This is a genomic window from Halodesulfovibrio sp. MK-HDV, from assembly GCF_009914765.1.
Taxonomy (GTDB): domain Bacteria; phylum Desulfobacterota; class Desulfovibrionia; order Desulfovibrionales; family Desulfovibrionaceae; genus Halodesulfovibrio.
Genome location: NZ_WYDS01000012.1, coordinates 1 through 57671, shown reverse-complemented (window position 1 = coordinate 57671; position 57671 = coordinate 1). Strand labels below are relative to the sequence as shown.

At 45.1% G+C, this 57671-nt stretch carries 46 protein-coding genes; 13 read left to right on the top strand and 33 right to left on the bottom strand.

Annotation, left to right across the window (positions count from 1 at the left end):
• Window positions 1-245: 245 nt before the first annotated feature.
• Together MKHDV_RS10715 and MKHDV_RS10710 are read right to left on the bottom strand one after the other, a co-directional pair.
• The gene (locus tag MKHDV_RS10715; RefSeq protein WP_160715144.1) at window positions 246-2399 is read right to left on the bottom strand and encodes a bifunctional (p)ppGpp synthetase/guanosine-3',5'-bis(diphosphate) 3'-pyrophosphohydrolase; all 2154 of its coding nucleotides are present in this window, start codon (window positions 2397-2399) and stop codon (window positions 246-248) included.
• A gap of 3 nt (window positions 2400-2402) precedes the next feature.
• Complete coding sequence (locus tag MKHDV_RS10710) at window positions 2403-4097, bottom strand: peptide-binding protein (protein ID WP_160715142.1); 1695 nt, start codon at window positions 4095-4097, stop codon at window positions 2403-2405.
• Between the two features lie 207 nt (window positions 4098-4304).
• On the opposite strand from MKHDV_RS10710, the gene MKHDV_RS10705 reads away from it, so the two are divergent.
• Window positions 4305-7508 carry a DEAD/DEAH box helicase gene (locus MKHDV_RS10705; RefSeq protein WP_160715140.1) on the top strand — a complete coding sequence of 1068 codons (3204 nt, stop codon included), beginning with the start codon at window positions 4305-4307 and terminating at the stop codon, window positions 7506-7508.
• Between the two features lie 75 nt (window positions 7509-7583).
• On the opposite strand, the gene MKHDV_RS10700 is transcribed toward MKHDV_RS10705, so the two are convergent.
• From MKHDV_RS10700 to MKHDV_RS10670, 7 genes are all read right to left on the bottom strand, one after another.
• Window positions 7584-8240, bottom strand: a complete 657-nt coding sequence (locus tag MKHDV_RS10700) for a penicillin-insensitive murein endopeptidase (protein WP_216846904.1) — start codon at window positions 8238-8240, stop codon at window positions 7584-7586.
• Between the two features lie 129 nt (window positions 8241-8369).
• Window positions 8370-10478: a succinate--CoA ligase subunit alpha gene (sucD, locus tag MKHDV_RS10695; protein ID WP_160715136.1), complete on the bottom strand. Its 2109-nt coding sequence runs from the start codon at window positions 10476-10478 to the stop codon at window positions 8370-8372.
• A 510-nt stretch (window positions 10479-10988) separates the two neighbouring features.
• Window positions 10989-11645, bottom strand: coding sequence for a lactate utilization protein (locus tag MKHDV_RS10690; RefSeq protein WP_160715134.1), 657 nt, complete (start codon window positions 11643-11645; stop codon window positions 10989-10991).
• Between the two features lie 4 nt (window positions 11646-11649).
• Window positions 11650-13011 carry a hypothetical protein gene (locus MKHDV_RS10685; protein ID WP_160715117.1) on the bottom strand — a complete coding sequence of 454 codons (1362 nt, stop codon included), beginning with the start codon at window positions 13009-13011 and terminating at the stop codon, window positions 11650-11652.
• Window positions 13001-14341, bottom strand: a complete 1341-nt coding sequence (locus tag MKHDV_RS10680) for a histone deacetylase (protein WP_160715115.1) — start codon at window positions 14339-14341, stop codon at window positions 13001-13003. Before MKHDV_RS10680 ends, MKHDV_RS10685 begins: the two co-directional genes overlap by 11 nt.
• A 56-nt stretch (window positions 14342-14397) precedes the next feature.
• Window positions 14398-15054, bottom strand: coding sequence for a dTMP kinase (tmk, locus tag MKHDV_RS10675; protein WP_160715113.1), 657 nt, complete (start codon window positions 15052-15054; stop codon window positions 14398-14400).
• A 164-nt stretch (window positions 15055-15218) separates the two neighbouring features.
• Window positions 15219-16298 (bottom strand): 3'-5' exoribonuclease YhaM family protein, encoded by a 1080-nt coding sequence (locus MKHDV_RS10670; RefSeq protein ID WP_160715111.1) that lies wholly within the window; start codon window positions 16296-16298, stop codon window positions 15219-15221.
• 351 nt (window positions 16299-16649) lie between these two features.
• Between MKHDV_RS10670 and surE the strand changes: the two genes are divergently transcribed.
• From surE to gap, 3 genes are all read left to right on the top strand, one after another.
• Window positions 16650-17408, top strand: a complete 759-nt coding sequence (gene surE / locus MKHDV_RS10665) for a 5'/3'-nucleotidase SurE (RefSeq protein WP_160715109.1) — start codon at window positions 16650-16652, stop codon at window positions 17406-17408.
• A gap of 518 nt (window positions 17409-17926) precedes the next feature.
• On the top strand, window positions 17927-18850 hold the full coding sequence (gene fba, locus MKHDV_RS10660) for a class II fructose-1,6-bisphosphate aldolase (RefSeq protein ID WP_160715107.1): 924 nt from the start codon (window positions 17927-17929) through the stop codon (window positions 18848-18850).
• A gap of 25 nt (window positions 18851-18875) precedes the next feature.
• Window positions 18876-19877: a type I glyceraldehyde-3-phosphate dehydrogenase gene (gene gap, locus MKHDV_RS10655; RefSeq protein WP_160715105.1), complete on the top strand. Its 1002-nt coding sequence runs from the start codon at window positions 18876-18878 to the stop codon at window positions 19875-19877.
• A 415-nt stretch (window positions 19878-20292) separates the two neighbouring features.
• Here gap and MKHDV_RS10650 read toward each other — a convergent pair whose 3' ends face one another.
• Genes MKHDV_RS10650 through MKHDV_RS10620 form a run of 7 tightly spaced genes read right to left on the bottom strand, consistent with a single transcriptional unit; the run spans window position 20293 to window position 27079 of the window.
• Window positions 20293-21132 carry an FAD/NAD(P)-binding protein gene (locus MKHDV_RS10650; protein WP_160715103.1) on the bottom strand — a complete coding sequence of 280 codons (840 nt, stop codon included), beginning with the start codon at window positions 21130-21132 and terminating at the stop codon, window positions 20293-20295.
• Window positions 21132-22190: a 4Fe-4S dicluster domain-containing protein gene (locus MKHDV_RS10645; protein ID WP_160715101.1), complete on the bottom strand. Its 1059-nt coding sequence runs from the start codon at window positions 22188-22190 to the stop codon at window positions 21132-21134. The genes MKHDV_RS10650 and MKHDV_RS10645 overlap by 1 nt, the downstream gene beginning before the upstream one ends.
• A 2-nt stretch (window positions 22191-22192) precedes the next feature.
• Window positions 22193-23149, bottom strand: coding sequence for a 4Fe-4S dicluster domain-containing protein (locus MKHDV_RS10640; protein WP_160715099.1), 957 nt, complete (start codon window positions 23147-23149; stop codon window positions 22193-22195).
• Window positions 23149-23673, bottom strand: a complete 525-nt coding sequence (locus tag MKHDV_RS10635) for a hydrogenase iron-sulfur subunit (RefSeq protein WP_160715097.1) — start codon at window positions 23671-23673, stop codon at window positions 23149-23151. The genes MKHDV_RS10640 and MKHDV_RS10635 overlap by 1 nt, the downstream gene beginning before the upstream one ends.
• The gene (locus MKHDV_RS10630; RefSeq protein WP_160715095.1) at window positions 23649-25622 is read right to left on the bottom strand and encodes a CoB--CoM heterodisulfide reductase iron-sulfur subunit A family protein; all 1974 of its coding nucleotides are present in this window, start codon (window positions 25620-25622) and stop codon (window positions 23649-23651) included. The genes MKHDV_RS10635 and MKHDV_RS10630 overlap by 25 nt, the downstream gene beginning before the upstream one ends.
• A 12-nt stretch (window positions 25623-25634) precedes the next feature.
• Entirely contained in the window at window positions 25635-26510 is an 876-nt protein-coding gene (locus MKHDV_RS10625; RefSeq protein ID WP_160715093.1) for a CoB--CoM heterodisulfide reductase iron-sulfur subunit B family protein, read from the bottom strand.
• Complete coding sequence (locus tag MKHDV_RS10620; protein WP_160715091.1) at window positions 26510-27079, bottom strand: 4Fe-4S dicluster domain-containing protein; 570 nt, start codon at window positions 27077-27079, stop codon at window positions 26510-26512. Before MKHDV_RS10620 ends, MKHDV_RS10625 begins: the two co-directional genes overlap by 1 nt.
• Window positions 27080-28016: 937 nt before the next feature.
• On the opposite strand from MKHDV_RS10620, the gene MKHDV_RS10615 reads away from it, so the two are divergent.
• Window positions 28017-28466, top strand: coding sequence for a metal-dependent hydrolase (locus tag MKHDV_RS10615; RefSeq protein WP_160715089.1), 450 nt, complete (start codon window positions 28017-28019; stop codon window positions 28464-28466).
• 69 nt (window positions 28467-28535) lie between these two features.
• Here the strand turns inward: MKHDV_RS10615 and MKHDV_RS10610 are convergent, their stop codons facing one another.
• From MKHDV_RS10610 to MKHDV_RS10595, 4 genes are all read right to left on the bottom strand, one after another.
• The gene (locus MKHDV_RS10610; protein WP_160715087.1) at window positions 28536-29054 is read right to left on the bottom strand and encodes a hypothetical protein; all 519 of its coding nucleotides are present in this window, start codon (window positions 29052-29054) and stop codon (window positions 28536-28538) included.
• Window positions 28990-29382 (bottom strand): J domain-containing protein, encoded by a 393-nt coding sequence (locus MKHDV_RS10605; protein WP_160715085.1) that lies wholly within the window; start codon window positions 29380-29382, stop codon window positions 28990-28992. The genes MKHDV_RS10610 and MKHDV_RS10605 overlap by 65 nt, the downstream gene beginning before the upstream one ends.
• Before the next feature lie 370 nt (window positions 29383-29752).
• Window positions 29753-30196 (bottom strand): YkgJ family cysteine cluster protein, encoded by a 444-nt coding sequence (locus MKHDV_RS10600; protein ID WP_160715083.1) that lies wholly within the window; start codon window positions 30194-30196, stop codon window positions 29753-29755.
• Window positions 30197-30616 carry a CoA-binding protein gene (locus tag MKHDV_RS10595; protein WP_160715081.1) on the bottom strand — a complete coding sequence of 140 codons (420 nt, stop codon included), beginning with the start codon at window positions 30614-30616 and terminating at the stop codon, window positions 30197-30199. It abuts the gene before it with no gap.
• Between the two features lie 238 nt (window positions 30617-30854).
• On the opposite strand from MKHDV_RS10595, the gene MKHDV_RS10590 reads away from it, so the two are divergent.
• A complete protein-coding gene (locus MKHDV_RS10590) occupies window positions 30855-32102 on the top strand; it encodes a Xaa-Pro peptidase family protein (RefSeq protein ID WP_160715079.1) in 1248 nt (415 codons plus the stop codon).
• A gap of 86 nt (window positions 32103-32188) precedes the next feature.
• On the opposite strand, the gene MKHDV_RS10585 is transcribed toward MKHDV_RS10590, so the two are convergent.
• Entirely contained in the window at window positions 32189-33064 is an 876-nt protein-coding gene (locus MKHDV_RS10585) for a class I SAM-dependent methyltransferase (protein ID WP_160715077.1), read from the bottom strand.
• A 419-nt stretch (window positions 33065-33483) separates the two neighbouring features.
• On the opposite strand from MKHDV_RS10585, the gene MKHDV_RS10580 reads away from it, so the two are divergent.
• On the top strand, window positions 33484-35448 hold the full coding sequence (locus MKHDV_RS10580; protein WP_160715075.1) for a cytochrome c biogenesis protein CcdA: 1965 nt from the start codon (window positions 33484-33486) through the stop codon (window positions 35446-35448).
• A 229-nt stretch (window positions 35449-35677) separates the two neighbouring features.
• Here the strand turns inward: MKHDV_RS10580 and MKHDV_RS10575 are convergent, their stop codons facing one another.
• The 7 genes from MKHDV_RS10575 to dut form a co-directional block, all read right to left on the bottom strand.
• Window positions 35678-36529 (bottom strand): 50S ribosomal protein L11 methyltransferase, encoded by an 852-nt coding sequence (locus MKHDV_RS10575; RefSeq protein ID WP_160715073.1) that lies wholly within the window; start codon window positions 36527-36529, stop codon window positions 35678-35680.
• Window positions 36530-36536: 7 nt separating this feature from the next.
• Complete coding sequence (locus tag MKHDV_RS10570) at window positions 36537-37229, bottom strand: amino acid ABC transporter permease (RefSeq protein ID WP_160715071.1); 693 nt, start codon at window positions 37227-37229, stop codon at window positions 36537-36539.
• A gap of 11 nt (window positions 37230-37240) precedes the next feature.
• Window positions 37241-37942, bottom strand: a complete 702-nt coding sequence (locus MKHDV_RS10565) for an amino acid ABC transporter permease (RefSeq protein WP_160715069.1) — start codon at window positions 37940-37942, stop codon at window positions 37241-37243.
• Between the two features lie 68 nt (window positions 37943-38010).
• Window positions 38011-38823, bottom strand: coding sequence for an ABC transporter substrate-binding protein (locus tag MKHDV_RS10560; RefSeq protein ID WP_160715067.1), 813 nt, complete (start codon window positions 38821-38823; stop codon window positions 38011-38013).
• Between the two features lie 58 nt (window positions 38824-38881).
• Window positions 38882-39610 carry an amino acid ABC transporter ATP-binding protein gene (locus MKHDV_RS10555; RefSeq protein WP_160715065.1) on the bottom strand — a complete coding sequence of 243 codons (729 nt, stop codon included), beginning with the start codon at window positions 39608-39610 and terminating at the stop codon, window positions 38882-38884.
• A 643-nt stretch (window positions 39611-40253) separates the two neighbouring features.
• The gene (locus tag MKHDV_RS10550) at window positions 40254-41453 is read right to left on the bottom strand and encodes an aspartate aminotransferase family protein (RefSeq protein WP_160715063.1); all 1200 of its coding nucleotides are present in this window, start codon (window positions 41451-41453) and stop codon (window positions 40254-40256) included.
• 46 nt (window positions 41454-41499) lie between these two features.
• Window positions 41500-42000 carry a dUTP diphosphatase gene (gene dut / locus MKHDV_RS10545; RefSeq protein ID WP_162859859.1) on the bottom strand — a complete coding sequence of 167 codons (501 nt, stop codon included), beginning with the start codon at window positions 41998-42000 and terminating at the stop codon, window positions 41500-41502.
• Between the two features lie 298 nt (window positions 42001-42298).
• Between dut and glgP the strand changes: the two genes are divergently transcribed.
• Complete coding sequence (gene glgP / locus MKHDV_RS10540; protein WP_160715059.1) at window positions 42299-44878, top strand: alpha-glucan family phosphorylase; 2580 nt, start codon at window positions 42299-42301, stop codon at window positions 44876-44878.
• 149 nt (window positions 44879-45027) lie between these two features.
• Window positions 45028-46377 carry a methylenetetrahydrofolate--tRNA-(uracil(54)-C(5))-methyltransferase (FADH(2)-oxidizing) TrmFO gene (trmFO, locus tag MKHDV_RS10535; RefSeq protein WP_160715057.1) on the top strand — a complete coding sequence of 450 codons (1350 nt, stop codon included), beginning with the start codon at window positions 45028-45030 and terminating at the stop codon, window positions 46375-46377.
• 48 nt (window positions 46378-46425) lie between these two features.
• On the opposite strand, the gene MKHDV_RS10530 is transcribed toward trmFO, so the two are convergent.
• Both MKHDV_RS10530 and MKHDV_RS10525 read right to left on the bottom strand, forming a co-directional pair.
• Window positions 46426-48603 (bottom strand): hypothetical protein, encoded by a 2178-nt coding sequence (locus tag MKHDV_RS10530; protein WP_160715055.1) that lies wholly within the window; start codon window positions 48601-48603, stop codon window positions 46426-46428.
• Window positions 48604-48882: 279 nt separating this feature from the next.
• The gene (locus MKHDV_RS10525) at window positions 48883-49089 is read right to left on the bottom strand and encodes a hypothetical protein (protein ID WP_160715053.1); all 207 of its coding nucleotides are present in this window, start codon (window positions 49087-49089) and stop codon (window positions 48883-48885) included.
• 109 nt (window positions 49090-49198) lie between these two features.
• Here MKHDV_RS10525 and MKHDV_RS10520 point away from each other — a divergent pair, with 109 nt between their 5' ends.
• Together MKHDV_RS10520 and MKHDV_RS10515 are read left to right on the top strand one after the other, a co-directional pair.
• Entirely contained in the window at window positions 49199-50023 is an 825-nt protein-coding gene (locus tag MKHDV_RS10520) for a nitroreductase family protein (protein WP_160715051.1), read from the top strand.
• Window positions 50024-50098: 75 nt separating this feature from the next.
• Complete coding sequence (locus tag MKHDV_RS10515; protein WP_160715049.1) at window positions 50099-50629, top strand: hypothetical protein; 531 nt, start codon at window positions 50099-50101, stop codon at window positions 50627-50629.
• A gap of 66 nt (window positions 50630-50695) precedes the next feature.
• On the opposite strand, the gene MKHDV_RS10510 is transcribed toward MKHDV_RS10515, so the two are convergent.
• Entirely contained in the window at window positions 50696-51649 is a 954-nt protein-coding gene (locus tag MKHDV_RS10510) for a calcium/sodium antiporter (RefSeq protein ID WP_160715047.1), read from the bottom strand.
• Window positions 51650-51845: 196 nt separating this feature from the next.
• Between MKHDV_RS10510 and MKHDV_RS10505 the strand changes: the two genes are divergently transcribed.
• Window positions 51846-52142 (top strand): MTH1187 family thiamine-binding protein, encoded by a 297-nt coding sequence (locus MKHDV_RS10505; protein WP_160715045.1) that lies wholly within the window; start codon window positions 51846-51848, stop codon window positions 52140-52142.
• A gap of 67 nt (window positions 52143-52209) precedes the next feature.
• Here MKHDV_RS10505 and MKHDV_RS10500 read toward each other — a convergent pair whose 3' ends face one another.
• The gene (locus MKHDV_RS10500; RefSeq protein ID WP_160715043.1) at window positions 52210-53589 is read right to left on the bottom strand and encodes an MATE family efflux transporter; all 1380 of its coding nucleotides are present in this window, start codon (window positions 53587-53589) and stop codon (window positions 52210-52212) included.
• Window positions 53590-54068: 479 nt separating this feature from the next.
• Here MKHDV_RS10500 and MKHDV_RS10495 point away from each other — a divergent pair, with 479 nt between their 5' ends.
• Window positions 54069-56807, top strand: coding sequence for a hypothetical protein (locus MKHDV_RS10495; protein ID WP_160715041.1), 2739 nt, complete (start codon window positions 54069-54071; stop codon window positions 56805-56807).
• 76 nt (window positions 56808-56883) lie between these two features.
• On the opposite strand, the gene MKHDV_RS10490 is transcribed toward MKHDV_RS10495, so the two are convergent.
• A complete protein-coding gene (locus MKHDV_RS10490; RefSeq protein ID WP_160715039.1) occupies window positions 56884-57426 on the bottom strand; it encodes an FxsA family protein in 543 nt (180 codons plus the stop codon).
• Window positions 57427-57671 lie beyond the last annotated feature (245 nt).

The window sequence follows — 57671 nt, the reverse complement described above, 5'->3', positions numbered from 1 at the left end:
ATGCATTCCCTATACAGTATCAACTAACACTTCGCGAGTATGGCTTGCATAATGAAAAGTACTGACTCTCATAAAACATTCCACTGCCTACAACAGCAACAAAAACTAAAGTAAGAACAAAAAAAGCCGCGAAACCATGTTTTGGCATCGCGGCTTTTACATTCTATGTAAAACTACTTGTATTGCAAAGTAACAACTGTAGTCACAAACAGACCGCGGCTACAATTCTTATCGGCAAAAACAAATTAATCTGAAGAGGAAAGTCTAGATACTTCTACCATTCCTTCTAGTGCACGGAGTTTATCAATAGTTCTGTATAGATGTGCAATGTCTCGCACCTCTACAGTAAACTCCATTTCTGACATTCCATCCACCATTGAATGGAACACGCCTGCATCAAGGTTAACTTTTTCCTGCATAAGCAGGTCACTAACCTTTGCCATCATCCCCATAATATTCTTGGCGATCATTTTGATACGAGCAGGATACGGTTTATCCTCTGTTCCATCCCAGAATACGGAGATGAGACGCTCAGCTTCAAGATTCTGAACATTAGGACAGTCTGATGTATGAACAGTTACACCACGCCCACGACTAATGAACCCGATGATAGCTTCGCCCGGTACAGGAGTACAACAACGCGCGAAACGAACCAGGACATCATCAACACCCTTAATGCCCACACTATTTGCAAGAGTTTGCTCAATCCTATCATCAGGAGTTGGAGCAACTTCTGCTTCTTCAACATCCGGCACTTCTTTCGGCTGGAGACGCTGAAGAATCTTGCGAGGAGTTAAACGTGCATACCCAACCTGTGAAAGCAGTTCATCCACTTCCTTCAGGTTGAATTCATCGGCAACCGCTTCAAACGCACCCTCTTTGAGAGCCTTCTGGACGTTAATATCCATACGGCGTCCCAATTTTTCCAACATCTCCTTACCAAGGCTGATGGAACGGGTACGTTCTTCCGTACGAATAAAGTGGTTGATACGGGTACGTGCTTTTGCAGTCTTTACAAAGCGCAGCCAATCACGACTAGGATGTCTGTGCTGATCTGTAATAATTTCTACGGTATCACCATTTTTCAATGGAGTAGAAAGTGGAACAAGCTTGCCGTTTACCTTTGCACCGGAACATTTATCACCAACATGTGTGTGAATCATGTACGCAAAGTCGATAGGGCTCGCCTCTTCCGGTAATTCTTTTACATCACCACCAGGGGTAAACACATAGACTTCGTCTTTAAACAGATCGAACTTCAAAGAGCGCATAAACTCTTTGGAATCCGTTTCCATTTTTTGCCAGTCGAGCAGTTCGCGCAGCCATGTAAACTGCTGCACGTCACGGGCTTTCAGACGTCCTCCGCCACCCTCTTTATACAGCCAGTGTGAAGCTACGCCGAATTCAGCCAACTGATCCATTTCATCAGTACGGATCTGAATTTCGATGCGCTCACCTTCCGGCCCTACAACAGTAGTATGGAGGCTCTGATACATGTTCGCCTTAGGCATGGAGATGTAATCTTTAAATCTACCATGAACCGGCTTCCACATTGCGTGAACAAGACCAAGTACAGCATAACAATCGCGCACATCTTTAACGACTACACGAAACGCAATAATGTCATGAACCTGATCAAGTGTTAGGTTCTGCTGTTCCATCTTGCGATAGATTGAATAGCGGTACTTAATACGCCCTTTAATCTCGGCTTTGATGGTATTATCGCTCATCATTGATGAGAGGAGCTGAATCACGCTCTGGATGTATTCCTGCCCTGAAGTTCTGTTTGCATCCAACCATTCGGTAATGGAGCTAAACACTTCCGGACGCAGGTAACGAAAACTTAAATCTTCAAGTTCCAGTTTAATACGGTGCAAGCCAAGACGGTTAGCAAGAGGGACATAAATGTCCATAGTCTCCTGCGAAATAAGTTTTTGCTTGTGAGTCTTCTGGAAATCAAGAGTGCGCATATTGTGCACTCTGTCCGCGAGCTTAACAATAAGAACGCGGATATCTTCCGCCATCGCAAGGATCATTTTACGGATATTTTCCGCCTGAGCTGCTTCCTTGCTTGCAAATGTCATCAAACTAATTTTTGTTACACCATCGACAACATCCGCGACTTCTTCACCAAACTGAGTATCAATGACTTCAATGGTAGCAGACGTATCTTCTACCGTGTCGTGCAATAATCCCGCAGCAATGGAAACATCATCCATACGCATACAGGCAAGCTCATAAGCGACAGAGAGCGGATGCGACAGATAAGGCTCACCGGAAAGGCGAGTCTGGCCAGCATGCGCAGCAGCAGAAAACACGTACGCTTTCTGAATCAGAGCTACATCCGCATCGGGACGCAGTTCTGTTACTTTATCTAATATTTCCTGAATCCTGATCATGGATTAGTTTGCAACCTCGTAACGCCTCTGGCTTTTAGGAACCCACCATCGGTCTAAATTATGCGTAATGCCTGCCGGTGCAGGCTCAATTCCTTTAAATCGCCTGTGTACGATCGGTAACGCATATGAAACGAATAAAAAGCAATATGGCTGGTCCGTGTGCAAAATTTCCTGCACATGATCATACGCTTCCTTACGCACCTTCATATCGAGAGTATTCCGACCAATATCAAGCCATTTATCAAGCTCCGGATTGATATATTTAATAAAGTTCAAGCCACCGTCTTCAGCCCGTGAAGAGTGCCAAACTGTAGAAATATCCGGATCCTGAAGGATGTTCCACCCCAAAATAAGTGCGTCAAAGCGTCCCTTATTCAAAAATTCTTTGATGAATGCTGCCCATTCAACAGTTCTAATAGTGACCTGAATACCAATATCTTTCAACTGACTTTGAATGATCGTGGCAGTTTTTATTCGTGCTTCGTTCCCCTGGTTGGTAAGAATTGTGAACATAAACGGTATGCCATCCTTTTCAAGCATGCCATCCGCATTTCTAACCCAACCTTCTTTTTCTAATAATTTCGTTGCCTTATCAGGGTCATACCCGTAGTCTTCAATCTCTTTATTGTAGACCCATGTACCCGGCTTGTACGGCCCGATAGTTGGCTTGCCCTGTCCGAATAAAACCCCTTTAACCAGCCCTTCTTTATCGATTGCGTAAGAAATTGCTCTTCGAACAGCTGAATCTTTAAAAAGCGGGTTCCTAAAATTGAAGCCTAAAAAGGAATAGCCAAAGGATAGATATCTGTACTTTGCAAAATTTTCTTCAAAGTATTTACTGTCGGTCTGATATAAATACTGCTGCGGTGTAAGCGACATCATATCCAGATGCCCTGCCTTCAATTCCAGAAACATCGTGGTAGTGTCTGGGATAACGCGGTACACCATTTCATTCAGGTATGGTCTGCCAAGAAAGTATGTGTCGCTTGCTTCAAGAACAATCTTCTGGCCTCTATCCCATTGTTTAAATTTAAACGGGCCTGCACCAATGGGGTTTTCGGAAAGTGGAGAGTTGGTAACATCTTTACCTTCCAACAGATGTTTAGGCATTATGTCCAACATCCAACTTAACAAAATACGGGCAAGAGGTTTTTCGTATGTTGCTTCAAAGGTATACTTATCTATCAAAGTAAACTTTTTTACTAAAAGATAGTCTTGTGCATATGCTGTGGGTGTATTGGGATCGATATACAATTTATATGTAAATTCTACATCTTCCGCAGTAAGGGGTACTCCATCTTCCCATACAACATCTTTACGCATCGTGATGCGTATTTTCTTTCCCTCATCTAAAACTTCAAATGATTCTGCTGCGTATGGAACAATTTTTAAGTCTTTATCGTACTTTAGAGGAGACACATAAATATTTGATGCAACCTCGTGAGACCCAGCATCAGAGCTCAGCATAGGAATCATATTTGCTATATCGCCAATTGAGCCTAAAATAATGCGTCCACCGTATTCCGGTTTCTGAATATTTGTTGTATTGTCTCCAACGGCTCTTGCGGATTGCTTGTTAGCAGAAGCCGCAGAGTTGGATGCAGATTGCTTTTTTTCAGCAGGAGAGCTGCAACCTGTTAAAAATAGAACACATAACAGTGCTCCCAAAAGCACTCTATTTTGCAAACTGCAATGCATAGCATCCTCACTATTGCCAAAATCATCAGATAGAGTATCCTGAGTGGATACAGAAAAAAATATTTAAGACGGTAGAAGTAACGCTAACAAACTTCTACCTTATTGAAAACTGATTGAATTTTGAACAACCTTATGCCCCTTTGCTATAGGGTAACATAGCGGGACGCCTTTTTTGGGCGTTACATACTCCACAAGGAGCTTTTTTAGATGGATGAGGCTTCCGCAAAAAAACTGCTTCATGAATTGGTATCGAGTACCATTCCAGAATATATTATCGAAGGTTCCCAATATCTTCTCGACTCCGGCGGAGTTCAGAAGATTAGTGTTAAAAAAGGGGACGGATACTGGGACATCTCCGGTACAGTTCAAGGTGAAGATTTTCAGATTTATTCTCCGAAAATTTCGCTGGATTTCCACGAGAACTCCACAAACTTCATCTGCAACTGTCCTGAGGCGTTTTCTGGTGCGTGTCGTCACGTAGGTGCCGCTGCTCTCAAGTTCATCCCTTCTCTTGAAGAGGGAGCTACTACCGAGGCTGCTCCTGCGAAGCCACGCTCAGACTGGAGACAAAACTTCAGATCCTACTTCTCTACCGAACTCGAACCAGAAGCCGGCAGACACTACCTTCTTTACCGTTTTCACCCAGAACCGGGCAGATTACAGGTTTCGTTCTTCCGTGCGAGACAGAACAAATCTGGTTTGTCCACAGTGCATAACGAAATTACAATCCAGCAACTCCTCGATCATCCGGACTGGCATGAACAGACTCCGGGGCTTGCAGAGCTGTTGGAACAAGTCGGCAAGTACAACGACTATTTCGGACATCGTGTAGAAATCCCCGATGGTCTTCTCACGTGGTTCCTCTGGACTGTTAAGAATGAGTATTACTTGTTCTGGCAGGACACAGATAAGCCGTGCCGTATTGAAACTACAACCATGCAGCTTAAGCTCAAGCCTGATCTTGAGGAAGCTGGTCTCACCTTTGCGGTAATGATTGAAGGAAGCGGTAAGCAACCTTTATCAATTACTGAAGAGGACGTATCATTCCACGGCCAGATGCCGTTATGGGTTTGCTGGAAAAAAGGGTTCCACCCTGTTCACACTACCTTGGACGCCATACTCGTTCAGGATCTTGTGCAGCATCCTCCGCACGTCAGCCGTGATGATATCCCTGAATTTCTTGACCGAGTCTGGACACAGTTCCCGACGTCCGACTTACATGAGCCTGAGAAGTTTCTGGAGCACATGGAACCTATTTTTGTTCCTGGCACGTACAACCCGAAACTTTTCCTTGATGAAGAAGGTTCACTGCTCACTCTGGAAATTCAGAACTTTTACGAGACAATTCACGGAGAATTCTTGCTTCCGGGGCCTAACCCTGAATTTATGACAGGTAGTTATTCCTACGAAGGCACCACATACCTCATTCGCCGCATGCAGGGTGAAGAGGCATTTCTTGCTGAAAAATTGCTGGAAATGAACTTCCAGCCGCGTAACAACCGTATCTGGTTCCTGGAACCTGAAGAAGCTATTACCTTCCTGTTGGATGCGTACCCTAAACTTGTTGAGCAGTACCGAGTATTCGGCGAAAAAGCGCTCTCCAAGTACAAGGTTCGCCTTGCCACTCCGGTTATCAATGCCACCGTGGAATCCAATGAGGACGAAAAATGGTTCTCTCTTGATATTGAAGTTGATTACGATGGCCAGAAGGTTCCGATCGATCTTATTTGGAAAGCATGGTCTCAGGGCAAACGCTATGTTCAGTTGAAAGACGGTTCATACACCAGCTTGCCAGAGTCTTGGCTTGAAAAAGTTGCGCACAAACTGCGCGCTATGGGTCTTGACCCTGAACAGCCACCACAGCAACGTTTTGAACAATACGAAGCGCCGGTATTGGACAACTTGCTTGATGATCTTCCTGAAGTGGAAACTGATGGATTCTGGGATACGCTTCGCGAAAAGATACATACTTTCAAAGAAGTTACCTCTATTGATCCGCCAGCAGGGCTACAAGCCACACTTCGCGGATACCAGCAGCAGGGTCTCAGCTATCTTAACTTCCTGCGTGAATATGGTTTCGGCGGCATCCTTGCCGACGAAATGGGTCTCGGTAAAACTATCCAGACTCTGTCCTTTATTCAGCACATGGTAGAACGTGGAGACAACGGCCCTAACCTTATTGTTGTTCCAACCTCTGTTCTCCCCAACTGGGACCGTGAGGCCGCTAAGTTCGTACCAGAACTCAAGCGTCTTATTATTTACGGAACCCGTCGTGAAAACATGTTTAAACAGATCAACAATTCTAACTTAGTTGTAACAACATACGCCCTGCTTCGCCGTGACCTTGAAGAGTTACAAAAGTATGAGTTTAACTCTATCATCCTTGACGAAGCACAGAACATTAAGAACCCGAATACCATCACAGCTCGCTCTGTTCGGAAAATCAGCGCCCAACAGAGACTTTGTCTCTCCGGTACCCCGATTGAGAACAACTTGTTTGAACTGTGGTCTCTCTTTGAATTCTTAATGCCGGGCTTCCTTGGCTCACAGCACGCCTTCCAGCGTGGTATTGTGAAACCTATTAAAGATGGTGACGAAGAAACAATCGAGCAACTACGTACTCGCGTGAAACCATTTATTTTACGTCGTACAAAAGCAGAAGTGGCAAAAGACTTGCCGCCTAAAATCGAAAACGTTCAGTACTGTGCACTTGCTGAAGAGCAGGCAGAGCTTTACCATGCCTTGGCTTCCAAGCTTAGAGAACAGGTTATGTCTGACGTGGACGAACGAGGCATGGCACGCAGCCAGATGTCTATTCTGGATGCACTTCTCAAGCTCCGTCAGATTTGTTGTCACCCGCGCCTTCTCAATCTCAACATGCCTGGATTTACGACAAACCTGCCTTCCGGTAAGTTTGAAGCATTCAAGGACATGATTACTGACATTGTTTCTGAAGGGCACAAAGTACTGGTATTCTCACAGTTCGTATCCATGCTGCACATTATTCGCTCATGGTTACAGATTGCAGATATTCCGTACGCGTACCTTGACGGTACATCCAAAGACCGTTTCGATCAGGTAGACAGGTTTAACGATTCACCGGATATTCCTATCTTCCTCATCTCTCTGAAAGCAGGCGGTACTGGTCTTAACCTGACAAGTGCTGACTACGTTATCCACTATGATCCTTGGTGGAACCCTGCTGTTGAAAATCAGGCGACTGACCGTGCTCACCGTATCGGGCAGAAGTCTCAGGTATTCTCATACAAAATGATTTGTTCGGATACTGTTGAAGAAAAGATTCTCAAACTTCAGGAAATGAAAAAAGGTGTAGCAGACTCTATTATTCCTGGTAAGGAAGCATGGAAATCACTCACCCGGGACGATCTTGAAATGCTGTTCGATATTTAGTTCAGCAGACAAGCAATAAAAAAAGAGGGAACCAACTGGTTCCCTCTTTTTTTATCCTTAAAAACTGCCAACCGCCTAACTTTGGTTCGCTCTACATTTCACGATAAAGTCCACGTGATAATGCTCGTCATGGCGAACCCATGAACGTCTTGTAGAAAACTGAACATACTTTTCTAAATACGGCCAGCGGCTTGTTCCTGTTAACTGCTTCTGCAATGCAGGATCAAAAATAACTCTCCATATCTTCACACCGCGCTCTGCTGCTTTCTTATGCAACCAGTAGATATGTTCAGTCATTGCCTCAAAATCAATCTGCAAATCATCCATCCGGCCTCTGCGGTCAAATTCTAATGAATACCCAAGTTTATTGAATACAGAACAAGGCAGCGGGACAGATTTACCCTTTGAATTCCGAACAGGAACCATAAAATCTACAGAAAGACCATTTTGGTGTGTCTTATGCGGCTTAAAAGACCCACCGGACTTCCAACCTGTTTCGCCGTACACAAAAGTTGCATCAGGTATTGTCTTTTGCAGTGCTTTATAGCTAGCCAACACAACTTCTGCGATTTTTGAGTGAACATACGTTCTTCCTGCAATCCACCCAAGATCAGAATATGCAGAAAAATTCAAACCAGTACGCGGAAGCCTGACACCGCCTGACAAGTGACCAGATCGTGTTTCACCAAAGCAAATGCTTTCTTCAGCAGAAAATGCTGGAAGGCTCGACATCAGCAGCATCACCACCAAAGTCAGCCCCCTAAATAACCGTGAAAGAACCATCAAAACCTCTAAAGGGCAGCCACGTACATGTGACTGCCCATATTTATATAAAGAATAGAGATTCCTACAGCACAGCTGCTAAACGGCAGATCTATGGGCAGAACCTTCTAAGACACCTTTCACAAGCTCTGGAAGCTGAGCAAGGTCTGGGCTGATAACAAATCCTGCGTCACGCATAGCTTGTAACTTCAGTTCGATACCGCCTGAATTCTCATCAAGAATCGCACCGGCATGTCCAAGCCGTTTTCCCGGAGGTGCTGTACGTGCGGCAATGAAAGAAACTACCGGCTTTTCAAAGCCAGTCATTCTAACATAGCGGGCAAGCTCTTCTTCTGCTGAACCACCCACTTCACCCAGAATAAGCACTGCGTGAGTATTGTCGTCATTACGGACAAGTTCAAACAGATCTGTGAAGCTTGTTCCGATAAATGAGTCACCACCGATACCAACACAAATCGACTGCCCGATTCCGGCTTGCGAAAGTCTGTCCGCAGCTTCATAAGTCAGAGTACCAGAGCGGGAGAAAATAGCGACATTGCCGGCAGTGAAAACATTTGCCGGCATAATGCCAATTTTGCATTGTCCGGGAACGATGACACCGGGAGTGTTCGGTCCAATAATATGTGTACTGGAACCTGACAGGTCTTGCAGTGCAGACAACATACTGGCCTGCGCAATGCCTTCAGTAATACAAATGACCCAAGGTATATCTTCCGTTGCTGATTCAGCGACCGCATCAGCCGCGAATCCGGCAGGAACAAAAATGATCGATGCATCAATGCGGTGCTGTTTCTTTGCCTCGTGCACAGAGTTGTACACAGGAACACCCATCACTTCCTGACCACCTTTAAATGGCGTTACACCTGCAACAATCTTTGTTCCGTATTCCTGCATTAACGCAACATGACGTTGAGCAACCTTACCGGTAATGCCTTGAACGAGTACTTGTGAGTCTTTGTTTAATCCCAAAACATTGGCCACACCTGTGCGTGTAAACGGAGGCACAGAAGGCGGTAGAGATTCTGTATCCAAAATAAATTCAACGGTCGGAGCATCAACAGGTTTTAATGTATTCAAAGTATCCAATGCGTCATTCATTTCACTGGCAATGAATACATTTTCAACAGAAGCTTCCTGCATCAATGCGCGGCCTTCTTCAGACTCAAAACCTGCCATGCGAATAACAATTGGCTTTGGTGCAGGCTGCCCTTCAAGAACTGCAAGCAATGCGTTACCTACTTCTTTACAGGAAACAATTCCGCCGAAGAGGTTAATAAAAACCGCCTTCACATCATCATTACCAAATAGAAGATCAAGAGCACGTTTAATACGCTCTCTGTCTGCAGCACCGCCTAAGTCCATAAAGTTTGCGGCAGTCAACCCGTTAAAGTTCAACAGATCCATTGTCGCCATGGCAAGCCCAGCACCGTTAACAAGAATACCCACCCAGCCTTTAAGCTGTACGTAGCTAAGCCCAGCTTCACGGGCGATGGTTTCTTCGTGGGAATGATGCTCAGGAGTATAGTACCCGCCCAACCTGTCTGGATTTAAATCCACCACGTTGTCATCAAGTTCAACCTTTCCATCAAGAGCCATCCACTCGCCCTGCTTTGTAATAACAAGCGGATTAATCTCTGCCATGAGCAGGCCAAATTCTGTTACGGAGCCATAGAGTTTTTTCACGAGATCACAAAAACCGGCATAGTGTTCTTTGCCTACGCCAAGTTCAAAAAATGCAGCCCGTAAATGATGGTCTTTCAAACCGGAAAGGAGATGAACTCGTTGAATAAGCGGTTTGGCTGCCTGTGTAGAATTTTCTACTTCAATCCCGCCGGCTGCGCTTACTGTGAAGAGAAGGTCTTTGCGCTCACGGGAGAGCACAAAAGAAAGGTAGCATTCTTTTGCAATATCGGTTGCCTGTTCCACTCGAATGAAAGGAACCGTATTGCCTTTGATTTCCATGTTGAAAATTTTTTCAGCTTTCTGGTAGAATTCTGACGAATTATCCGCCCGCAAAATCCCACCGGCTTTTCCGCGGCCACCTGTAAGAACCTGTGCTTTAAGGTACCACGGTGGCTCCATATGCTCAGGAACAGCTATCGTATCAGGTGTTAAAAGAGTTCCCTCTGGGGTAGTAATTCCAGCCTCGCCAAACAACTTCTTGCTCAAGTGCTCGTTCAGAAACATGATGCTCCGTCCGTAAGATGAGAATTATCAGTCATCAAGTGTTGGAACCATTCGCTGGACAAGAATGTTCGTGTACGGCCTTCCGTACTGGTCGGCGATGAGAAGCTTACATCTTATACCGCACACTGTATCAGTCACAATATAGTGTCTAAGTCTACAGCATGCAGCATATGCCCACACGTTACTCAATAATGTTCATAACAACATTGCGAAGACGTGTTCCGACCAAAGTCTCATAATTGCATAACAGCGTTAACATCCAGCATCCTCAGCCAGCACATACTGCGTCTCTTATTAATAAGCACGCGGTATGTGGGCATATGTCCGCAGGGCTAGTACCATGCGGCACTCATTGCTATGTACAGCTGGTAACTGTACATCCGAAGTCATGCCGGTCATGCCGACATGAAAGGATATAGGAAAATCAGCAATGCGCCGCCGCTATGGGGAAGACGCATTGCTGGAATCGTCTGAAATTTGATAGCTAGCTACCAAACACATTGGCTACTGCTAGTAACCGGCATCTTCATTAATCAAAACAATTTTGATGCGTTTTGGCGGGAAACATTTTTCAGTAATTGTCCAGATATTACAGATGCGCTCAGAACTGGAACAGTCCAGACACTGGCCTGTTTTTTTACAAGGAGTTTTCATATCCAAGCGCATGGTATTAACCGGTGCTACGTAATCTTTAATGCGGAACATTGCATCATCAACAGTTTCCACAAGCTTGTTTCTACTAATAAATAGAACAACATGCTTTGGGCCGAAGTTTAATGCCGCAACACGGTTACCGGTCATATCAAGGTTTATGAGCTTACCGCATTCGGTCACACCGTTTGTGCCGGTAAGGAAAAGATCAGCCAACAGAGACTGACGACGCAGTTCATATTTTTCTTCAGCGGAAAGTGATTTATCGTATGGATCAAAAAATTCTAATGCTTCATTTGAACGCACATCGTCGAGAATTCCAGTATCTGCAAGAGTAACTGAACCACCAATAGCCACGGTTTTTACACCTTTGAGTGAAGACATGATCTCTTCATTAAATACTTTTTTTGCATCTTTGACAGAGTTTGCCATAAATACTTCAAAGTTATTCTTTTCAAGAACCTCTTTCAGTTCTGCCAAGCGTAAAGTCCAAAAGGTATCAATCGGGTTGGTCATAGTATTAATCCATACTGGTTTTAAAGGGTCTATCATCAGTATACAAAGCGAGTCGCTTTTCATACCTCGCCAGCTGATAAGGCGCCAAACGATATTCAATACCGCGAGTCAGTGCTTCTTGTTGCGTAGCTACAGCCTTATCAAATTCATTAGACGATGCATACGCAGCTGCCAATGAATCTAATACACGCGGATGTCTTTTGCTTCGCTCAAGAATTGGCAACAAAAGGCCAACAGCACGTTGTCCATCACGAACTAGGTCTGAAGGGCATGTTGCTAAAAACCACCCTGCTTCATTTACCGCTGAAATAGAATCTGAAAGAACTAGAATCTGTTCCATGTCCACTTTTGCCAATGCATATTTTCCAGCATCATTCAGAACCTGCATTCGGGAAACGAGTAGTCGAGTGTCACTAGGCGTTATGAGTAACCCAGCAGTTAAATCTTTCAACGCTGCCGGTAGATTGTTAGTGGTGCGCCACAAAGCAGCGCGGTTTAGCAGTGCTTCTGTGTATTGATCATTAATTACCAACGCACTGCTAAAATCACTAAATGCAGCCTCAAGTTTACCTAAAGCAATTCTGCAATACCCTCGATTATTATAGGCAATTGCGTTGCTTGAATCCACTCCGATAAGCTGCGAGTACATAACTTCTGCGGCAGACGACTGACCAAGCTTTTGCAGTAATCTTGCCTGCGCCATCATTAGGTCAGGTCGAGTAGGTTCCAGAGCAGCCGCTTTTTCCAACCAGAAATAGGCAGTGCCGTGTTCACCTTTCTTGAGTGCTACCTTATACAAATAGTACACAGGTTCAATTAAATTTGAATCAAGTACATTCGCTGTTTTCAACAATGGTTCAGCAGCATTATAGTCCTTCATTTCATACGCTACGATACCGCGCGCTGTAGGAATAATTGCTTGCTCATCGCCATATTCTTGCACCGGTCTCAACGCATCATGTGCTGCAACAAATTTTTTACGGTGTGCGTATGCAATTGCAGCATACCCATGTGCCTGCACATATTCTTTATGTAATTTGGCACGAAGGGCTCTGTAGCGATTCTGTTCACGCTTTTTTTGACGCTTTTCATCCCTATCTGCTGCAAAAGAAACACGATTTATTTTTTTCAGCTCCGGCTTAACGAAGCCTTTTTTATATGCGTCAAATCGCTTTGCAACCGTCCCCCACTGTCTCTGCACATATGCATTCTGCAAAGACTGATAAAGGGCATCGTTTTTATCCAGCTGTTGCTGCACTACCCACGTCACTAAATCTTTAGCTGACGCAGGAGATGTAATGCTTATACAAAAGCAAACGGCGAGGAGGAATACTCCTACGCCGTTATAGTATTTTTTAAAATCCATACCGCACGTACTCCTTGTCCCTGCGGTTAATACTCTGCACATATCGATACTTTTCATTTGCCCTCGCCTGTTCCAAAACTTGTCGTCCGATAGCAAGACAGCGATCGCACGCGCCAACTGGCACCTCAACACCCAGACTTAACGGGTTCAAGGATGAACATGTTTCAAGGCGCAAAGTTCCTGAACAATCAGGGCACAGCACTACAGATTCTATCTGACTTTCACTGATACCATCAGTGTCATAATAAATATCTTTAGCACGAACGATAAAATCGCCGTCGCGCTCGTAGCCCTCTTTTTTCACTAACGCATCGATATCCGGAGTAGATGAGGCAAAATAGCCTGCAAGCAACTCTTTAGAGAGTTTTTTAATATACTCCGTTACCTGTTCTGTCTGTGCATAACGCTGAGGATTATAATCAGGCTCAGCAACATGCTCATAATCAATACCTGCCATTGCAAGGCAGATTCCAAGGTTCACATACGGCAACGCACCCTGAATAGAATAGCCACCTTCCAGCACCGCAATGTGAGGATTCAGCAATTCATTCAGCCTTGCGTACCCGCGTGCTGAAAAATTCATATTCGTGATCGGATCAGAGTAGTGGTTATCCTGACCGGCAGAGTTAATAATGATGTCCGGCTTAAAGTCATCCAACACGGGCAGCACAACATTTTCTATTGTGTACAAAAAACCCTCATCAGATGTATTAGGCGGCAACGGGATATTTAATGTCTTTCCATATGCATTCACGCCACCGCGCTCAGCAGGAAATCCACTTCCCGGATACAATGTCCTGCCATCCTGATGCATGGAAATAAAAAGTACATTCTTATCATTCCAGTACACATCCTGCGTACCATCACCATGATGACAGTCTGTATCAACAACAGCAATTTTGAGTGCACCATATGTTTCGCGGATGTACTCAATCATCACTGCTTCCATATTAATGTTGCAGAACCCGCGCGAACCATGAACGGACTTCATCGCGTGATGACCGGGAGGACGAACCAGCGCAAACGCCTTGTCCTTTTCCCCTTCCATCACCAGCTGTGCAGCGCGAATCGCTCCACCGGCTGAAATCAGATGTGATTTGGTACACACACTTTCCACATTCGGAAAACAGAAATGTGTACGTTCCACATCTTCGAGCGAAGCAACCAACGGCTTGTATTCCGAAATTCCTTCGACATCAAAAAGCCCTTCTTCACGCAGCTGATCCTGCGTGTACAAAAGGCGCTCTTCCCTCTCAGGATGAGTTGCGCTTATTGCCCAGTCATATGCGGGGAAAAAGATTACCCCTAAAGAATTTTTAGCTCGTAGCATACGTTCTCTTCTGCCTGCAATCGCCTGTCACGTATCAATGACTTGACAATTATTGATTAACCAACATTTTCAGTTTTCATGATTGCGATAGCTGTTCGCATACGATCAACGATCTGCTCAAATACTCCATCAGGGGTTACAGAAGCGTCAACAACAGCAAAACGTTTGTGATTCAATGCAGCCCAAGTAAGGTAGCCTTCGCGTACGCGGGAATGGAATTCCATAGCTTCAGCTTCAAAACGCCCTTCAGCACGGGAAAGACCTTTTTCGATATTACGTGAAAGCGCACGACGCAATCCAATCTCTGGTTCAACATCAAGCAGTAAAGTTACATCCGGCCATAAGCCGGTGGTTGCCACTTCGTTAAAAGAGTGTAGCAGGTTTGGATCAAGTCCACGACCATAGCCCTGATACACAACCGTTGAATCTGCATATCTATCGCAAAGAACAACTTTTCCAGCTTCGAGTGCTGGTTTAATAACCTGCGCAACATGCTGTGCTCTATCGGCAAGGTAAAGGAACAATTCTGCTTCGCTGGTGATGTCTGTGTTTTCTGCATCAAGCAGTAAAGCACGGAGAGTTTTACCAAGCTCACTGCCACCCGGTTCACGGGTAAGCACTACATCATACCCTTCTGATTCAAGCCAGACGTGCAGTTTTTTTAAAACGGTACTTTTACCGGAACCTTCCATTCCTTCTAAAGAAATAAACATATCTCATCCTTCGGTATGTTTGAGCCTTAGCAGGTTGCAAACAATATATGTTTCTCGATTGCCTTCGGCGAACAGGGCTCTGCCCCTGTACCCCGCAAGGGGGACGCCCCCTTGACCGCGATTACTATTACTTAGTGGATAATGCCATGGTAGTCAGCCCAAAGCTAAAAGTCATCTTCTTCAGGTAGCCCCGTGGCTGCAAACGGTGATGGCGAAGTGGCGCCCTCAGGAGGCATTGGTGTGGCGTTATCTCCAAAAATTTCACGGGGGTCAGGAGGCGTCATCTTTGGTTTAAAGATGAAACGTCCCAATGTATTCTGATATGGTGTCCAGCCCGTGTCACCATCTTCAAAATCGCTGAACAGGCCACGAAGCTGTGCAAGCTTTGCATCTATATTATCTGCATAGTGCAATACAAGTGCTTCCGCCGTAGCAGGAAGAACAGGGGAACCCCATTCCCGCTGACCATGATGTCCGAGAATCAGATGCTTAAAGTGCATCTGCAATTCGACAGACAAACCAGAGGCAACGAGGTACGGATCTACTTTCTCCAACCCGATATTGATATGCCCGATAAGGCGGCCTTCGTCAGTATAATCTTTTACAAGACCAGCACTCAATTCCCACGCTTTGCCAATGTCGTGGAAGATGGCACCAGCAAGCAATACCTGACGATCAAGTTCCGGATACTGGTCACAAAGCTTCATACACAGCTGTGCAACAGACAAGGTATGTTCAAGCAAACCGCCCATGTATGCATGGTGTACGTTTTTTGCACCAATCGCACTTTTGAACCGAGCTGAAACTTCTGCATCAGCTAGAGCAGAATCGACAAATGTCATCCACGGGGTATGCGTGAACACAGACGCACATAATCCAAGCAGCTCTGCGTACATGTCATCAGGATGACGTTCTGCTGCTGCCACAAAGTCGCCCATATCCAGTTCTTCAAGGTCATCAAAACCAAGAATTTTCATATGCTCAATATTCACATCTAAAATATCGCGGTACGTACTGGCGCGACCTTTTACAGCAAGCATCTGCCCTGCAGCTATTTCAGGAAACTGCTGAGCAAGCGGACTCCAAGCTTTCGCACCGATTGAACCGGTTCTATCAGATAATTCGAGTCGCCAATAAGGACCATTCCTAGCCTGAGCAAGTGTAGCTTGCGTAATGGCAAAAATAGTCAGTACTTCATCATTATTGGAAATATCTCGAACAAATTGAATTTTTTTGAGGTCCATTTTATACCCTGAAGAAATAAAGAATTACGTTTCAAAATAGCCGAAGAAAAAGCTCTTATCTGCAAAGGCTGACGTCTCGTAAATATATCATATAAGCACAGCTAACTTCTGACTTTCACAAAGCCGGAAATCTGGTGTAAAAAACAAATAGTATCTATTGGCAGGCACTAAATAATGCAGTGGATGTTTGCAAAAAATGAACAGTAGAATATCTACGTTGTTTTTTACCACTCCCGAACACATGCGCCAAAGACAAAACTTCTATCATTAACAAAGATATGCTTCCTGTTTTTTAAGGAAGTTGTCAAACCATTTGATGTTTACAAATACAAGCACTTGCCAGAGGTTCTTATGATTATTGCACTTACAAATGATGACGGTATTCAGGCACCCGGCTTACGCGCCATATACAAGGCTCTGACGGACGCAGGACATACTATTCACTGTGTAGCTCCAGTTACCGAACAGTCCGCTGTAGGTCACGCAGTTACTCTTTCCATGCCGCTTCGCATTAAAGAATTCAAAGAGAACGGATTCCGCGGCAAGGGAGTCTACGGCACCCCGGTGGATTGCGTAAAACTCGGGCTCACCAGCCTTATTGATGAAAAAATTGATCTTGTCATCTCTGGAATCAACGCAGGCGCTAACGTAGGGCCAGACATTCTGTACTCAGGCACCGTTTCCGCAGCCACAGAAGGCGCAAGCATGGGCTATCCTTCCATGGCGGTATCATTCGACAACTTCAGACCGGAAAACCTGTCAGAACAAGCTGAGTTTGCAGTTCAGCTCGCAGAGAACCTGCCATGGAATGCACTACCAAAGCGATGCGTTGTGAATATCAACTTCCCGAACATGCCAATGGAGCAGACTAAAGGTTTACGAGTATGTCCGCAAACCAGTGCGACTTGGAAAGACTGGTATGTACACAATACAGATCCTCGTGGCGGCAGTTACTGGTGGCTGGATGGAAAAATACCACCGGAAAATGTTGCAATGGGAACAGACCGTGACCTGTTGAACCAAGGATACGTGACCCTCACTCCGTTGAAATTTGAGTTTACGGACGAGGAAACTCTGTCTGCCCTATCTGTACTCAATATTGATCAGTAGAAAAGACTACACATCAATATTCAGCAGCAATTACTCTGTTTTATAAAGCATCACCTGTACCGCACTGCCATTCTCTACCGCAGTGCGGTACAATCTTTAAAAGAAATTGAACAAACCAAACTCTTGGGAACAGTGGATTTAACGATTGTTCACAAAATATTTTTCAATAAATGTACTGCTAGCTATTGCAGTTTGTTTACTTTGCTTTTATGAGCACCACGTGTAAAGTACACATGTTTGACGTCAGTACGGATTTTTATTCACACGTTGGACTGTATATACCAAAATCAAGCTTAGTCTATCAATTGCCTCTTTGTTGAATTCATAGCGGCGCTTTAATGCGCTAGAAGTGTAAACGGTTAACTTTCCGATCGATCCATACACGCCCATGGTCGAGCACATTATTATGTAGCAAAGTGGCACAGTTAAGCTTATGTGTTTTCTATTAGTAATCATAGAATTACGGCTTGTTATCCGTAATATCATGACTACCATAATATTTTTTTGAGGAGGTCATTATGCCACTTATCGGTACTAACGAGATGTTTGCTCGTGCATACAAGGAAGGCTACGCAGTTGGTGCGTTTAACGTAAACAACATGGAAATCATTCAGGGTATCATGGAGGCAGCTCAGGAAGAAAAAGCTCCTCTTATCCTTCAGGTTTCCGCAGGCGCACGCCGCTATGCAGGTCAGATTTACATTAAGAAGCTCATCGAAGCTGCTCTTGTAGAAACTGATCATCCACTTGCTCTGCACCTTGACCATGGTCAGGACTTTGAAATTTGTAAGCAGTGCATTGACGGCGGCTTCTCTTCAGTTATGTTTGATGGTTCCCACCTCGACTTTGAAGAAAACATCGCTATTACCAAACAGGTAGTAGCATACGCTCACGATCGTGGCGTTGTTGTTGAAGCAGAACTTGGCCGTCTTGCAGGCATTGAAGATGACGTACAGTCTGACAAATCCATTTACACTGATCCTGATCAGGCAGTAGAATTTGTAGAGCGCACAGGTTGTGACTCTCTTGCTATTGCGATCGGAACCAGTCATGGCGCATACAAATTCACCGGCGAAGCTCGCCTTGATTTTGCGCGTCTTGAAAAAATCACCAACATGCTCCCTGAGTACCCTATTGTACTCCACGGTTCTTCTTCCGTGCCTCAGGAGTTTGTTGACATGGCAAACAAGTACGGCGGAGACATCGGCTCTGCCAAAGGTGTTCCTGAAGACCTGCTGCGTAAAGCTGCTACATTCGGCGTTTGTAAGATTAACATCGACACAGACATCCGTCTTGCTATGACAGCAGTTATCCGCAAGCACTTTGCAGAGAATCCTACCCACTTTGACCCACGCCAGTACCTCAAGCCAGCTCGTCAGGCTGTAAAAGATATGGTTCAGCACAAGATTAAAAACGTGCTGGGCTGCTCTAACAAGATTTAACTCACCACCGCTAGGGAGCTTTTTCATGGCTGTAAAGCTTGGTATCAATGGTTTTGGTCGTATTGGTCGCTATCTCGTTCGTCTTCTCGCAGACGATCCTGATCTTGAAATTGCGGCTATTAACGCTCGCGCAGACAACGAGTCTCTTGCTCATCTCTTCAAATATGATTCCGTTCACGGAACCTTTAAAGGAGATGTTGAAGCAAACGAAGAAGGCTTTAAAGTTAACGGTAAGCAGATTCTGGTTACCCGTTGCGCACGCGGCGAATGGACTTGGGGCGACCTCGGAGTTGAGATCGTCGTAGAAACCACCGGTACCATTAAAGACCGTGATGGTCTTGCAGAGCATATTGCATGCGGTGCTAAGAAATCTATCATTTCTGCACCCGGCAACGGCGTGGACGCAACCATTGTTATGGGCGTTAACGAAAGTACATACGATGCTGAAAAGCACCATGTTCTTTCCAACGCATCTTGCTCCACCAACTGTCTTGCTCCGGCTGCTAAGGTTCTCAATGATGCTTTCGGCATCAAACATGGCCTCATGACAACCATTCATGGTTACACCATGGGCCAGCGAATCCTTGACGGTTCACATAAGGACCTGCGTCGCGCTCGCGCGGCTGGCATGTCCATGATCCCGACAACTACAGGCGCAGCAAAAGCTGTTGGCTTGGTACTTCCTGAACTTAAAGGCAAGCTCGACGGCATGGCGATTCGTGTGCCAATTCCTGACGGCTCTCTGATTGACCTTACCTGCACTGTCGAAAAAGACACCACTGCAGAAGAGGTTAACGCAGCCCTTAAAGCAGCAGCTGAAGGCTACTTGAAAGCTAACCTTGGCTACTCCGACGAACCGCTCGTTTCCGTTGATTACATCGGCGACACACACGGCGGCGTTGTAGACAGCCTCTGTACCAGCGTAATGGATGGTAACATGGTCAAAGTTCTTGTCTGGTATGACAATGAAGCAGGCTTTACCAACCAGCTCGCACGTCTCCTGAGAATGGTAGGCGCTTCCCTGTAGAACTCATCTGAGTTTTGAAAGAAAAAGCCCGTTGCTCAAGCAACGGGCTTTTTTTTTATGCTTTCTTCTTTTTGTCTCCGACGTGCAGAGAGGGAACCCCGTTTTTTTCAAAAAAACGAGTTTCCCCCTCTGCACTCCCTCCTGAAAAAAATTGTATTTGCTAACCATAATGTTAAACGAGACTAAAAAGAGCGACGTACTTTACCCCTCCAAACTTTGACCGTTCTCGGCAAACGAAAGATTACAATACAACAAGTTTTCCCCTCAACACCCATGGCTTAAACCGGGTCAAGGGGCGAGCCCCTTGCGGGTGGAGGGCAGCGCCCTTCCCCCTCGGAGAGCCGCCGGAGGCAACAAAAAAAGCCCCTGACGCACTAAGTGTGTCAGGGGCTTCATTATTCTATAGCAATAAAAACTACAGCTCGTTAGGCAGTTCCTGGAGTTCAGAGTATTTGAACACAGGGCCGTCTACACAAACATATTTATCACCGATGTTACAACGACCACAAAGGCCAACACCGCATTTCATACGTTTTTCAAGTGTAGTAAGAATTTTTTCATCTTTAAATCCAAGCTCATTCAAAGCCATGAGAGTGAATTTAATCATGATTGGAGGGCCACAAGTAATTGCGTAGCCGCTATTAGCAGGATTGATTTCTTTCAGTACGTTCGGGATAAGACCGGCTTTCTCGTGTGGGTTTTTGCCCCACTCTTCAGACGGATTATCTACGGTAAGTACTACATCGATATCATCACGGCCAAGCCACTCTGCAGTATCTTCCTGATAGCTCAAATCCAGCGGTGAACGAGCACCGTAGAGAAGAGTAATCTTGCCGTAATCGTCACGGTTATCCAACATGTACACGAGGAGTGTACGCAGAGGAGCCATGCCGATACCGCCGCCAATGAAGGTTACGTCCTGCCCTTTCATTTCCTCAGTCGGGAACGCATTACCAAGAGGAGCGCGAATACCAACTGAATCACCAGCTTTAAGCTGATGAATGCGTGCAGTAACTTCACCTACGAGCATTACGGAGAACTGAAGGTAGTCCATGCGGGTCGGGGAAGAGTTAATTACGAATGTAGCTTCACCAACACCAAAAACAGAAAGCTGACCTACCTGTCCTGGTTCAAAGGTGAATTTTTTCATAACTTCTTCGTTATCAAAACGAACACGGAAGGTTTTAATGTTGGATGTTTCTTCCACAACTTCCATGACTGTAGCCATCTCCGGCAGAACTGGATTAGCTTTCATTACTTAGACTCCTTCTCAGCGCCGCGAGCCTGTGCTGCTTTAACAATAGCACGAATATCCACAGAAGCAGGACAGCTTTTAATGCAACGGCCACAACCACAACATGCAATATACTTCTCATATGATTCTGGGAAGTATGAGAATTTGTGGTTCACACGGTTTTTGAGACGTTTTGCTTTAGTAGAACGCGGGTTATGCCCACTGCCTTCCAAAGTGTACTGGAAGCTCATGCAAGTATCCCATGAACGTACGCGCTTGCCGGTAGTACCGGTTGCTTCATCAGTGATGTTGAAGCAGTAGCAGGTAGGACAAAGGTAAGTACATGCGCCACAGCTAAGACAGCCTGCAGCCTGCTCTTCCCAGAACTCATCGTCATCAAATGCAGCAAGAAGCTTCTCAGGAGCATCGGAGAAGTCATGTGCTTCGCCAAGCATTTCACGAGTAGCTTTCTTAACTGCTTCGGCTTCTGCACATTTGTCACCACCGTCTGCAAAGAAGCTTGCTTCAAGCATCTTTTCACCGCATTCGGTAACAGCTTCAGCAGCGTAGCCGCCCTGTACAGGAGTAAGCAGTACATCAGAGCAAGATGTATCAGCAGGGCCGCTTCCTACTTCGTGACAGAAGCAAGTGGACTCTACTTTAGTACAAGCAAGAGTAACGAACATTGTATGTTCACGACGTGTTGCATAATAAGGATCACGGATGCGATCGTTATCGAACACTTTATCAAAAACCGCCATACCTCGGGTGCCACATGGGCGAGCACCAAAAACTACTGCGCGTTCTTTTGGCAGAGTTTCTCTGATGCGAACAGAGGTACGTTCTGGGTTTTCAGGATCTTTGTCGTATTTATATGTAAGCAAAGTTTCTGATTGCGGAAAAACCGCTTCTTTTGCTGAACGCACAGGCATGCGGTCAAGAACCAGCTTACGGCCTTCTCCAAACGGACGGAAGGTCACGGTTCCGCCGTCATCCACCGGAACAAACACTACGTGGTCTTTAGCGAGAGCTTCGAGCCACTGGTTAGTGTTTTCGTTTGAGATAAATTTGCAAGCCATGACTAGTGCCGCTCCTCGATAGTTGGTTCTTCAACTTTAAAACACATAAGCGGAGGAGTCTCTTCCGCGTTGGTTCCTGCATTGTATGCAAAAACATCGCGTACAACACCGGCCATTTTGCGTCTTAACAACATAATCGGAATATCCATAGGACAAGCACGCTCACATTCACCGCATTCTACGCAACGACCGGTAAGGTGCATTACGTGGATAAGCTGGAACATGAAGTTGTTCTGCACGTCTACCTCTTCGCTCAACCATTTGGTTTCGCGAGAGTTAGCAAGACAGTGATCTTTACATACGCACATCGGGCATGCGTTACGGCATGCATAACAGCGGATGCAACGGCGCATCTGGTCCTGCCAGAAAGAGAATCTTTCTTCCATGGACAGTTTCTCGAATTCTTCGAGAGCCTTATCCTGTTCAGATTCAGCTTCCTTACTGGATTCTTCACCTGCAAAGTGAGTGCACTGCAATGTGTTCGGGTAAGAGCAAGTTAAGCACTTATCTGCACACAGTTCAGAAAACGGTACGGTTTCTTTGTTTTCATCAACTTCGATAGTTACGGAAGCACCGCTATTCTCGATAGATTTGATGTAACCAATATCGCCGAAACGAGCCTGAAGTTTTGCATGGTTGAGCACACCGTTACAGCCGAAGCCGAAGATGGTGAGGTCTTCTAACTTAAGAAGATCTTCCTGAACAAGCTGGATAACAGAACGGGAATCACACCCTTTCAGTACGAGACCAACCTTTTTACCACCGCGCATTTCGCGCAGGTAAGAAGCCGGGTTCACCACACAGAATTCGTTAACAACGAGCTTTTCAAGATCTTCTTCAGAGCGAATGAAGAGAGGGCTAGTGTGCAACGCATCGTAACCCTGCTGCCAACCAATAACTACATCCAACTCAGGCAATGCCTGACGGATTTGTTCTTTAAGTTCTGCAAGAGCCTGCATTACGCTTTCTCCTTATGGCACGGGCACTCGTCGCCAAGGGCAACAGCAGCCGCGATTTCTTTCAGACACTCTTCATCATAACCGGTGCCACCAGATAACTTTGGTGCCGGGCCGAGTTTGTGAATACGGTCTGTAAAGGAAGTAACAACATCCTGCCAGCGCTGGCCTTCAGATGCAGAAACCCATGTGTAATGAAAGCGTTCCGGATCAATACCGGTAACGGACAGGAACTGCTTGAGCATTTCAAAGCGGCGACGAGCGTAGAAGTTACCTTCTGCGTAGTGGCAGTCACGTGGGTGACAACCAGATACGAGAACGCCATCTGCACCACTAATGAGTGCGCGAGCGATGAACAGCGGGTCGATACGACCAGAACAAGGTACGCGGATTACGCGTAAATCTGTAGGCTGTTCACAACGTGCAACACCAGCGGTATCTGCACCACCGTAGGAGCACCAGTTACACAGAAAACCAACGATACGAAGATCTTGACCTTCTGCTAAAAGTCCAGTTGAGCCTGACATAAGGCGTTGACCTCCGCGAGAATCTGGTTGTCTGTAAAGTGCTGCAGCTGAATAGCACCCTGAGGACAGGTAACGGTACAAATACCGCAGCCCTGACATACTGTTTCAATAACTTCAGCTTTCACATTGCCTGCACGGTCGGTTACTTCTTTAATAGCGCCGAACGGACAAGTGGCAGCACACTTCAGGCAGCCTACGCAACGGGATGCGTTAACTTTGGAAACCTGAGGATCGCTTTCAAGCTTATCTTTAGAGAACAGAGTCATAACTTTAGCTGCTGCCGCACTACCCTGACCAACTGATGTTGGAATATCTCTAGGACCTAAGCAGGAACCAGCGAGGTAAACACCAGCGGTGTTAGTTTCGACAGGTTTCAATTTAGGGTGAGCTTCCATAAAGAATCCGTAGGAATCGTAGGAGATACGCATTTTTTCAGCAAGAGCAGGTGCATTTTTAGCACTTTCTGCACCAACTGCCAGTACTACGAGATCTGCTTCCACTTCTACCTGAGTACCAGCAAGAGTATCCGCACCGCGAACAATCAGGTTGTCACCTTTAGGGTAGATCATGGATACGCGACCGCGAACATACTGAACGCCGTACTGTTCCTGAGCTCTACGAGTAAATTCATCGTACCCTTTACCAGGGGAACGAATATCCATGTAGAACACGTACGAATCAGAATCAGGGATGTGATCTTTAGTAAGTACAGCCTGCTTTGCAGTGTACATACAGCAGAAACCAGAACAGTATGGACGGCCAACGGAAGGATCACGAGACCCTACACACTGTACGAACACAACTTTTTTCGGCTCTTTACCATCGGATGGACGAACAATGTGTCCACCGGTAGGGCCGGATGCGTTCATAAGACGTTCATACTGCAGGGAGGTAATAACGTCCGGGTACTGACCTGCGCCATACTGTTTGTAAACAGAATGGTCGAACATGTCGTAACCGGTAGCGGCGATAACTGCGCCAACTTTTTCCGAAAGGATTTCATCCTTCTGCTCAAAGTCGATACACTTAGTAGGACAAACTTTGGCACAAACGCCACATTTGCCCTTCTGGAGCATCAAGCAGCCTGAAGGATCAATCGCGGCTTTCTTAGGAATAGCCTGTGGGAAAGGAATGTTGATTGAGGTACATTTGGAAATGCCTTCGTTGAATTTATCAACGTTTTTCTTACTCGGACATTTTTCCATACATGCGCCACAACCGGTGCAGTCGGCCCAGTTTACGTAAGTAGCTTTTTTGCGCACCTGCACATCAAAGTTACCAACGTAACCTTCGATTTTTTCCACTTCAGACATTGCATACAGCGTGATATTTTCATGCTGAGAAACGTCTACCATTTTCGGTCCCAAAATACATGAGGAACAGTCAACGGTTGGGAAAGTTTTATCGATTTTGGCCATTTTGCCGCCGATGGATTGCTCGCGCTCAACCATCACAACCTGATAACCAGCATCTGCACAGTCAAGTGCAGCCTGAATACCAGCAACACCACCACCGATAACGAGAACGCGTTTTGTAACGTCGAACTTGTTAGCGTGAAGCGGGTTGTTGTTGCGCAGTTTAGCAACAGCAATTTTTACCAGCTCAAAAGCTTTAATCGTGTTACGTGGCTTGTTTTTACCAATCCAAGAAACGTGTTCACGAATGTTTGCCATTTCGAGCATGTAGCGGTTAAGACCGGCACGCTCAAGAGCACGACGGAAAGTAGCTTCGTGCATACGTGGTGAGCAAGATGCTACCACAACGCCGTCAAGCTTCTGCTCTTTAATGGCTGAAATAATTTCGTTCTGTCCCGGTTCGGAACAGGTGTACATTGTGTCAGTAGTAAACACTACGTCCTGCAACGTTCCCGCTTGCTCCGCTACAGCCGGACAGTCAACAGTAGCCGCGATATTACTGCCGCAATGGCAGACAAATACGCCTATACGCATACTCTCTCCTTGCTATAAAACGCCAGCAAAACGCAGACGAGGTGTAGGGTCTACTACGAGCTTGGACAAGCCAACCTCTTCAGCAGAAAGACCCAGTGCCAAACCGAGCAGCTGTGTAAAGTACACAACCGGAATATCATAACGGGTGCCGTTTGCACGGTTAACCTGACCCTGACGAAGGTCAAGGTTCATCTGACACAATGGACAGGCGGTTACGATAATCTCTGTATTCAAGGATTCTGCAACATCAAGCAGGCGTCCTGAAAGTTCAGTTACGATATCTTTTTTAGGCATACCAGCCGCAGCGCCGCAGCATTCAACTTTAAGCGGGAAAGGCAGTACAGTTGCTCCACACGCTTCCATGATGTCATCCATCGCCATTGGATTTTCAGGATCGTCAAACTGCATAAGTTCCGGCGGGCGGTTCATAATACAGCCGTAGTAACAGGCGACGTTAAGATCTTTAAGCGGCTTAACAACAGCTTTCTTGATAGCGTCCATGCCTACACGTTCAACAATAAGCTGCAATGTAGAAGCTACGGATGCAGCTTCGTCACAAGGTTCGTCGAGAAGAGCTTCCACTTTAGGGCGGTAGTTCTCATCTTCGATTTTGCGTGAAGCTGTGCGAAGGTTAGCAAGACAACTAGGACAAGGTGTAACAACTTCTTCCTGACCCTGTTTAGCTGCAAGAACGAGGTTACGTGCAGAAAGGGCAGCAGAAAGAGTATGATCTACTGTATGTGCTGGAGTGGAGCCGCAACAGCTCCAATCGTCGATTTCATTAAGCTCGATACCGAGCTTTTTACAGACTGCGCGGGTGGACTTGTCGTATTCTACAGACGTGCCACTACCGGAACAGCCCGGGTAGTATCCTACAGAAATTGACATTAACTGTTCTCCTTGGCGGTGTCGCGTTCTCTGAATCGCTTAAAGATTGCAGAAACGTGTTCTTTACCGCGTACTTCATGCGGCTTAATCGAAAGCTTGTTTTTAGGAAGCATCGCCGGAGCAAGATCAACGTCTGTCCAGAATCTACCTGTTTTGCGAATGTATGATGCGGTTACGCCAAGTTCATACACACGACCGTGTTTTTCGACCGACTCAAGGAATGCATCGCCGAATGCTTTAACATTACGCTCAGTAGCGTACCCTGCTTCACGCGCCATGTGACGCAGAACATCCATAATTTTGGCGACATCAATGCTATTAGGACAACGAGTTGTACATGACTGACAGGTTGCACAAAGCCAAATAGAATGGCTTTTAAGAACAGCTTCACGCTGACCAAGCTGTACAAGACGCATTACACGGCTTACAGAAAGATCGTAGGCAAAGTTATAAGGACAGCCAGCGGTGCAATTGCCACACTGGTAGCAAGATAGCACATTCTGTCCACTTCTCTCCTGAACCTCACGGATGAACTCTTTATCCGGTGAGTTAAGAGGGATGGTTTCCATGGCTCCTCCGAATGTTAACTGAAAAAGGCAGCAAATTGGCATACAAAACATGCCGAAAACACCAGTTCAGTGAAAAAATGACACAAGAAAAAAGAAGAACTTGGAAGCATACAGACCCCAACTGATATGCAACAAGGCGAGACAAAAACTGGCTACGTAAATAGCAAATCCAGTAGAATACCCAAAAAAAATCAGGAGTTGTTTTTGCTGCTTTAACCCTAAGCGACAAAAACCCGTGATTAGATCAGGCAGTATAACTATGTGTTGTCTCACGCATCAACATTCTCAACTTCGAGCAGTGAACAATGTGGGTACCAAATCACAATAATCTAACTCAAAGCGTATCACTTTATTTATACCCTTAGACTAACGCCGCTAACAAACATTGGCAACCCGTATAGTCGATTTTTTTGCATTTATTTGCTGCAAAAAAATTCAGAATATTCGATGTTTTGTGATTTTTCCATCACAATAACTACAACATTTTATTTGATAACTCGGAATCATTGAAAATTTATGCTGATTTGAGCGTTCAATCATCTTTTTGAAAAATATTTGATTGATCGCTCAAATATCAGAAAGTAACTATTTGATATTACAGGAACGTTAAAACGGGGCAAAAAAAGTGGAATAAAAATTCCACTTTTTTGCCCCGTATATATGTCCGAAGGCTCGGAGTATTTTTCATTGGCCGAGGGCGTCCCCCCGGCACTTTATGTGCAAACAGGCAGCGTGCCCGTCTTGCTCTATCTGCCTGTATTATGCCCACAAGCAACAGCTTAACCATGATTTCAAAGCGCAAAAAACACTTCTATAACAAGCACCTACATACTAATAGTTGTACATATTTTACAGTTACCCCCACGACTGAGCCTTTACCACTTCGCATAATTTCAGTACATTACTGCACAAATTCTGCTTTTGATAAGGAAATACTATGCCAGGATATAAAGCACACCTTACAGGTGGCGCAGTATTAGGAGGCGGCACAATTGCAGCCGCTGTTTACTTTTCGTATCTTCCACAGGATGTCTGGCTTCTTTCTGCACTGTTTGCCATTGCAGTAATGGCATCACTCTTTCCAGACACAGATACTGAATCAAAGGGGCAGAACTTTTTCTACTCCATCATGGCCATCACAGACGTTTTGCTCATTGTTAATCACTATTACCAATGGGCCGCCATACTTGGTCTATTTGCGATGCTCCCCGCCCTAGGGAAACACAGAGGCTGGACGCACACTTGGTGGGCAATGCTTATTGTTCCCGCCCCTCTTATTGCACTACCATGGATCTTTTTCCGTGAAACATGGATAGTAACGCTACCTTTCTACCTTGCTGCGGTTGTCGGATACTTCTCGCACCTGCTGCTTGATAGAGAGTTTTAATCCAAACCCAGAAAACAAAAAAAATCCTGCTGAAGATTCTTCAGCAGGATTTTTTGTTTTCTATTTAAATTACATGCGGCCATGAATGGTCAGGTATAAGTCCCCCACCCAGGCACCAATTTTTCGTCCAAGCTTACGTAGACGGATAGGATGCCCTGCTCGAAAATCAGTCGGCAAGGTAATTTCAAGCTGACGGGTATCGCCGCCAATCCCTTGTGAAAGAGTCAAACGAACCTTAGCTCCGGGGCGTAAATTCTGCATGGGGAGATGCATAACCTGATTGTCATCAAGCTGTTTATGTAACCATCCCTTAACCCCGCCTGTCATATCTACTGAAATGTCACGATCGCCCCATTGCATGGAAAATTTACGCTTCTTGGGCATGACAATTGATTTGCCGCCATCACGCTTTATTTCCCGATAAATATCTTCGAAAACACGCTTCGCAAAGGCATCATTCAAAATTTCATTCAGTACAGATTCTTTTGAATAGCCGCGCTGTTCTTGGCTCCAGAACGAATCATCAAACTCTGGACGTTTTTTTATTATATGTATCGCTAGTACTGGCAGTTTTATTTTTCTGAGCATCAAAATTCGACTTTGCTTTTCGGTACGCAGAACGGGCGCGGTCACGCACAGTGCTATCACGGGAAGCACGCTCTGAACGATAACCATCGGCAGCGGAACGGGCTTTACCTGAAGCTTCAGAAGAACGGGAAGAACCGGTGTCTTTCGCATTAGAAGTAATAATAACATATGCTTCATTAAGCTGCTGAAATTTCCGTGACGCATTAGGATCATCCGGATGCAAATCAGGATGCAGTTCAAACGCCCGCTTACGGTATGCTTGCTTTACAGCATCTTCCGATGCCCCATTGGGCACATTCAGTAATTTATAGCATTCGCGTAACGTCACGGTTCCTCCATAGAAAACAAACTGAATACAACAAGCAACAGAGCTTGTTTACAAAATTTTTATTATCACAGCAGACAAATTTCGATTTCAAAAAAAACAAAAAACCCACCTGCCTAAATATTCACCACGCAGACAACGCAATAAACCTAAAGAAGGTTATTCAAGATCAAAAAGCACGTCACCCGTCATGCGGCAACGCTGTTACACCTTCTATCTTCGACTACGCATCATACAATAACAATCCGTAATCGCACGAACTATACAGTACTCTAACATTATATATAAAAAAAGGCCGGTTTCATAAGAGTATTACTCTATGAACATCCAGCCTTTTCAGAAAAATCAAAGCACACTACAAAGCGGCGCAATCCTATTCATCATCAAGAATAAGAGCACGTGCTTCACAGGTTTTATCACTGGCAAGCAGGTTATTGTCACGTAAATAGGCGCGTCCCTGCTGTGCAAATTCGTCGTGGCTAACATCTCTTCGGATGCCCGGGCAAAAGTCTTTAGCCATTTCCCAAGACTCAGAATCAATTACATTGCCACGAAAGTATGGCCATGCACGGCAAATATTCGGCTTAGCGGTATGTACACCACAGCCTTTACCCTGCACAAAGAAAATACAGTAATTATCTTCGCCCACGCGGATGCGAAGTTTACCGTCTTTAATTTCACCATATTGTTCAGTGAACTCTTCAGCAGACATCTTCAAGTGATCAAGAATGCGGGTAAGATCTGTAGGGCTGACAATAATGCCGCCTTCGCCTTCACAACAGTGTCCGCACATCTGACAATCAAACGCTTCTTTCATCTATTTATTCTCCAAACCGAGTCTGCTGTGTTCAACCATAATGCATTTATCTTCAACAACAGCAATCTCATTGGCAGCAAGTTTTTCCCCGGCTTCCTGACTTCTGATACCGGACTGCATCCAAAACATCTTCGGCTTATGCCCCAGCGCAAGCACTTCATCGGCATGATCAGTACAATACTGCGATGCGCGAAAAACGTTTACGATATCAACAGGCACAGGAATGTCTTCAATGGATTTGTACGTAGGCAAATCCCAGACATTTTTCCGGATAGGATGCACAGGAATAACTGTGTATCCCTGATCGATAAGATACGTGCCAACCATATTCACAGGCTGCCCCGGCTTATCTTTAGCACCGATGATCGCGATGACTTTTGCCTCGGCAAGAGCTTCGCGCATGGATTCATCAAAAATCATAATGTCCTCTCAGAAAATGTTGCAAGGCAAACATGATCTGCCTCCGGTACGTAGTCAGCAAAATCCCACCGCCTATGACGCGCGCTACGCGGCATCATGCATACAGTGACACCCTCAAGCCAATTACGAAACCACAGATTCAGTATACTGTATTCGCTGCGAACACCAGCAGTTCATAACCTCATTGCTCACAGATTCAGATTGACATATAACCAACTGGCACATCCAAGGAGCACTTATGACTAAGATTCTACCGGCTATTGAAAAAATCCCTGCGGAAGAGCTTGCACTACGCCATGCACGCTGCCGCGATCTCTTAGATCGTTTTATGCCGGGGGTCTCCGGCATGCTCATATTCTCCCGCATCCAACTGTATCATCTCACAGGTACCCTTGCGAACGGAGTTTTCTGGCTCCCGAAAGAAGGAAAACCAGTTCTCATGGCACGCCACGGTGTTGAGCGATGTCGTATCGAAAGTTCCATTGAAGAAATTCACCCCTTCCGCTCATTCAGTGATATTGAAAAAATATTAAGTGATGTGGGCACCCCGCTTCTGCCTGCAGAGGCTGCTGATGTAGCTGTCGATTTTGCAGGTGTAACATGGCAAGTTGGTGACCTGCTTCGTAAAAAACTCCCACATATTTCCTTCATCCCATGTGACCGCATTCTTACTGCCGGTCGTTCCGTAAAAACAGAATGGGAATTGAAAAAACTCCGCCTTAGCGGAGCACGTCATCATCAGGCTATATATCACGATCTTCCCAAGCAGCTTCATATCGGCATGACAGAACGTGAAATTGCTCATGTATCGTGGGAAATTTTCTTTGCCAAAGGCCATTGCGGAATGCTCCGTATGAACACCTTCGGCGAAGATGTATTTCTCGGACACATTGCAGCAGGCGAATCAGGAAATTACCCGAGCCACTTCAATGGGCCTCTCGGCTTAATGGGCGAGCATCCGGCAACTCCATTTATGGGATACGCAGGAAAGGTCTGGCGGAAAAACTCACCGCTGGCCGTTGATATCGGATTTGCTCTTGAAGGATACCACACCGATAAAACTCAGCTGTACTGGGCTGGTTCTAAAAAAAGTATTCCCGATGTTGTCCGCAACGCTCAAAATATCTGCATTGAAATTCAGAATACTATCGCGGCGGAACTTCGCCCCGGGAATATTCCTTCTGAGCTTTATAAGAAATCATTAAAAATGGCGGAAAAAGCCGGATTCGAAGACGGCTTTATGGCTTTGGGTGGCAACAAGGTAAAATTCCTCGGGCACGGCATCGGGCTTGGTATTGATGAACATCCAGTCATTGCTACCGGATTTGATGAACCTCTTGAAAAAGGCAATGTTATTGCTCTGGAACCAAAAATCGGTATTCCGGGTATTGGCATGGTCGGCGTTGAAAACACCTTTGAAGTTACAGATAACGCAAGCGTCTGCTTAACAGGCGATGAGTACGACATGATTTGCATTGAAAAATAGTGCAGATTACAATTTCACTCGAGTAAAAATAAAAAAGGCGACTGCACCGGCAGCCGCCTTTTTTTTCAAACTCTATTTAAATACGATTATGCCCTTCGAAGAACAACAGCCATTTCGTCAACTTCTGAGTACTGTTCGCCACGTATATCATTATATACTGAATCGATACGCAGGCCCTGCGCCTCTACTTCTTCAGTAAGAGCTTCAAGTGTAAAATATTGAAGCCAATTATAAATAACACGCTCTTCTTCCGGCAATACAATTGTGTATTTTTCCAAAATCACTTTTTCTTCAGGATACTTGAACACGTTCAGAAAACCGTAGTAATCACATGGTGCCCAGAAGCCATTCATGAAATTAGGCTCAACGGTCATGGTTTCCTCACGATTCCCAAAGTCCTTGGTAGCAGTCTCATTCTGACCACCAAACGCCTTATTAGTATGAACATCCAGAACGATTGAACCATCACAAGTTAATATGCGCTCCCACTTTTTTAGAAGCTTAGCGCGTTGTCTCGGCGATAACGCACAAAAATCGCACATTATCATCGTGACAAGATCAAACTTGTCCTCGGTTTCAAACTCTAAATAGTTCTGTTCTACGTACTGAATATTCAAGGAATTTTCCTCTGCACAGTTCTTCGCATAGCTAAGAGAGTTTGCAGAGAAATCAACCCCTGTGACAGTAATACCTTGCTGAGCAAGCCGAGACGTATACAGCCCCGGGCCGCAACCAAAATCAATAACCTTTGAATGGTTAGCAAGGGCAAATCTGGAAATCAACCATTCTACAGATTCATTGATAAACGGCTCATTGCGGGAAGCGGCGTCAACATCGGGGTTCAGATGGAACTTTAACATCTGTGTTGCGATGTACGGATCTGCCCAGAGTTGACTTGCGGTGTATTTTGACCATACATCAGGGCGGTGGGCTATTGTAGTCAGCGTTTCGAATAAATTCATGTGATCTACTCATAATTACTATTTCACTGTGACTAATAGTGATAGCATAATAGACTATCAAAAAAATATTAGTTGCTAATGTTGGTAGGTCTTTTGTAATTTTTTCATAATATTGGACTGCTATCACACAGAAGAACTTGCGTCAAAACAAGCTCTTTTTGATTACAATAAATGAGACTATCATTAAATTTATTTTTTCGTGCATCATCCAAAAGCAACCGCAAAGCCTAAAGAGCTTACTGAATATTATACCTCAAGCTTACATGCACATAAAAAAGATTCTGCCCCTCGTCTCCCTTCGTTTCTAGTGGAACAGTAGCTGGACAATGTGTTTGCACACCTTACGGAATCCAGTTTACGAGACCTGATAATCAGCAATAACTTTTGCAAAAAACATTGAAATCCATCATAACTATACTATGAAACAGACAAAAATTCTCTTTATATCAGCTATAACACTTATTTGCCTCATGGCATCGCTGACTCTTAATGCTGCCGCTACGACTCCGGTTACTTTTTCTGTTGAGCCATTCATTGCTGCAAGTCAGAATGATGCCACTATCATTAAGCTTCGTATCACACCGAATTCTGAATACCACTTCTACTCACGTGAAAAAGGAGAAACTGGCAAACCGACGTCTATTTCTGTTTCTCCTTCGATCACCGGCACCACCATAAGCTACCCTGCCGGAATCGAACTACCGGACCCTATATTAGTAGATAAGACTACGTACCTCTATGAAGGTGCAGAAGATATTTTTATCACTATTCCTGACGCATCCGTAACAACGGCAGATCTCATCATATCAGTTCTGCTTTGCTCTGAGGTACGATGCACGCCGGTTAATAAAACGATTCCAGTAAGCTGGAAGGCTGCTACACTCGCAAAAGCAGAATCGCAAAAATGGTGGAATAAATATTCTACGATCACACCGATTGCGCCCGATGCGACCACGCATCTCAAATACTCATCAAAAGACGACAACAAGAAGCTTGCTCAAAAACTTGGAGTACAGCTTCCTACGAATTCCGGCCTTACAACCGCTGGGCTCACACCAGTATTCAGCAGCAAGATAGCTTCTTCAGGGTTAACATCTACTGAGTCTGCTGTTTCTTTCGTTCCAAAAGACAACGTATCAAAAACTCACGAATATGACTTTACTCCGCGCTATTTCTTACAGGCGTTGGAAGTTTCAACATTAAGTAAGGCTATTCTATTCGGACTACTCGCAGGGTTTATTCTTAACTTCATGCCATGCGTACTGCCTGTTATCAGCCTAAAACTTTCTTCACTTGTTGCAGCCGCACAAATTAAAGACGAAGCTCAACGCAAACATATGTTCAGAGAACATAACCTCTTCTTTGCGCTGGGTATTATTACATGGTTCTCGTTGCTCACCATCGTGCTCACCAGTTTTGAGCTTGCTTGGGGACAACTATTCCAAAACCAATGGTTACTCATTGGACTGGCTCTTATTATCTTCGTTCTCGCTCTCTCAATTTTTGAAATCTTTCCACTGCCGATGTTCAACCTTACAGGTCGCGGCACCGAGAACGGTCATGATAAATGGAGTGCATTTTCTACGGGCCTACTTGCGACAGTACTCGCAACACCGTGTAGTGGACCATTCCTGGGCGGCGTTTTAGGATGGGCATTTTTACAGCCAGTGGGCGTACTCATTTTCATATTCCTTTCCATTGGAATAGGAATGGCTCTGCCGTACCTTGCGATGGCTGTCGTCCCTGAGCTAGTAACCCGTTTCCCGCGCCCTGGAGCATGGACAGGGGCGCTTTCCCAGATTGTTGGGTTCTTCCTTATGGGTACCGTTGTATACCTGCTTTACGTGCTCCCAGAAAGCATTCTGCCAAGCATGCTCGTTGTGCTGTGGATAACCGCTTTAGCAGCGTGGGTATGGGGACGTTTCTCAGGATTACGATTCACAAAACGACGAAATATATTTGTCCGGGTAGCCTGCGCACTCGTTGTTGCATTTACAATCTTTACTGTTTTTAAAGCAACACCACAGGCAAAAGAATGGCAGGAATTTACACCGGAAAGCTTCTTTTCAGAATTACAACAAAAGCGAATGGTTCTAGACTTTACCGCTGACTGGTGCCCGAACTGCAAAGTTCTGGAACGTACAGTACTTACACCGGAAAACAGAGCCCGTTGGGAAAAAGAATTCAATGTTGTTTTCATCAAGGTTGATCTCACAAGTGAAGATGAAGAAAAACAAAAATTCCTTGAATCCCTAGGCTCCAGCTCCATTCCAGTAGTTGCCATTTTCCCTAGAGGCGACGCCGCTCACTCGCCAGTTATCCTGCGTGACATCTTCACCACAGGACAAATGGAAGATGCGTTAAAGAAAGCTTTTAAAGAATAGCACACGCCAATCAATAGACGTAAAAAAAGCCTCGTTGCATTGCAACGAGGCTTTTTTTGTCAGTATATTTCACAGAATACGGATTTTGAAGAACAAGTTTTTACCTTCCAAGTCTTTTCAGACAACCGAACGGTAAACCCTGAGTAGCTTACAGTTGCTTAGTGATAACGCATCTAGCAATAATGCTGACTCTACAACGCCAAGAGCATTGAATGTTCGTACTCTGAAACTATTCCCAAATAAGTGCAGCCCATTCGCCTTCGACGATGCGACGTGCTTCTGGAAGTCCTAATTCTCTGTAGACAGCTTCCACCTGATTTGCCTGAATTTCAAGCAAGCCTGAAAGAACAAGGCAGCCGCCCGGTTTAACAAGCTTAAAGATTTCCACTGCCATTTCCATTAATGGACGTGCCAGAATATTTGCAAGCACAACATCAAAGTCACCGCATACAGCGTCAGCTGAACCTTGGTAGACTTCGAAAGAGTCAGAAGAAACGGCGTTGAGCACTTTGTTTTCTTCTGTGTTCTCAATGGCGAGCATGTCAATATCAACACCTACACCAGAGAGTCCAAGCTTAACACAACCAATACCGAGAATGCCGGAACCTGTTCCAAGATCAAGGAACTTTTGCCCCTCGTGGATACGTCCTTCAGACGCAAGCTTGGAAACAGATGCAAGACACAACGCGGTGGTTGGGTGATGCCCTGTACCGAATGCTGTTTTAGGCTCAATCACAATAGGGGTACGGCCTTCAAGCGGCTCCGTTTTACACATCCAAGGCGCAATAACCTTGAAGTGTTCACCAATTTTCACTGGTGTAAAGAAGTCGCGCCATGCCTCCATCCAATCCTGATTAGGCACATCTGCACGTGTAACATCAGCTTCCGGTACTTTACTGTAAAGCGCAGTTAAGAATTCTTCACAGAATACCGGATTCTCAATGTGAACACGGTAGAGAATGTCGCCAGTAGGAAGATTTTCTTCCTCCCAGCCATAATTGAGCTGCTGAACCATGACAAGAGTTGCCATATCCTGCGTATGCTCAGGTACACGTATTTCTAGTCTGACAAGGTCTGCCATAAATTAATTATCCTCTTGCCTGATATCGAGCCATTTTCTTTTCGAGTTTTCGACTCAAGGCAGTAAGGACGTAACAAATCACGAAGTACATGACAAGGATGGTGAGATAGATCTCCATGGGAGCAGAAAGAGTACGGTTGTTAATCTGTACTGCGGCACGAGTGAGTTCGACAACCCCAATAACGTATGCCAACGAAGTATCTTTTGTCAACGATACAAACTGGTTAACAAAAGACGGAATCATATTGCGAAGCGCCTGTGGCAAAATAACGTAGCGCATAGCCTGCAAATGAGTGAGACCACCCGCACGTGATGCTTCCATCTGCCCTTTTGGCAGCGCAATAACACCAGCACGTACAATCTCAGCAATATATGCACCTGTAAAAACAGTAAATGCAACTAGAGCAGATTCAGCTTCCGGAAGTGTTTTCCCGAGCACAATTGGTGCGAGAAAATAAAACCAGAAAATAAGCATCAACAGAGGTACGCCACGAATCACTTCAATATAAATGACAGAAAGCAGCTTAACATACCAACGCTTGGAAAGACGCATCAAACCAGCAGCAAGGCCGATCCAGAATGCACCGAAGATGCCGCCGATAGAAAGCAGAATACTCAGTGCCATACCGCCAAGCGGGCCATTAGGATACGCACCCCAAAGAAGGTACGGAAAGTTATCTATTACAATATCCCATTGCATAATTCGTTCTCCTAGTAGCTAACAGCACGCAAGAAGCGTTTGTTGTAAAAGTTAATGGAGAAAGAAACTATCAGCGAAATGCAAAGATAAATAAGGGTACTGACAGTAAATGCTTCGAAACCACGGAAGGTATACGATTCAATCTGTCGTGCCATGTAAGTCAACTCTGCAACACCGATAGTCATACAAAGGGAAGAGTTTTTAACTAGGTTAAGTGCCTGTGAAATCATAGGCGGCACAATAATTCTGAATGCCTGAGGTAAAATAACATACCGCATAGCCTGCACAAACGTGAGACCACATGCGCGGGATGCTTCAAGCTGGTTTTTAGGAATAGAGTTTACACCGGCGCGAATTTCTTCAGCAATAAATGCCGCGGAATAAACAGATAATGCAATAACACCAGCACAGAACTCAAAGTCCTGCTGATAGAGCCAATCCAGAACAAAACGCGGAAGAAAACTATCCGCGCCGAAGTACCAAAAAAATATTTGTACAAGAAGAGGAGTATTACGGAAAAATTCAGTAAACGCAGCGCTAAACCAAATAAGCGGTTTAACCTTTGTCATACGCATTACAGCAATGGCAGTACCAAGCAGTAGAGCAATAATAAGCGACACCACAGAAATCTGCAGAGTAACGCCAACCCCACTAATAATCCAATCCAGATATTCTCCGGTAAGGACTTTATTCCAATCGAACGTATAATTCAAAACAGCCTCGAAACAGTAAAATAAAGAGCGCAATGAAACCATTGCGCTCTTTATCGGTTAGTTAGAGCTTACGGCCACAATTCCATCTGCCAAGTAAGAGGCAGGTAGTAGTTGGAGTCTTTGCCGAACCATTTGTTGTAGATCTTCTGGTATTCACCAGAGCGCCACAGGTCGTTCAAAGTTTTGTTGATAAGATCACGGAAATCGGAATCGTTTTCTGCAATGCCGAGACCGTAAGGTTCTGCAGCAATGTAATCGCCAACGATTGCCCATTTAGTTGGGTCTGGAGCAGAGTTTTTAAGGCCGAGAAGAATAGTTGAGTCAGTAGTTACTGCAACTGCTTTGCCCTGCTTGAGAGCAAGGAATGCCTGCGGGTATTCATCAAAAGAAATTACGCGCGCTTTAGGCTGAGCAGTTTTAATATTTTTCTCAGAAGTAGAACCTTTTACAGTCGCAATTTTTTTACCTGCGAGATCAGCAGCAGACTTGATGCCGGAATCTTTAGCAACGAGCAGTTTCTGACCATCCATGAAATATGTGATGGAGAAGTCAATAACTTCATCACGAGCATGCTTATGTGTCATGGTAGCAGCGGCGATATCAATCTGACCGTTAATTACCATCGGAATACGTGTGGAGGAAGTAACAGTCTTAAGCTGCAGTTCTACGCCAAGATCTTTTGCGATTGCGCGACAAATATCTACATCAAAACCAACAAGTTGGCTTGATGCCTGGTCAACGTAACCGAAAGGAACTACTGAATCTTTAACGCCACAAACTAAGGCACCGCGTGCTTTAATGTCGTCAATTTTACCCGCAAAAGCAGTAGTGCAGGCCAGTACGAGACATAAAGTCAATGCCATCAGCACAAAACGTTTCATATACTTACTCCTATTTAGCTGGTCCAGAGTTTGTAACAGATAACAAACTCGTATTATTCTAGAGGATTTCCTTCAAGAAAGCCTTTGTTCGCTCTTGCTGCGGGTTGCGGAAGAAATGCTCCGGCGTACCCTCTTCTACAATCTCACCGCCATCCATAAAGATTACGCGATCAGCAACTTCACGGGCAAAGCCCATTTCGTGAGTTACGCAAAGCATAGTCATGCCTTCACGCGCAAGATCTTTCATAGCGTTGAGAACTTCGTTAATCATCTCAGGGTCAAGTGCAGATGTAGGCTCGTCAAACAGCATTACCTTAGGTTTCATAGCAAGCGCACGGGCAATAGCTACGCGCTGCTGCTGTCCACCTGATAATTCGATAGGATATTTGCTGGCCTGATCATGAATGCCAACACGCTCAAGTAATTTCATTGCAAGCTCTTCAGCCTGCCCTTTAGGCATGTTGCGCACTTTAATTGGTGCAAGTGTTACGTTTTCAAGAACACTCAGGTGCGGGTACAGGTTGAACTGCTGAAAAACCATGCCCACTTCTGTACGTAAGTCGTTTACATTAACGTCATCTGAATGAATGGAATGTCCTTCAAGCAGAATTTCGCCTTTCTGGATTTCTTCAAGGCGGTTGATACAACGAATAAAAGTCGATTTACCAGAGCCTGAAGGGCCACAAATAACAAGAACTTCGCCTTGTTCAACTTTTTCGCTCACGTTTTTAAGTACGTGAAAGTCGCCATACCATTTGTTGATATCTTTGATTTCAATCATCGCCATGATGAATACATCCTATATCGGACACCGCAAAGGCGCCTCGTTTCCATTTTTGTTATTTAGAAAAAGAAGAAGATAACGTTCAAAAGAGAAGAATTTTTTAATCATGCGAACGTAATTTGGGACTTTTTGGAAAAAATTTCAAAAAGTAAAACCCCATACACCCCCTCGAACGCAACTCCGCTAACCTCCCAATCTTATTACATGAGTATTTTCTTTTTTGTCAACTCAACTGCACTTATCGTAAAAAAACCTAAAATTTGATTTAATTGCCTACACAACCACTTCAAATCTTTCTTTTGTATTATAGCAAGTTATACAGAAAATCAGCTTAAAGTCTATTACGCGCTTTAATCAAGATTATTATCTTTTTTTATGCCTTCGAATGAGCGAAAAAGTGCACTAAAACTACGCTGATCACGAGTTTTGCAATTTTGTAATATTTGACTTGAAAGTCAAAACAGGCATGCTATCTTAGCGGTTTATCAGCGACAACATTGTCGACAATTCCGACGACAACGCGACAATTCATACAAATTATGCCGTTACAAAAATTTTCTAAAAAAAATTTGTAAAAAAAATAAAAAAAAAATCCCTGTCTCTTACAAGACAGGGATTTGCAGTAATGGAAATATCAGTAACACTGCTATTTTCGAGAGAGTAACTCTTCGAGTGCTCCTGCAAAGACATCAATGTCTTCTTTTGAAATTACCAGTGGTGGAACAAGACGTAAAACGCGTCCTTGAGTCAGGTTCAAAATGAAACCACGCTCAATAAGGGCATCCCAAACATCCTGCCCATCTTCCGCGAGTACGATCCCGATCATAAGGCCATAACCACGAACTTCATCAATGGTTCCAGGATGACGGACACCAATTTCGCGGAATGTATTCATGGCATATTCACCAAGCTCATGCGCGTGTTCCGCAAGCTTATCATCCACCATGATATCAATAACTTTGGAAGCAACAGCAGAAAGAACTGCACCAGCACCAAATGTTGTAGCGTGGCTTCCCGGTTCAAACCCCTGTGCGACTTCATCAGTACACAGCATGGCACCCATTGGTAGACCGTTTGCGAGAGCCTTTGCACAAGTCATCACGTCCGGTTTCAAATCAAACAGTTGATGCGCCCAGAATTTACCAGTACGGCACAGACCTGTTTGAATTTCATCTACCATAAACAGGATGCCCTTTTCGCGGCAAAGACGTTCAACGCCTTTAGCGAACTCGGGAGTCATTGGGCGAATACCGCCCTCACCCTGAATAACTTCCACAAGCACACCTGCTGTAGAATCGGTGATAGCTTCTTCGAGTGCTGTCAAATCACCCCACGCAACCTGCGTAAAACCTTGCGGGATTGGGGCAAAACCATCGGCAAATTTTGCTTGCCCTGTGGCTGCCACTGTTGCCAGTGTTCTACCGTGGAATGCACCGGTAAAAGTAATAATGTCACCGGCTTCACGTCCTTTAACCCGCTGTGCATATCGTCGGCAAATTTTGATTGCTGCTTCGTTTGCTTCAGCACCGGAGTTACAGAAAAATGCTTTGTCAAAATGACAAGTAGCAAGAATCTTTTCTGCAAGCTCAAGCTGCTCTTCCTGATAAAACAGGTTACTTACATGCACGAGTTTTCGCGCCTGTTCAGCCATCACATCTGCAAGTTCCGGTCGACAATGACCAATGTTGGTCACGGCGATTCCGGCTAACAGATCAATATACTCTTTGCCTTCAAAGTCATACAAACGAGCACCTTCGCCTCGCTTAATAGCTATTGGATAGCGCCCATAGGTGCGGCATAAAAGCTTTTCTTCACGATGTTTCAATGCATCAAAACTAGTACTCATTCTATTATCCGCTTTTTTACCGCTCACTGCGGGTTATAGGGTTGCTTTACATTGTTCCGGTATGCCCGAAACCACCTTCGCCACGCTCAGTTTCTTCCAGTGAATTCACTACAGAAATCTGCGCACGGAAAAACGGCTGAAAAACCAGCTGCGCCACACGTTCGCCACGTGTAATCACTCGGTCTTCGCCGGAAGTATTTAATAATGAGATAAAAATTTCGCCACGGTAATCAGGATCAACAACCCCGACGCCCTGACTGACAGTTAATCCCTTTTTTGTGCCAAGACCGCTGCGGGAATAAATAAATCCTGCCACAGTATTACACTGCGGATCTATGGCAATACCGGCTGGAATCGGAAAACGACCACCGGCAGGAATCATAATTGTCTCTTCTTCAAAACAGGCTCGCAAATCCAACCCCGCAGAACAAGGGGTTGCGTAAGCAAGACCGCACACACCATCATTATCTGCATTCGCAGTAACGCCGGCACCATATAATTCAGCAGCTGAGTCACGTAAAAAGCGTACATTCAACTGTAATGTCATTGTATTTTGTAACGATTCTTGATCGCTCACGGATAACTCCAGAAAATTTTTCGGATATTTGGTCAAACAAACACAATTAATATTCCAGACGAGCCAGAGAGTAAAGAAACGAAAATACGTTTCCATTGTTCGCATTATAAGTACAGCTCATATTACTATTTATTAAAAAAATTTCGGCAAGTTAGGTGCATCAGAACAACAAAAGTGCCTTGATTAATCATCAAAAACACTGCGAAAAAAAAATGACTCTGTGGCATAACAGGGCTTGAATGCCCTAATCGTACGCAGGAGAAACAGCATGCAGCCGTTAAAGATATTCAATGTAATTCCAAAACTACCAGAAGGTCTGGAAGACTTATGGAAGCTTGCCTATAACTTTCGTTTCACGTGGTGTGGATACACCGATAACGTCTTCAAACAAATAGACCAACAACTATGGTCAACCACAAGTCATAACCCACTACTATTCCTGCACCTTGTTGACCCTAACCGCTTGAATGCTGTTGCAAAAGATCCGTTTTTCCAGTCGCAGCTTAAACTTACTATTGATACCCTCAACGAATATTTTGAAGAGCGTCCATCACCAATTATTGAAGATGCATCACCAGAAAATCCAGCGGTTGCGTATTTCAGTTTTGAATTCGGTGTGGCTAGTTGCATGCCAATCTATTCTGGCGGATTAGGAATTCTCGCTGGTGACCATCTGAAATCTGCGTCGGATTTAAACATTCCGCTTGTGGGCGTCGGCCTGCTCTACAAACATGGGTACTACCGTCAGTATCTCACACCGGATGGCTGGCAACAGGAATCCTATCCTGATCTCGATTTTGACCAAATTCCGATTCTTCCATTGGAAGATGAGAATGGTAAACATGTGCACATTTCTATCCCGCTTGGTAAGCAAAAACTGCAAGCGCAGATTTGGAAAGCACAGGTTGGCCGCATTACCTTATTACTTATGGATACAGAAATTCCTGAGAACCCACCTGAGCTTCGCATCATCACTGCCAGTCTTTATGGTGGAGATAAAGAAATGCGTCTCTGGCAGGAAATTCTGCTTGGTATTGGCGGCATGAAAGTACTCGACGTCGCTGGATATCATCCTCAAGTTATCCATATGAATGAAGGGCATTCTGCGTTTGCAGGAGTTGAACGAATTCGATCGTTTATGCAGAAGGGGCTTTCGTTTGAATCCGCATCCGAGATTGTTGCTTCAAGTTCTGTATTCACCACACATACTCCTGTTCCAGCTGGTAACGACAGATTCAGTCCGGAACTTATGGAAAAATATTTTTCTGATTACGCACGAGATTTAGGGTTAGCATTCAAAGTATTTCTGTCATTCGGACGTGAAAACCCGTTTGATGATCAGGAAGAATTCTGCATGACCGTGCTTGCACTCAAGCTTTCCCGTTTCAACAACGGTGTGTCCAAATTGCATAAGCATGTTTCGCGCAAAATGTGGAAGGCCCTCTGGCCGCTCTACCCACTTGATGACATACCAATTTCGGCGCTCACAAATGGTATCCATGCTCCAACATGGACAGCAGATGACATGCGCGAAGTGTATGACAGATATTTAGGCACCAACTGGCGGGAAGATCCAGACAGCAAAACACTCTGGAGCCGTGCCGCAAATATTTCCGACGCAGAGTTATGGCGCACGCATGAACGTCTTCGTGCACGTCTTGTAGACTTTGCACGCCGTCGTCTTCGTGCCCAGCTGCAAGCACATGGTGCACGCAAACAGGAGATTCAAAACGCAGATGAAATCCTCAACCCGCAAGCATTAACTATCGGATTTGCCAGACGTTTTGCCACATACAAACGCGCCAACCTTATTATGCGTGAAAAAGACAAACTCCTACGGCTCTTCAAAGATGTTGATCGCCCTATTCAGTTTGTTTTTGCAGGAAAAGCGCATCCCGCAGACAGCGACGGAAAAAAGTACATCAAAGAGGTTGTATCTACCTGCCGTAGTCTCGACTACCGGTTCCACATGGTTTTTCTGGAAGATTATGACATTGAGATTGCTAAGCACATGCTTGCAGGTTGCGATGTATGGCTCAACACCCCGCGCAGGCCTTTTGAAGCATGCGGCACTAGTGGTATGAAGGCTATTTTTAACGGTGTACTCACATTCAGCACGCTTGATGGCTGGTGGGATGAAGCATATTTACCGGACAACAGTATCGGATGGGCAATCGGTAAAGGTGAAGAGTATTCTGATCCAGACTATCAGGATTACGTTGAACTGCGCACGCTTTTCAATGTACTTGAATTTGAGATCATACCGGAATTTTATGATCGTGGACGTGGCGGACTTCCTCGACAATGGATTCGACGCATGAAAAAAGCGATTACCACGCTGGGACCGGAGTTTAACTCGCACCGTATGGTCATGGATTACGTTCGCAAAGCCTATAAACCGGCATACGACAACTACAACAATTTATCCCGTTATGACTTCCAGCCAGCACGAGAACTTGCAGATTGGCGTAATGATATAATGACCAAATGGGGTGGGATTGATCTACGCAACGCTCACATAGAAATTTTGGAAGAAACCTTTGTGGGGCAATCCATTCGCATAAGTGTTGATGTGAAACTTAACGGCATTCATCGTGACAACATCTCTGCTGAAGCTTACTTCGGACAAGTGCAGCAGGACGGAGACTTTGTTTCTCGAAACATTAAAAAACTGACTCCAAAAGGTGATACAGACGCTGACGGCTGGCAACATTTTGAAGGGAAAGTTACCCCTACAAAACCGGGTAGGTTCGGTTACACAATCCGCATTATCCCAACGAATCCACTTCTTATTGACCCGCGCGCTCTTGGACTTATCCGCTGGGCAGTACCGCAGGAAACGTCCTGATTTTGCAATGACGAAAGACAATCAGCAGGCTTGATCACAACATTATATATAAGGGCGAAGGTGCAAACACAGCACCTTCGCCCTTTCTAAAACAGTTGCTAAAGTGAAGCCAATGGTCTATTTGACGCAAATTCCCATAGGAGGCTTCTGTGTCAGAACTATCCAATATCGCTATTATCGGCGGCGGACTTGCAGGCTGTGAATGTGCTCGCAAACTATCCCGAGCCGGAGTCGCTGTTACTATATTTGAAATGAAACCGGAGCAGTATTCTCCGGCACATAGCTACGAAGGTCTTGCAGAACTTGTTTGTTCCAACTCCTTCCGCTCCGATCAGCCGGATGCTGCTGTAGGCATTCTAAAACAGGAAATGCGTGATCTCGACAGTCTTGTGCTCGAAGCAGCAGAAGCTACGAGTGTTCCAGCCGGTAAAGCACTGGCTGTAAACCGCGAACTGTTTAGTGACTACATCACAAAAGCTATCAACGAGGATGAAAACATCACCCTCGTACACAAAGAAATTACTTCCCTGAAAGCTGAAGAGCTTGCAGGGTTCGATGCAATAGTACTTGCAGCCGGTCCACTGGCAAGTGCCAGCCTCAGCGAATCTCTTGCTGAGTCCATTGATGCAACACATCTCTATTTCTATGACGCTATCGCTCCGATCATCGCAGCCGATTCCGTTAATATGGATATTGCATTCTGGGGTTCCCGTTACAATCCGGAAGATAACGACTACCTCAACTGCGCAATGAACGAAGAAGAGTATCATGCTCTTCGCGAAGCGCTGATTGCCGGCGACAAAGCACCTACAAAAGATTTCGAAAAAGAAATTCATTTTGAAGGTTGTATGCCGATTGAAGCACTTGCAGAACGCGGTGAAATGACCCTCGCTTTTGGTTCTTTCAAACCTGTCGGCTTCACAGATCCACGCACTGGCGAACGTCCTTTCGCGTTGGTTCAGCTCCGTACAGAAAACTTGAACAAGTCCATGTTCAACCTTGTAGGTTGCCAGACAAAACTCAAGTACAAAGAGCAGGATAGAATCTTCCGCATGATTCCGGGTCTGGAAAATGCAGAATTCATCCGCTATGGCAGCGTTCATCGTAACACTTACGTGAATGCGCCAAAAACTCTGACCAACGAGCTTGCACTTAAAAATCATCCAACAATCTTCCTCGCCGGTCAGATCACTGGTGTAGAAGGATATGTTGAATCCGCAGCCTCAGGTCTGTGGCTTGGCACCATGCTCGCCGCAAAAGCAAAAGATCTTCCGCTTGCAGAACCGCCGGCAGAAACCTGCCTCGGAGGCTTGCTTGCCCATCTGCGTACTGAGCAGAAAAACTTCCAGCCTGCAAACGTTCAGTTCGGTCTTACTCCGGCACTGAATCGTAAAGCACGCAAAAAGGAACGCAAAGCACTCTACGCACAGCGTGCACGCGAAGCCTTTACCGCATGGCTCGAAGAGCAAAAAGAAACGCTCGACGACTGCTGCTTATAGTAAATAAAAAAAGCGTGACCCTTTTCAGGGTCACGCTTTTTTTTGCGTTTAATTAAGATCGTTCGAGACTTGCTCAACACTGCGTACAACATACGTTCGGGCAGTACGAGGTGGCACAGAAACCGAGAACTCTCCGTGCACTTGGCTTACTTTTTCACCAGTTTGCAAATCTTCGAGCTCTACGTTTCCGTTTATTAATGTTTTCAATAACGAAAATTCTTCCGCTGCGGCCAACTCTCCAAAGTTGATCACATTCACAGCGGCAGTTGCCTTCAAGCTATTCTTCGGCGACAGCTGGAATACTTGGATCAAAACCCCTCTATTCTTTGCCTTCGGAATCTGAACAACTGTCGAAGTCTGCATACTCAGCGCTTCTCGCAACTTAATTATTCGGCGCATATTTCCGGAAAATGTTTCTACCATGCGCACTTCAGTTTCGAGATCATCAAATACAGTAGGAGCCTTAGGCAACCCAATCTCTGAAAGAATATTGTTGCCGCCACGAGATGTCAGATCATACGCTCCGGCTACGTTTTGACGTAGCGCATCTTCTTCAGTCGAATATTCAAGCACCCCTGCCTGAAGCGGTAAAACTCCAAGTAATTCATCAGCAGAAAGCATAAAAATACCCGGCTGCATTGCCTGTGTATGTCCAAGCAACGTCAATCCATCACTAACTGACTGGCGCTGCTCTTTTGTCATCTTCCGATAATCACGAATACCTTGCACGTTTGCTACAAAGGCTGCCGGAGTCAGATAAAGCTTACTGTCATGAAAGAAGACATCTCCGCCAGTTACAGACATTTTTTGCTGCACGACTTCTAAGTATCTTTTGCTCATTTTTGAATTACGTTTCTGCGCAGGATTGAACATAAACGGGAATGAAAAATCTATATAAGGTTCAGGCTGAATGCGATTAATAAACCGCTTCTGATCGATACCCATTTGAAGAACGGTAAACAGGCTCTGCGTAAGCATAGACGCATCGCCGGTGGCATAAGCATACTCTGCTGCCGTTGAAAACGAATGGTTTACCGCAAAATCAACACCACTTTCTGTGGCAGCTTTAATATTCGGAAGCGGGAGGTTGTCCTGCAAGAAAGTCCAGCCACCGTACCGACGAACTTCCTGCGCAATATCTCTGGCAGCCTGCACCGCGGTATCGCCTACGCCGAGTCCAGTAAGATCTGCATTCGGGTATGACGGTTCCAATCCATATAAAGGGGAAACGCTAACGCTTGTCATTGCTGCGTGGAGCATTCCGATTTGCTGAATCAACGAGCCGGAAACAAGACGACGCGCATTCTTGGAAGGGTCGTTCCAGTTTAAGACAGGACGTGCTTCAGATCCATGCCCCAGATACACAAAACGGCGTCCGTTTCCGTCCAAACCTTGAACAACATCCGTTGCATACCAGTTGAGCGGGGTCAGCGGAATTTCCAATGACTCACGAACGAGAGGCGGAGGTAATATGCGTGCTCTGCGTAATGCGCGCAACGACACGTCGTCGACAAGTACAGCGCGGGTGCGTGTGGTTATTTCTGGAAGGTTTTTCCATAACTCACGCGGCACCTCTATCATGCAATATAAACCCTTGTAAGATTCCAAACCACGGGCACTCAAAAAGTAGTCTGCGCCACGGCCTGTTGCAAATGGAACAACGGCATCGCCTACTATCATGCCTCGTTTATTCGCCTTGCGTAAAAAATTATCAAAGCTTTTTTCATCACCGAAGCCTTTGGAAAATAAATAGCTGACAGTGTCGTCACCAAGCTGGCGCTGCACTGTCGGACTTCCCCAAATGGCTCCGCTCTCACGCATGGATTCGATATGAATCCCCCGTATACCTATCTCTTGTATTGTACGCAGATAGCTATCGCTTTGCAGAACTAAGGCAACTGAACTGGTGCTTGCAGGAATAGTTCTGGCAGCATCAAATGTCAGCCACACAGGAGCGATATTAAGCATCATCTCAACGCGCGGTTTTTCATACGGCCCTAACCAAAATAAATTTGTACCGGAAACAACCGTCGAAAATTTCTCTGATGTCGTCAGCATCGCCTGTTTTTCTAGCCACTGGACATAGCCAGGGTTTGCCCTGCCCATTATTTCCGATTCCATGGAAAAACCCGAGGAACCTTTTGAACGAACAACATTAGGAGCGCTGCAACCAGACAAAACGCCTACAAGAACAAGTAGCAATACAATATATTTTCTTATTTTCACAAAAATCTCCGCAAGAGATCGTATATACGACCACATGCTTTAAACTCATGGAATATTTTTCTTATTCAATTCACCCTACTTTCGGCAATGGCTACGGCGAAAACCATTCAACACATAAGAATATGTAATTATAGAATTTTCGCACATTCGCCAATACACAAAATGTAGCATTCCCTACTGCGGGTTCTCCCGAAAGTGACCCGCAATATCAGCAGTCGCATACATTGCTTGGAAAGTCTCGAACACGCAAGTGCTTTAGAACTTCATTCACACTTACGACTAACAAAAGCAGTTCATCATCTTGGAATCACGCCAGATCGAGGCAAAGAATAAAGTAATAATACCAGAGTTCAACAGTTCTGCTTTCATTTTTTCCTTTACAGAACAATAAAAGTGTTCAATCAACCTATCTGCTTCGCGAATACTGCTGATTCTTCCGCCATTCACTGCGCTCACCGCAGCACTCTTTTCACGCAACGGCATCACCAGCTCACCTGTCTCTCATATTCTTTGTATACCAGCACATTGGAATATATTTCTTCCTGTGTGCCGGATAAACGCGAAGTTATATATTTAAAGTAATCGAGGAAAATCCGTGTCTTTTTATTCTGTAGATCAAGCTAAATGTAAAAAATGTCTCATCTGTGTAGAGGTTTGCCCGAATAAACTCCTTATTAAGGATAAAGAAACCGGCATTCCGAAAATGCGCATCGGTGCAGAAACTGCATGTATTCATTGCGGCCATTGCGTTGCAGCCTGTCCGGCAGACTGTGTAACGTTAGATCAAATGCCGAACGAAAATTTCATCTCCGTTGATTCATCCCTCGCAGTTTCTACAGAACAGGCAGACCAGTTCCTCCGTTCCCGCCGCTCTATCCGTTCATTCAAGTCCAAAACTGTTGCACACGACACATTGCAGGACATTGTATCGCTCACAAACTACGCGCCATCTGCAAGCCACAAACAACCTGTACAGTGGATCATGATTGAATCGCCTGAGGTTGTACGCGAATTTGCAGAGATGACTATTGAATGGATGATGGGTCTTCGAAAAAATGACCGCGAGCTGGCTAAAAAATATAGCGTGGCAGGATTGATTGCTGGATGGAGAAAGGGACAAGATTTAATTCTTCGCGGCGCTCCGCATCTTGCCATCTCATATATGGATAAAGAAAAGACATGGCACGACACTGATAGTGCTATCGCCTTGTCCTATCTTGAACTCGCAGCGCATTCCCGCGGTGTAGGTGCTTGCTTTGCCGGATTTTTTACTTATTGTGCCAATGATTATATGCCGCTAAGAGAACGGTTAGGGCTACAAGAAAACCACATATGTTGTGGCGGACACATGCTCGGCTATCCTAAATTCACCTATCCACGGATTCCAATGCGCAAATCACTTTCCGTAAACTGGTTGTAGCCGTTACTGCTGTCATTTTGTCCCTGTTTAGGTCGTAGAATGCACATATGTGCACCCAGAACCGGAGAAAAGAACATGGCAGTTATTACAGGCACAGATCACTTTATTCAGGATAAAGCCGAAGTAAAGGATGCTGACGCAACCATTACTTTTGGCAAAAAAACTGAGCTCGAAATATTTTCAACAAAAGATAGCATTCTCTTTCTAATCGGATTTACCGGTAGCAAACGGCATGAACTGGCAGACATTCTTGCTCCCAAGTTAGAGATGTCCGTACAGGCACCCGAAGCTATTTCGTCTCTGGATGAACTAAAAGAGCTTTGTAAGAATACCGGCAGCATCATCGTTATCCCTCAGTCTGCAATGCGTCATGATGATATTCGTAATGCCCTGCGCGAGTACGGAAAGGTATTCTATCTTATGACAGAACTACTGCACCTTGCCCATAACCTCGGGCTGGATGCTGAACAGGGACGCGAGCAGATTGGTTCAGATTTCATTGAACTTGAGCCGCACATGTTGGCATCGCTTCATTTCATTCTTCATGGTTGGAAAGAGCCGGAAGATCTCGTTGAAAACGTGCTCGAGCCACTTGGCTTGCTATAGCCGACAATCCAATATTCAATAAAAAAAGCGGGTGAATCGTACAGATTCACCCGCTTTCTATTTACTTTATGCGGCGGAACGCCATATCTCAAAAAGCCAACGACCTATGCCGAAGGCGAAGAGCAATATCCCCTCATTACGGGTAATCTTACCCCGCGTCCGGATTAGCAGCCAAAGAAGTGCTACGGCTCCGACAGCCATGCTCATATTCAGCAATTCACCATGCTTGACAGCAATAGGCTGAACCATTGCTGTTATCCCGAGTACTCCGGCGAAGTTAAAAAAGTCACTCCCCACAAGGTTACCCAGAATCATATCGTTCTTGCCTTTCATCGAAGCAGAAAGACACGTCACAAGCTCAGGAAGAGAAGTACCGGCTGCAACAATCGTCACACCAATAAGCCATTCGCTCAAACCGAAAATGCGTGCAACGCCTGTTGCACCATCAACCACAAACTGACTGCCAAGGCTTACTGCAATAAGACCAATCGGTAACAACATGTAATCTTTCCAAGTTGCTACTTCACTATCGCTTGTCACTTCACACATAGCAGTGCTTTCTGTACCTGTCGGTTTCTTACATCGGTAATACATCCAGCCAAGATACCCAACAAAAATACAGCATAACACCAAGCCATTCCAACGTCCTAACTGCCCATTGGACACCATCAGACGGGTGAGAAATTCTACACCGAACAATATAGGAATATCTCGAACAATTAATGCCTTACTGCCGGATACGTTCTTAATCATCGCCACGGCACCAAGAATGATCCCGAGGTTGAAAATGTTAGAGCCGACAATATTCGCGAAAGAAATGGATGGAATTCCTTTTAACGCTGCGGTCAATGTTACCAGAAATTCCGGCAAGCTTGTTCCCATTGCAACAATAGTTAACCCGATAACGAGTTCAGAAATTCCAAAGCGGCGGGCAATGGCAGACGCAGCGTCCACAACAAAATCAGCCCCTTTCCATAAGAAGAGAGCACCAGCCAAAAGATACGCAATATGTAGAAGCATGTAGTTACCAAAGAATAAGGTTATTGTGCATTGTTAAGGTAAACCTAAATACATTCCGAAACAAAGTGGTCATGTAAGATGTGTCGCACCGCTTGTCTAGAGTTTGCTTACAATTACCCCATAACGGATGTTGAAGAATACGCCTCACAAGCGTATTGTTGCAGGCGCACGTTAACTTTACTCAAAAGGATATATCATGTCTGTGATTGCAGAACTTTCTATATTTCCGATGGACAAGGGCACAAGCATGAGCCCCTATGTTGCGCGAGTCGTCACCGTCATTAAACAAAGCGGACTCGCGTATGATTTCGGATCGATGGGAACGACGATTGAAGGCGAATGGGATGAAGTGATGCAGACAGTCTCTGCTTGCTACAAAGAGCTTGAGCAGGACTGCGACAGAATCTATCTCACACTCAAAGTAGATTCCCGTAAAGGCAGAAAAAATGGATTGAAAGGAAAAACTGAATCAGTAGCTGCGAAGCTTAGGTAATATTTATTGTCCCGAACGGTTAAGCGCACTCAACCGTTCGGGACGTATCAACAAGAATGAAATCTTTTTACATCAATTCGATGGTCTTCCACTTTCCGGTTCGGAATCGACTGTATGCAGCAAGTGCAAGAATACAAACGTAAACAAGCAACATTGCCCAGAGAGCATGCAACCCTGCATCAAAAACAAAGCGTCCAATCATTATTGGTACGCCAAGGCAGAATATTGCACAGAATGCGATAGCCCACATTACATACATAGTGTCGCCCGCGCCCTTCAACGATCCAAAGAAGATCAGCGCAACGGCATCCTGCATGCAGAAAAATGCTACATACGCCAACAAAACCTGACACATAGACTGGATCTGGGCAAATTCTACAAAAGAAATATCTGCCGGTTTAAAAAGCGCCGTCAGTTCATACGGGAACAGCAAAAAGATTGCACCAAAGGTTCCCATCCAAAGCAGAGCTACGTGCAATACGCTATGCGCTGCTACCGTAGCCTGATCAACATTCTTTTTCCCCATCGCCTGCCCTACTAAAATAGAAGCCGTAATGTGGAGCCCGATAACAGGCAGGAATGCTAATGAGTTGATGGACAACACAATGTTAGAAGCAGCAAGTTCAGTTTCACCCAATTGTCCAACAACCATGATGAATACAGTGAATGCAAAAACATCAAAGAAGTTGTTTGCACCGCTTGGAACACCGTAGCGCATCATCCGCAAGAAAAGAGTTTTGTTGAAACGCCATGCACTAATGACATTGTAGATTACGTCGTTCTCTCGCTTAAATACCAGCAAAGAATACATTACAAGCTGCATTGCCCATGAAGAAACCGTTGCAAGTGCCGCACCTGCAATACCCATTTCCGGAAAAATCCACACGCCGTTAATCAGCATGTAATCAAGTGGAATGTTGATTACAACAGCGATTATATTCACAACCATATTCGGACGGGTTTTCCCTAATCCGGTGTAGAAACAGCCAATTGCGTTTGCAATAAGCGCAAAACCCGACCCCATGGTAAGAATAGAAAAATATGTAACTTCCTCACGCTGCACTTCCGGCGCATGACCTACGAAGGCAAAAAACGGCTCTGCAACTAAAACGAGAGCAGCAAGGAAGATCCAAGCAAAACAACAAAAATATATTGCCTGCCAGACTACGGAACCAATTTTATCGCACTTACATGCGCCATAGTACTGTGCAATAAAAACAGAACTATAGGCAGATATCCCAAGTGCGAACAACAAAAACACCAGATGAACCATAGCTGCCGGTAACGCAGCTGCAATCGATATCAGTGAATAATTACTTAGAAAAATTCTGTCGGTAAATTCCATAGCAGTTGTAGAGCCGAGACTAACAACAAGCGGAAGACCTATGTTGAGGACATCACGATACCCAAAGGGTTCTTTCCAGCGTTTTTTAAACCGAGATAACATTAACTACTCCTAAGGTAATCCCCTGAAAAAACGTACACAATCCAACAAAGTTGTACGCATACAGGACGTGGTAACAATACGTTGCGAAACGAATACTCAAGCCTAGCTGTAAGTACAAGCCTCAATTTATGGATCTGCACTTTTAAACAACAGTTGGCCGCTGCTTATTCTGTATCAACATTTACTCAACTAGTTGAATCAATAAAAATTGAATTAACAACATCAATTTTTATTGAAATAAGAAGACACGTTCTACGCAAGCAAGTTTTATTTTACAAGAAAAAGATGAACACAAAACTTTATCCTTTCAGCACAGGACGTTACTTGTGTATGTAATAGAGATACGTATTCAACTTTTGCCCGTATGTATTTTAACCCTAGTATTTTCTTGAGTTTCTCATCCAATCCAGCTTATTTTATGCTAACTTTGAATGCACAACCTAGTTTTTTTGAAGCTACTCAACCATACAGGATATATCATGAGCGACTTTTCTGATCCTACAAAGTCACAAGAAAAACCAAAAAGCACCGAAGAGAAAACTACAGAGCCTGCTAAAAAGGACGCTGTTGAAGCCCCTTTTGAACAGGAAGACTCTGTAGACGAGGTTGTGCCACAGGATATTCTTTCAGAAGAACCACTTGCCGCAGCAGATGACTCTTCTGAAAAAGTAACTGACTCCTCGCCCTCTTCGTCTGAACATATTGAACCGCAAGATAACGTTGAATCCGATAATATATCAGATAGTTCTCATACAAATAACGAAATAGATAAGGCAGATGAAGCTCTTGTTTCAGAAGCCTCTGATGACGCTGAACCACCTGCCAGCGAAATAGAAGCGCCTGATACAAGCACTGAAGATAATGACACAGACAAAGCAGATGAAGCCCCTGTTTCAGAAGCTTCAGATGACACTGAGCCACCTGTCAGCGAAACAGAAACGTCTGATATAAGCATTGAAGACAATGAAATAGACAAAGCAGATGAGGCTCCTGTTTCAGAAGCCTCAGATGACACTGAGTCACCTGCCAGCGAAATAGAAGCGTCTGATATGAACACTGAAGATGATGACACAGGCGACACAGATGATGAACTTATTGTTGCCGCTGCCGCTTCAAAAGTGAGTAGCAGATTCGGTGGTACGCGTGTGGAAACCATTCGCCCAGAGCAGGATTCCGGACTTTCTGAAGAAACTACAGCTTCGCATGACACCATTTCTGCTGAAGTTCCTCTTCAAGAAAAAGAAAAGAAAAAGAAGAAAGAAAAAAAGCCAAAAGAACCACTTCCCGATGTTGCACCGGAAAGCAAAATTCTTAACAGTTTTTCCCTTCTTCCTTGTCTTACGCTTATTATATTTGCAGCTCTGCAAGGCGGCATTGCTCTTTTCTCTAGAGATCTTTGGCCGTTGCAGGAAACACAGGCTGCCGCAGTTGTAAAAGACACTCTTGCAGCTTCAAACTGGCTCACTCCAATGTTGGATGGAAAACCATACAGCGGCGCTATGCCTTTCTACTTCTGGTTCTCAAGCGCTGTAGCGCTCATTCCCGACATTGCCATTACCTTTGCAGTAAAAGCCAGCACGCTGCTCAGCAGCATGCTTTTTGTACTCTCCACATATCTCTTTGCCCGCGCCGCTGGTATTAGCAAAAAAACAAGCCTCACAGCTGGTCTGCTTACAATAGCAGCATTTTTACCGGCTGTGACCATGCAGCTTAACGGAATGGAAACACTCTTTGCTGCGCTGGTAACATTCGCACATGCCGCATTTGTTATGGGCTGGAGACGGGAACGCTCGTTCTTCTGGCTCATCATAGGATTTATCTGCGCTGCTGCTGCAACCTTAACTGGTGGCTTCCCGGGGCTGTTTTTACCATTGTTCAGCATTCTGTTCATCACCTGCTGGCGCAAACGCCCAACCCGATTCGGTGAATGGGATGTTGCTGGCGGTTTTGGTATTTATCTCTCCATTGTTCTCAGCTGGTTTGCGTATGTATATTTTGCCGTGCAGCCAGATTACCTGTTAAACCTCGTACCTAATGTTCTTGCAGCACCATTCAAAGGCGCGCTGGCGCATCTGCCATACTGGTGGCACATGCTTGCCATGCTTCCTTTCATCCTGCTGCCATGGCTCGTTGTTTTTCTGGTTCTTCCTTGGACAAGAGTACTTAGTGTTTCATTCTACAAAGATGTTCTGGCAACCAGAAATCCTGAAAATATCGGCATAGCCTACCTGTGGCTTTCTGCCATATTAACATGCGCCCTCTACTGTGCGCTGGATTACATGTCACCTGTCTGGCTTCTTGTACTTCTTCCACAAATTGCAATTCTTGCAGCGCGTGCAATCAAAAATTTCTCGCCGTTACGCAGTAAAGTTTTTTACAGATTACTCGCTGCTGTCTTCTTTGGCTTCGGCGTAGCTCTCATTTGTCTTGTAAACTTCACCGAGATTATTCCTTTCGAAATTCAAGGCTGGATCTACATGGCTGCGATCCTTCTTGCAGCCGCTGGAATATTCTGGTTCCGCTTCCCGCTCAACAGCAGATGCGGCGTAATCGGTATGGCTGTGGTTATGACACTTCTTATGCAGCCGCTGTTCATTATGTCAGCCCCTGCGATTAACAGTTTCATATCCACCAAAGACATCTCTCTTACCATGGAAGAATACGCGGCTAAGGACTTCACCCCTGTAGTCTACAATGCTGATCCTGCACCATTTGCATACTTTGTAAGCGAACCGGTTATCCATATAATAGATCCGCATTCGTTGACCACAATCCTAAATTCAAAACGAAATGTTGTAGTCATTATGAGTGCGACCGAGTGGAACAACTGGCTCACAAAGCCAGAGTCTCTGGAATTGGTTGGAACACAGAAAACTGCCATTCCACATATCGGACAGGGATTCATTCTTGCTGTTCAACAAAAGAATACAAGTAGATATAGTAATCCATTACCTGCTGACGGGCAGCCTGAATCTGTCACTCCAGACACACAAGATCCTGCACAGGACTCTACAGCAGATGAGCCGACGACGGCTCCGTCTTCTAAAGAAAAGCCTGTAATGGATGGCCCGCAAACGGATAACGAAGAAGAACCTGCTCCACTTCAAGAACCATTGAATGACCACAGCACAACCGCGACATCGGCTGATTCTACAGCAAAACAAGAAGCTGCGATGGCGACACAGGTAGCGCCGGAGCTTGCAGTACCGGAAAATTAATCAGCAGACTTCAGAAAAAAACAAAAGAAAGGCTCTTCACATCTTGTGTGAAGAGCCTTTCTCATTAGGTTCAAGTCTACTTCTTTTCTTCGTCAACTGGCTCACAATCGATCACTATTGCTTGCCGTGGAGTCTGAGTCTGCTGTTGTGCATCATTCTGAATTTCGCTGTAAATGGTCTGTTCGTCTTTCTGCTGGCCCCCTGAAGAGTGCCATGTGTAATACGTAAATCCTGCGTGATTTTGTGATTCACCACGCACCGCTGCTGCGTTAAACTGCTTACGTAACCAGCGAGCAAAAGGCTTGCGGGTTAACGGAAGAAGCATTGCGAGTCCGGCAAAGTCTGTAACAAAGCCCGGGGTAAGCAACAGCAAGCCTGCAATAAGGATTAACAAACCTTCTACCATTTCATCTGCTGGCATGGCGCCTTCATTTAAAGACTGCCGCACTTTCTGCATGGTATTAAAACCTTCCATGCGGGCAAGCCACGCACCGGCAACACCAGTAAGAATCACAATTCCGATTGTCGGTAGGCCTCCAATTACGGAGCCCACAGAAACAAGCGTATACAATTCCAGAATCGGAATGAGAGTAAATAGTAAAAATAATCTTCCAAACATATTGTTGTGCCCTTCAAATTCTAAGCAATCTATCCGTACCCAAAAGAACTAATCATTCTAAATGAGATGACAAGCCCTTTTACGGCCACGTCCCCCACCTCTATAGTGCCATACATTCAATATACAGGAATTACGCAACAAGTCACCACCACCAGTTGCAACATATATATGTACAATTTACCTTGTACGGAAAAAGGCTGTTGCGTTACGCACAGCGCAGCACTGCAAAAATATAATAATCAGAT

What these genes read in the sequence shown, in the direction of transcription:
- MKHDV_RS10715 (WP_160715144.1), bottom strand. Translation starts at nt 2,399, where the DNA reads ATGATCAGGATTCAGGAAATATTAGATAAAGTAACAGAACTGCGTCCC.
- MKHDV_RS10710 (WP_160715142.1), bottom strand. Translation starts at nt 4,097, where the DNA reads ATGCATTGCAGTTTGCAAAATAGAGTGCTTTTGGGAGCACTGTTATGT.
- MKHDV_RS10705 (WP_160715140.1), top strand. Translation starts at nt 4,305, where the DNA reads ATGGATGAGGCTTCCGCAAAAAAACTGCTTCATGAATTGGTATCGAGT.
- MKHDV_RS10700 (WP_216846904.1), bottom strand. Translation starts at nt 8,240, where the DNA reads ATGTCGAGCCTTCCAGCATTTTCTGCTGAAGAAAGCATTTGCTTTGGT.
- sucD (WP_160715136.1), bottom strand. Translation starts at nt 10,478, where the DNA reads ATGTTTCTGAACGAGCACTTGAGCAAGAAGTTGTTTGGCGAGGCTGGA.
- MKHDV_RS10690 (WP_160715134.1), bottom strand. Translation starts at nt 11,645, where the DNA reads ATGACCAACCCGATTGATACCTTTTGGACTTTACGCTTGGCAGAACTG.
- MKHDV_RS10685 (WP_160715117.1), bottom strand. Translation starts at nt 13,011, where the DNA reads ATGGATTTTAAAAAATACTATAACGGCGTAGGAGTATTCCTCCTCGCC.
- MKHDV_RS10680 (WP_160715115.1), bottom strand. Translation starts at nt 14,341, where the DNA reads ATGCTACGAGCTAAAAATTCTTTAGGGGTAATCTTTTTCCCCGCATAT.
- tmk (WP_160715113.1), bottom strand. Translation starts at nt 15,054, where the DNA reads ATGTTTATTTCTTTAGAAGGAATGGAAGGTTCCGGTAAAAGTACCGTT.
- MKHDV_RS10670 (WP_160715111.1), bottom strand. Translation starts at nt 16,298, where the DNA reads ATGGACCTCAAAAAAATTCAATTTGTTCGAGATATTTCCAATAATGAT.
- surE (WP_160715109.1), top strand. Translation starts at nt 16,650, where the DNA reads ATGATTATTGCACTTACAAATGATGACGGTATTCAGGCACCCGGCTTA.
- fba (WP_160715107.1), top strand. Translation starts at nt 17,927, where the DNA reads ATGCCACTTATCGGTACTAACGAGATGTTTGCTCGTGCATACAAGGAA.
- gap (WP_160715105.1), top strand. Translation starts at nt 18,876, where the DNA reads ATGGCTGTAAAGCTTGGTATCAATGGTTTTGGTCGTATTGGTCGCTAT.
- MKHDV_RS10650 (WP_160715103.1), bottom strand. Translation starts at nt 21,132, where the DNA reads ATGAAAGCTAATCCAGTTCTGCCGGAGATGGCTACAGTCATGGAAGTT.
- MKHDV_RS10645 (WP_160715101.1), bottom strand. Translation starts at nt 22,190, where the DNA reads ATGGCTTGCAAATTTATCTCAAACGAAAACACTAACCAGTGGCTCGAA.
- MKHDV_RS10640 (WP_160715099.1), bottom strand. Translation starts at nt 23,149, where the DNA reads ATGCAGGCTCTTGCAGAACTTAAAGAACAAATCCGTCAGGCATTGCCT.
- MKHDV_RS10635 (WP_160715097.1), bottom strand. Translation starts at nt 23,673, where the DNA reads ATGTCAGGCTCAACTGGACTTTTAGCAGAAGGTCAAGATCTTCGTATC.
- MKHDV_RS10630 (WP_160715095.1), bottom strand. Translation starts at nt 25,622, where the DNA reads ATGCGTATAGGCGTATTTGTCTGCCATTGCGGCAGTAATATCGCGGCT.
- MKHDV_RS10625 (WP_160715093.1), bottom strand. Translation starts at nt 26,510, where the DNA reads ATGTCAATTTCTGTAGGATACTACCCGGGCTGTTCCGGTAGTGGCACG.
- MKHDV_RS10620 (WP_160715091.1), bottom strand. Translation starts at nt 27,079, where the DNA reads ATGGAAACCATCCCTCTTAACTCACCGGATAAAGAGTTCATCCGTGAG.
- MKHDV_RS10615 (WP_160715089.1), top strand. Translation starts at nt 28,017, where the DNA reads ATGCCAGGATATAAAGCACACCTTACAGGTGGCGCAGTATTAGGAGGC.
- MKHDV_RS10610 (WP_160715087.1), bottom strand. Translation starts at nt 29,054, where the DNA reads ATGCTCAGAAAAATAAAACTGCCAGTACTAGCGATACATATAATAAAA.
- MKHDV_RS10600 (WP_160715083.1), bottom strand. Translation starts at nt 30,196, where the DNA reads ATGAAAGAAGCGTTTGATTGTCAGATGTGCGGACACTGTTGTGAAGGC.
- MKHDV_RS10595 (WP_160715081.1), bottom strand. Translation starts at nt 30,616, where the DNA reads ATGATTTTTGATGAATCCATGCGCGAAGCTCTTGCCGAGGCAAAAGTC.
- MKHDV_RS10590 (WP_160715079.1), top strand. Translation starts at nt 30,855, where the DNA reads ATGACTAAGATTCTACCGGCTATTGAAAAAATCCCTGCGGAAGAGCTT.
- MKHDV_RS10585 (WP_160715077.1), bottom strand. Translation starts at nt 33,064, where the DNA reads ATGAATTTATTCGAAACGCTGACTACAATAGCCCACCGCCCTGATGTA.
- MKHDV_RS10580 (WP_160715075.1), top strand. Translation starts at nt 33,484, where the DNA reads ATGAAACAGACAAAAATTCTCTTTATATCAGCTATAACACTTATTTGC.
- MKHDV_RS10575 (WP_160715073.1), bottom strand. Translation starts at nt 36,529, where the DNA reads ATGGCAGACCTTGTCAGACTAGAAATACGTGTACCTGAGCATACGCAG.
- MKHDV_RS10570 (WP_160715071.1), bottom strand. Translation starts at nt 37,229, where the DNA reads ATGCAATGGGATATTGTAATAGATAACTTTCCGTACCTTCTTTGGGGT.
- MKHDV_RS10560 (WP_160715067.1), bottom strand. Translation starts at nt 38,823, where the DNA reads ATGAAACGTTTTGTGCTGATGGCATTGACTTTATGTCTCGTACTGGCC.
- MKHDV_RS10555 (WP_160715065.1), bottom strand. Translation starts at nt 39,610, where the DNA reads ATGGCGATGATTGAAATCAAAGATATCAACAAATGGTATGGCGACTTT.
- MKHDV_RS10550 (WP_160715063.1), bottom strand. Translation starts at nt 41,453, where the DNA reads ATGAGTACTAGTTTTGATGCATTGAAACATCGTGAAGAAAAGCTTTTA.
- dut (WP_162859859.1), bottom strand. Translation starts at nt 42,000, where the DNA reads ATGACATTACAGTTGAATGTACGCTTTTTACGTGACTCAGCTGCTGAA.
- glgP (WP_160715059.1), top strand. Translation starts at nt 42,299, where the DNA reads ATGCAGCCGTTAAAGATATTCAATGTAATTCCAAAACTACCAGAAGGT.
- MKHDV_RS10515 (WP_160715049.1), top strand. Translation starts at nt 50,099, where the DNA reads ATGGCAGTTATTACAGGCACAGATCACTTTATTCAGGATAAAGCCGAA.
- MKHDV_RS10510 (WP_160715047.1), bottom strand. Translation starts at nt 51,649, where the DNA reads ATGCTTCTACATATTGCGTATCTTTTGGCTGGTGCTCTCTTCTTATGG.
- MKHDV_RS10505 (WP_160715045.1), top strand. Translation starts at nt 51,846, where the DNA reads ATGTCTGTGATTGCAGAACTTTCTATATTTCCGATGGACAAGGGCACA.
- MKHDV_RS10500 (WP_160715043.1), bottom strand. Translation starts at nt 53,589, where the DNA reads ATGTTATCTCGGTTTAAAAAACGCTGGAAAGAACCCTTTGGGTATCGT.
- MKHDV_RS10495 (WP_160715041.1), top strand. Translation starts at nt 54,069, where the DNA reads ATGAGCGACTTTTCTGATCCTACAAAGTCACAAGAAAAACCAAAAAGC.
- MKHDV_RS10490 (WP_160715039.1), bottom strand. Translation starts at nt 57,426, where the DNA reads ATGTTTGGAAGATTATTTTTACTATTTACTCTCATTCCGATTCTGGAA.